The sequence below is a fragment of the Duganella sp. FT27W genome (assembly GCF_009295655.1).
In the GTDB taxonomy this organism is placed as follows: domain Bacteria; phylum Pseudomonadota; class Gammaproteobacteria; order Burkholderiales; family Burkholderiaceae_D; genus Rugamonas; species Rugamonas zoogloeoides.
Genome location: NZ_WHIV01000003.1, coordinates 1,149,279 through 1,202,770, shown reverse-complemented (window position 1 = coordinate 1,202,770; position 53,492 = coordinate 1,149,279). Strand labels below are relative to the sequence as shown.

Below are 53,492 nucleotides of genomic sequence, written 5' to 3'. Positions count from 1 at the left end.
TTCCCAGAGCCTTGAGCTCTTTGAAGGGTCGTTCGAGACCAGGACGTTGATAGGCTGGGTGTGGAAGTGCAGTAATGCATTAAGCTAACCAGTACTAATTGCCCGTACGGCTTGTCCCTATAACCTTGGCAGGTTATGGTGAATAAGAAGTGCGTTGAAACGTTCGTTGATACAACAACTTCATTACCCAGTATTGAATACTGCTGCTTACTTCTCCCAGATTCTGGGCAACGTCTTACGATAAGACGCGGCCTGTACAGTTCAATGCCTGATGACCATAGCAAGTCGGTCCCACCCCTTCCCATCCCGAACAGGACCGTGAAACGACTTTGCGCCGATGATAGTGCTGCAACCAGTGTGAAAGTAGGTTATCGTCAGGCTAGTTATATAGAAAAACCCCGTCAGGTGATCCTGGCGGGGTTTTTCGCATTTGGAGCCCTGCTAATTCATTTCGGTATTCCGTAATACTCGAAAAGCAGGCGCAAAAAAAGCGCTTCCGAAGAAGCGCTCCTGTCCAGCTAGTTAATTCAGACCTCTTTTTCAGGCAGCGCGATCTGGTTGTCCACGCTGAACTGGTAATCCTTGAACACGTGCTCTGCGCTCAGCAGCTGGTATTCGCCATCGGCCTTCTTGTGCGTAGTGTCCTTCAGGCGGTACGTGTAGTGGCCGCAGGTCCAGCAGTTGAAGTTGCGCATGTGGGTGCACAGGCAAGTCTTGTCCATGACCGATACCACTTTCAGCTCGGGATGGGCCGCCACTTCGCGGTTGTACGAGTTGATGTAAGCGCAGTTGCCGGTGGCGTCGAGCAGGTAGCCGTACGATTCGCAGCCTGGACGGATGCCGGCGCCAATGGCTGGCGTGTTCTTCAGCATGCGCATCGGGTAGCCGGTCGGCGAAACGCCGTTGACGATGATATCGTCCTCGGTCGCGCGGATGTACTCCTGCTTGACCTTGGCTGGCAGACCGCATTCGTTGGTGATGGTGAAGCGCGTGGCTACCTGTACGCCTGCTGCGCCGGCTTCCAGGAAGCTGACGGCGTCGCTGCCGGTAAAGATGCCGCCGGCCGCGATCAGCGGAATGTCGAGGTTCTCATTCTTCAGGTAAGCCAGCAGTTCCTTGGTGATGGTCATCAGGTCGTATTCGGCCCAGTCCATGCCAAAGCCCAGGTGGCCGCCGGCCAGCGGGCCTTCGACGATGATGAAGTCGGGCAGACGGTCGAGCTTGGCGTTTTTGCGCAGGAAGATCTGCAGCGCGCGTACCGACGACACGATGATGCCCAGCTTGGCTTCACGGAAGCGCGGGTGGTCGGCCATCAGTGCGAACGAACCGAAATGCAGGCCGGCCGACAGCGTGATGCCGTCGATGCCGGCGTCCAGTGCCGCGTTCAGGCGGGTGCGCAGGGTTTCACGCGGACCGTTCATGGTCAGCTTTTCCATGCAGTTCACGAAGATCAGGCCGGGACCTTTCTTGGCTTCCATGGTCTTGCCGATATGCAAGCGCTGGGCTTCGGCCAGGCGCTCGAGGTCGAATTGCACGACCGACTTGTCCGAGTTATTGATGTTGAACTTGTAGAGCTTGGTTTTATCCTTGACGAAGCTGGTATCGAAACGACGATCCGATACGTCTTCGACCATGGCGTCCGAAATATGGCCGATGCCACCGAGGCGCGCGGTTTCCAGCGCCAGTTCCGACGTCGAGATATCGACCCCCATTCCGCCGACCATGATGGGCACGTATTCGTTATTGCCAAATCGCAGGCGGAAATCATCAACACGTTTCATTGCTATCCTTAGACTACCGAAGTTGTTGCCGGCGCTTGAAGCTGCCGGCGGTATGCAGAGAGTTTGATTGCGCGGTAGCACTTGGCGCGGAGGCTTCATTCTACTCCAGCCGTGCTACAGCCTTGTGACGGCGCGGCGTCAACCGCGCGGCGGGATCAGTCGCGGAAGTTGTTGAATTCCAGCGGCATGTCCGGCACGTCCTTGCGCAGCATGGCCATGGCCGCTTGCAGGTCGTCACGCTTGGCGCCCGTGACGCGCACCGATTCGCCCTGGATGCTCGCTTGCACCTTCATCTTGCTGTCCTTGATCACGCGCACGATCTTTTTGGCATCATCGGTCTCGATACCGTTCTTGACCTTGATGACCTGCTTGACCTTGTCGCCGCCAATTTTCTTTATATCGCCGTCTTCGAGGAAACGGACGTCAACCTTGCGCTTGGCCAACTTGTTGGTCAGCACGTCGCGCACCTGGCTCAGCTGGAACTCGGAATCGGCAAAGGCGGTCAGTTCGTTGTCCTTTTGCTCGACCCGCGCGTCGCTGCCCTTGAAATCGAACCGGGTGGTGATTTCCTTGTTGGACTGGTCGACCGCGTTTTTCACTTCGATCATATCGGCTTCAGAAACTACATCAAACGACGGCATGGCTATTTCCTTTTCGTGTGGCATGCAGGCGTGTGAAACACCCCTGCATCAAAGTCTGACATTTTAACGGACAACAGCACGCAAGCCGCCATATGCCAAGTGGTTTTTTGTGCGTTTCCCTCTATAATCGACTAAATTTATCGGTTTTTTAGTCCATGCAGCCACTCTCATCCATCCAATATCAATTCCCCCTGCAGTCCCTCAATACTTTCGGCATCGCGGCCAGCGCCCATGCCTATTTGCGGATCACGAATACCGAGCAGCTGATCGGCGTTTATGCAGACGCCAATTGGCGCGCTTTGCCGCAGCTGGTATTGGGCGGCGGCAGCAATGTGCTGCTGACCGGCGATTTTCCCGGGCTGGTTTTGCACCTTGCGCTCGCGGGAAAAGAGGTGGTCGGCGGCGATGAAACCCACCATTTTGTCCGTGCGGCTGCCGGCGAGAACTGGCACGCCTTCGTGCAATGGACACTGTCTCAGGGTATCGGCGGACTGGAAAACCTGTCGCTGATTCCCGGCACCGTGGGCGCGTCGCCTATCCAGAATATTGGCGCTTACGGGCTCGAAATCAAGGACGTATTTCACAGCGTGACCGTGTTCGATCCGCGCGACGGCAGCACGCGCACCATGGATGCGGCGGCGTGCCGCTTCGGTTACCGCGACAGCATATTCAAACGCGAGGCGGGGCGCGAGCTCGTGATCCTGGACGTGACGTTCGCCTTGCCGCGTTCATGGCAGCCTAACCTGCGCTACGCGGAACTGGCGCAGGCGGTGGCGGAGCAAGGCTGGACCGCGCCCACCGCGCAGCAGGTGGCCGATACCGTGATCGCGATCCGCCGCCGCAAGCTGCCCGATCCGGCGGTGATCGGCAACGCCGGCAGCTTCTTCAAGAACCCGGTGGTATCGTCAGAACAGTGCGCCGCGCTGCTCGAGCGCTTCCCGGCGCTGGTGCACCACGCGCAGCCCGATGGCAGCGAGAAGCTGGCAGCCGGCTGGCTGATCGATCAATGTGGCTGGAAAGGGCGCAACCTGGGCGCGGCGGGCGTGTACCCGAAACAGGCACTGGTGCTGGTCAATAACGGCGGGGCGACGGGGGCGGAGGTGGTGGCGCTGGCGGCGGCGATTCAGGCCGATGTGATGGCGAAGTATGGCGTGGCGCTGGAGGCGGAGCCGGTGTTCGTGTAGGGGAATTGGACCGCCGTAGCGGTCCATAGCCTATCAGCCGAAGCTGCAAACGTAATCGAGCGTTTCCACTGTCTCGATATCGAACGACGAATCGCCGACGATGCTGAACTGGTCGCCCGCCGCGTAAGTTTTCCACTCTTCTTCACCAGCCAGGCGTACCTTGCACACGCCGCTGACGACTTCCATGATTTCCGGTGCGCCGGTGTTGAACTTCAGGGTGGACGGGAAGATCACGCCCACGCTTTTCTTGCTGCCATCGGCGAAGATGATGTTGTGCGAGACGCACTTGCCGTCGAAGTAAACATTGGACTTCTTGACGACGCTGACTTGATCGAATTGAGCACTCATGCTGCTTGTTTCCTTAATGTGATGCGGGGAGGGGACCGGGCAACTGGCCCGCGCTTTCGACGCGGTTGCGGCCGCCGGTTTTGGCGGTGTACAGCGCCTGGTCGGCGTGCTGGATCAGGTCATCGATGCTCGACTGCGGCGAGGGCACCACGCTGGCCACACCAATCGACATGGTCACGCAGGACAGGTCGGTGGTCGCTTGCGGGTTTTCGATGGCTAACTGCTCCAGGTGTCGGCGGCATGACTCGGCCACGATCAGTGCCCCCGTCAATGGTGTCTCCGGCAGGATAATGACGAATTCCTCGCCGCCATAGCGCGCGGCCAGATCGGCCGGGCGCTTCAGATGTTCGGTTAATACGGCAGCCACCTTCTTGAGGGCGAGGTCGCCCGCCAGGTGGCCGAAGCTGTCGTTGTACAGTTTGAAGAAATCGACGTCGCACATCAGCAGCGTGAGCGGCTTCTTGTCGCGCTGTCCGCGCTGCCATTCGATGCGCATGGTGTCGTCGAAGCGGCGGCGGTTGGCGATGCCGGTGAGGGCGTCGAGCGCGGCCAGCTTTTGCAGTTCGATGTTGGCGTCGGCCAGGCTTTTCTGGCTCTCGCGCAGGAAGCGGAACGCCTGGTCGCGCTGCAGGCGGCTGATGTGCGCGCCCGAGTGGTAGCGCACGCGCGCAAGGAGTTCGAGCTTGTCGGGCAGCTTGACCATGTAGTCGTTGGCGCCGGTGGCAAAGCTGTGCGCCTTGAGCTTGGGGTCTTCCTTGGCCGACAACACGATCACCGGCACATGGCGCAGCGATTCGTCGCCGCGATAACTCTGGATCAGGCCGAAGCCGTCGATCGATGGCATCACCAGGTCTTGCAGGATCACGGTCGGTTGCAGCTGGACGGCCGTTTGCAGCGCCAGGGTGGCATCGGTCACGTAGTGGAATTCGATATCGGACTGGTCGCTCAACATGCGGCGCACGGCTTCGACGATAATCAACTGGTCGTCCACCAGCAGTACCCTGACCTTGAAGGCGGTAAGCGCCTGTTCGGCGTCAACGGTAGCTGCAGCGATTGCGGGTGCTTCGGACATCGATACTCTCTTTCTTCAGTTGCGCGCATTATCTCTATGATGCGCGGCTGCCCAACGTGCTGCGCAGGACCGGTCCGATCCGCGTCAGCGGTAAAATCATCTGCGCCGCATCCAGCTCGGCGGCGGCGCGCGGCATGCCGTAGACGGCGCTGCTGGCCTGGTCCTGGGCGATGGTCATGTGGCCCGCGCGGCGCAGCGCCAGCAGGCCCTCGGCGCCATCGCGGCCCATGCCGGTCAACAGCACACCCACCGCCACGCCTTTCCAGTGCTGCGCCACGCAGCGGAAGAACACATCGACCGACGGCCGGTAAGCATAGTCCCTGGGATTTGCATCGTAACGCAAGCGCAGATTTTGATCCAGCGTCAGGTGGTCGTTGCTCTTGGCGATCAGCACCACGCCGGCCGCCAGCTCGTCGCCCTCGTCGGCGGTACGCACCGGCATGTCGAGCTGCTCGCCGAGCCAGCGCGCGAAGTTGTTGGCGAAGTGCTCGTCGATGTGCTGCACCACCACTACCGCGCAACCGCGTGGCGGCACCCAGCCGGCCAGCATCTTGGAGACCGCCACCGGGCCGCCGGTGGAGGCGCCGATTGCCAGCAGCGACGTTACCGGCACCGGTGTATCGGCGTTGTCGGCGACAGGCGCCGGGGCGCTGCCGGCCAGCGACGTGCGCGGCGCCATGGCCTGGCTGCCGCCGCTGTGGCGTATCAGCTTGTCCATGGTGCGGATCTTGGCCAGCAGCTCGGAGTCGCCTCCCGGCTGGCCTTGCAGTACCGGCGTGGCGGTGACGTCGAGTGCGCCGGCGCCCAGCGCGCGGAATACCTGGTTGACGTTGTCCTGCGGCCGGCCGGTAACGACCAGGATGGCGCACGGGCTCTGTTCCATGATCTTGCGGGTAGCCTCCACGCCATCGAGCTCCGGCATGTTGAGGTCCATGAGGATCAGGTCCGGCCGGTTTTCCGCGCACATGCGCACCGCCTCCGCGCCAGTGCGGGCGATCCACAGCACCTGGTGCTCGGCGGTGCTGGCAACCACGCGCCGCAGCGCTTCGGCTGCCATGGCGACATCGTTGGCGATGGCAATCTTCATCTGTGGGCGTCTCCAATCAGGTCGCTGACCGCATCGAGCAGCGTCTCGTCGTGGAAGCTGCCCTTGGTCAGATAATAGTCTGCGCCGGCCGACAGTCCGCGTGCGCGGTCCTCCGGCCGATCTTTATAAGAGACTATCATGACTGGCAGTTTGTGGAGGTGGATATCCTTCTTGATCAGTGCGACGAGCTCGATACCGTCCATGCGCGGCATGTCCACGTCGGTGATCACCAGGTCGTACTCGCCGCTGCGCACCACGTTCCAGCCATCGATACCGTCGATCGCGATATCGACCAGGAAGCCCCGGCTTTGCAGCAGCTTGCGTTCCATCTCGCGCACCGTGAGCGAATCGTCCACCACCAGCACGCGCTTGGTCTTGCGGCGTTCGGTGTGGTCGGCGCGGGTGAGCTGGTGCAGGCCGCCATCGTGCAGCAGTTTGTCGATCGAGAGCAGCAGGTCGGGCACGTCGAGGATCAGCACCGGGTCGCCGTTGTCGAGCAGGGCGGCGGCCGAGATGTCGCGCATTTTTCCGAAGATCGGATCGATGGCTTGCACCGCCAGGCTTTGCTCGCCGTTGATGGCGTCCACCACCAGCGCGTAGCGCCGCGCACCGCTGCCGATCACCACCACCGACAACTCTGCCGACGAGGCGTCGGTCTCGCCCAGTTCCAGCACCTGCGCCGCCGACACCAGTCCCAGGTGCTCGCCGCCGAAGTCGAAGAACTGTTTATTCTCCAGCGTATGGATGGCGGTTTGCGGCACCTTGATCACGCGCTCGACCTGCACGATCGGCACCGCGTAAGCCTCGCCTTTTACATCAACCACCAGCGCGCGCACGATCGACTGCGTGAGCGGCAGGGTGATAAAGGTGCGGAAGCCCACGCCCAATTCGGATTCGATACGTACCGTGCCGTTCTGCGAGCGGATGGTTTCGTGGACGATATCGAGCCCCACGCCGCGCCCCGAAATCTCGGTGGTGTTTTCCTTCAGGCTGAACGCCGGCAGGAACAGGAACTCCAGCAGTTCGGCGCCCGACATGGCGGCCGCCATCGGCGCGCTGGCCATCTTGCGGTCGATCACGCGGGTGCGGATTTTTTCCAGGTCCACGCCCTTGCCGTCGTCGCTGATCTCGATGCTGAGCATGCCGGCGCGGTGCTTCGCCTCCAGCACGATGGTACCGGCGCCCGGCTTGCCGGCGGCGATGCGTTCCACCGCGCTGTCCATGCCGTGATCGATGGCATTGCGCAGCATGTGGTTGAGCGGGCTCTCGATGCGGGCCAGGATGTCGCGGTCCACCAGCGTGTCTTCGCCGATGATCTGCAACTGCACATCCTTGCCCAGGCTGCGGGACAGGTCGCGTACCATGCGCGGAAACGGCTGCACGCCGTCACGGAACGGCCGCATGCGCATGGTCAGCACTTCGTCCACCATGCCTTGCGAGACGGCCAGCAGGCGCCGCTCATACGCCTCGGTGTCGGCGATGTGTTCGAGCACGAACTGCTTTAACGGCTGGGTCTTTTGCAGCGCCAGCAGCGACAGTTCTTTCAGCTTCGGGTCGGTGCTGTTGGAAATCGCTTCGTGCAGCTGCTCGATCACTGCCGCCAGGCTGGCCTGGTTGCGCTTGAAGCGTTGCAGGTTCTGGATGAACGGATGCATCTGGTGGGCGTTGATGCGCGACTCGCTGGCCAGCGACAGCAGCTTGTCGAAGTTCTGCGCCTTGGCGCCGGCAGCCGACGCGCGCCGATCGACCGGCACGTCCTCGGCCGGCACCGGTGCCGGCGCAATCGGCAGTTCGCCGACCGGAAACGCCGGCGCTGGCGCAGGCTGGGGAGCAGGCGCGGACGCCTGCTGCATCCATCCCATCTCCGCCTGCAAATTGACCGGTTCCGGCAAAAAGGCGATGGTGGCGATCGAATCGAGGGTCTGCTTGATCAGCGTTTCGTTGGCTGCCAGCCAGGCATCGACGCCGCTGTCCTGCAGGCGTGACAGTTGCAGGATCAGGTCCACGCCGGCCAGCAGTACGTCCACCCGGTTGGGCGTCAGGGCCAGCTTGCCGTGTTGCGCGGCGATGAAGGCGTCTTCCATGCTGTGCGCCACCTGCACCACCACTTCGAGGCCGACGATGGAGGCCGCTCCCTTGATCGAGTGCGCCGCGCGCATCATCGACTCGACCGCACTGGCGTCGTTCTTCAGCCGCTCCATGGCCAGCAGGCCGTCGGTAAGGACTTGCGTCTGGCTGTCCGCCTCCATGCGGAACAGGTCCAGCATCGAAAATTGGCTCAGGTCTCCGCCCATGCCGCCGTTATCCTGGCTCATCGCAGGGTCCTCGCAAGTTGGTAGCCGATCAGTGCCGCGTCCAGCACGCCCACGTGCATGTCGGCGATCGAGATCACGCCCGACAGAAAACGGGAGAGGCCCTTGTTGATGGTGGCGGCCGGCGCCTGCACGGCGGCCGTCGCATAGCGTTCGATGCCGTGCAGGTCGGCCACCGGCAGTGCATATGCCTGGTCTTCCCAGCGGATCAGCAGCAGCCGCGCAAACGTATGGCGATGCGTGGCTGCCTCGCCTTCGCTGTCGTCGATGCCCAGGAGGGCGGCAAGCGACATGCACGGATACAGCGTGCCGCCGACATTGACGATGCCGGTCAAGCCGCGATCGGTACGATGCGGCAGCCGGTGCGGCCTGGCCTCGGGCGCCACGGCCACGAACAATTTGGTTGGCAGCGACAGCCATTCGCGGCCGATGCGAAACACCAGGCACGAGGCGTCCAGCGCCTGGGTGTCGATGGCGGGCTGGCGGAAGCGCGCGGCCCATTCCTGCTTGTAGCCGGCGCCGACCGCGCGCTGCAGATTGCGTTGGGCGGCACTGGCGTACACCGGGCAGTTGCGGCAGTGGACGTACTCGGCGAGCTTCTCGCAGGTCTGGTCGCCGGCCACGCCGATGCGGTTCCAGCAGTCGTCGATTTCGATCGGATCGGCAGCGGCTGCGGCGGTGACTAAGGTGGTCGTCATGTCGGGGCGCCCTTGTTCTTAAGATGCCTGCTGGCGTTTATAGATGCGCGCGGCGCGCGCCTTGAGCGCGGCGGCCGTGGTCGCGTCGCCGTTGGTCTCGGCCAGCAGCGCCAGGTGGCACAACGCTTCGTAATGGTCGGGCTGCAGGTAGATGCAGCGTTTCCAGTAGTCCTGCGCCTGCACATGCTTGTTGGTCAGTTCGTTGATCAGGCCGAGGATGAAATACGCCTCCGCCGATTCCGGCTGCTGCGCCAGGTGGTCGCGGCAATCGCGCTCGGCTTCCTTCAGTTGCCCCAGGTCGGCCAGGCGGCGGGCGTCGGCCAGCAGGTCGCGGCCAGGGGCCGGCACCGGCCCGGCCGGCTTGGCCGCCGAAGGCTTGTTGCCAGTTGCACCGGCAATGGCCGCAGCAGTGTCACCGGTAGCCGGACGCCTTGGTGCGGCTGGCATCGATCCCGATGGCGTGGCCGGGGACGGCGTCAGCCTGGCCGCGCGCGGCGCCGGCGCTGCCATTGACGGCGTCACACCCGGACGCGCACTGCGCGCCGTCCGCGCGGAGGCCGGCGCAGTGGTCGCAGCCACCGCCAGCGCACCAGCCTTCTTGCGCGCTGCCGCCTCCGCATCCTTGATCAACCCGAACGCCTGCGCATACGGCAGCGGCGCGAAGCCGTTGGCGCACAGCGACGGCACTTCGGCGTAGCCGACGAACAGCAGGCCGTCGCGCTTGAGCATGGTGTCGAGGTTGCGGATGGCGGCGCTGGTGGTGGGCTTGTCGAAGTAGATCAGCAGGTTGCGGCAAAAGATCACGTCATACAAGCCGGCGCGCTTGGCCATGGTCATTTCCAGCACATTCCCCTGGTGGAAGCGGACCTGCTTGCGCACTGCGTCGTTGATGCGCCACGCGTCGTTGCCAACCGCAGTGAAGTGGCGGTCGCGGAACGCCAGGTCCTGGCTGCGAAAGGCGTTGCGGCCATACACGCCGGTCTTGGCGCGTGCCACGCACACCGGGCTGATATCGAAGGCGTCGATCATGAAGCGGTCGGCGGGAATGCCGGCGTCGAGCAGCACCATCGCCATCGTGTACGGTTCCTCGCCGCCGGCGCACGGCAGCGACAGCACGTGGAACAGCCGGTTGGGCTCGACCTGGATCTGCTCCTTGAGGTAGTCGGCGGTGGCGTGGAAGGCCTGCTGGTCGCGGTAGAACCACGATTCCGGCACCACCACCAGTTCCACCAGCGCGGTCAGCTCCTCCGGCGTCATGCGGTCGAGGTAATCGTCGGCATCGACCGCACCGACGCAGACCACGCGCGCGCGGATGGCGCGGTCGACGATCTGCTTCGACAGGTTCAACCCTGTCGCCGCGCGCAGCATGATCTGGGCCGGAGTGGTCATGGCAGGTTGCCGCTATCGTCAGCGTCGCCGGCATTACCGGCATTGGGGAACAGCGCAATGCGCAGCGCGGGTGTGAGCAGCTGCTCGAGCTCCACCAACTGCAGCATGCCGCGCGCGTCGCCGGCCACCTGGCCCAGGAACGGCGCGGCTTTCACGCCGCTCTCGGTCAACTGATCGTCGCGCACTTCCTGCACGCCCTGCACCCGCTCGGCGCGCAGGCCCAGCAAGTGCACCGTGCCTTCGGGCGCGCGATAATCGACGACGATGATGCGGGTGTCGAAATGGTCGGCGCCGGGCGGCAGGCCGCTGGCCAGGCACAGGTCCACCACCGGCACCGAGGCGCCGTGGTAGTCCATCAGTCCCACCACCGGCTCTGGCGCCAGCGGCAGGTGTTTCAGGTCGAGCAGCGGCACCACGCGCACCACGTCACGCAGGCGCAGGCCGTAGCGGTCGACACCGATGTGGAAGACGAGCAGTTTCATCGCGCGCTTACACTGCGACCGCGAAGTTGGCCACGCTGGTCTGCAGGTCGCCGGCCGCGTATTGCAGCTGGTGTACCGCTTCGCTGGTGGCCTTGAGCGACTCCACCGTCTGCTGGGTGGCGTCGTTCAGCTGCATCATGGTGGCGCTGATCTGCTCCGCGCCCACTGCCTGCGACTGCATCCCTTGCAGCACGGCGTCGAACTGCGGCGCCAGTTTCTGTACCTGGTCCATCACGCCCGAGAGCTGGTCGGTGACCTGGCGCACTTCGCCCACGCTGCGGCGGATCTCTTCCGAGAATTTGTCCATGCCCATCACGCTGGCCGATACAGCCGACTGCATTTCCTTGAGCATCTGTTCGATGTCCCAGGTGGAGACCGAGGTCTGGTCGGCCAGGCGGCGAATTTCGGTGGCCACGACCGAGAAGCCGCGCCCCGCTTCGCCAGCCTTTTCGGCCTCGATGGCGGCGTTGAGCGACAGGATGTTGGTCTGGTCGGCCACCTTGGTGATCGTAATCAGCACGCTGTTGATGTTCGACGCTTTTTCCGACAGCGCGGCCAGCTTGGCGTTGATCGAATCGGTGGCGCTCACCATGTGCTGCATGGTGCTGTCCATGCGGCGCAGGTTGCCCTGGGCGTCGGCGGTGGCAGTGGTGGTGTAGTCCGCCACGGCAGTCGCTTCTTCCATGGTCTTGAGCAGTTGCGAGGCATTGGCCGAGATTTCCTTGGTGGTGGAAAGAATCTCCACGCTGGTCTGGGCCTGCTCGATGCCGGTGGCTTCCTGCTGCTTGGCCGAGGCGGCGATTTCGGTGGCCGACGTGGTGACCTGGATGCCGGCCTTTTGCACGTTGTTGAGCAGCGAACGCAGGTTTTCGAACATGCGGTCAAGGCCTTGCGCCAGCTGGCCGATGGCGTCGCTGCCCGTCACTTCGATATTGCCGGTCAGGTCGCCCGAAGCGGCTTTCGACACCACGCCAAGCAGCGAATCGACCTTGGCGCGCAATTCGTCGCCCACCGCTTTTTCCTTGGCCTGGCTGTCCTGGATCGATTGCGCCATGCGGTTGAATTCCGTGGTGACCTTGCCCAGTTCATCGTTCGCCAGCACCTCGGCGCGCGCGCCCTGGTCGCCCCCGGCGATGCGGCCCACGGCGGCGGTAAGGTTCGACAGCGGCGTGGTGAGCGAGCCGACCAGCAGCCATGCCACCAGGGCGCCCAGCAGCACGCAGGCCATGCCGCCCACCGTGATCACCAGCCGCATGCTCTCCTGCAGGCTGGTGGAAGCGGCCGAGCGTTCGACCAGCAGGCGGTGTTCCTCGGCGGCTGCATCGTCCATGAATTTGTAGATCTCGCCGATAGCCGAATTGGTGGTATTGGCAAGCTGCGGCGTTTTGCCCATGGCGTCGGCCGCGCCGGGCGCGTTGCCCAGCTGCTCGCGCATCACCAGCTGCGATTCGATGACTTCCTTGCTCCAGACGGTGATCATGCTTTCCAGCTTGCTGAAACGCGTGACCTGGGCCGGATTGTCGCGGGTGAGCTTTTGCAGCGTCTGGATCGATTCCGGAATGTCGCGCTGCTCCTTGCGGGTGCGGTCCAGGCGGGCGGCGGTGCCGGTGAGGTAATAGCCGCGCGCTTCCACCTGCACTTGCAGCAGGTCGTTGCGCAAGCCGTCGATGGCCTGGATCACGTCCATCGTGTGGCGGTCCCACTGGTTGGCTTCCGACAGGCTATTAAAACGGTTGTAGGCGATGATCAGAAGCGCGAGGATGATGGCGAGGATGGCGCCGAAGCCCAGGTATAGTTTGCGTTTGATGCTCAAGTCTTTAAACATGGTTTCTCCAGGCGCCGATAGATGGTATTGCATTGTCCCATGGTAATGGCGGAACAACAAAAAAAAAGCCGCTCAGCGAGCGGCTTTTGACGATACTGCGCGTTGTTTATTGGCCGCGCTTCAGTCGTGCGTTGGCCGCGATGCGCAGGCGCAGCGCGTTCAGTTTGATGAAGCCGCCGGCGTCGGCCTGGTTGTAGGCGCCGCCGTCTTCGTCGAAGGTGGCGATGTTCATATCGAACAGCGAGTCGGTCTTCGAGTCGCGCGACACCACGATCACATTGCCCTTGTAGAGCTTGACGCGTACCCAGCCGTTGACGGTCGCTTGCGTGTGGTCGATCAGTGTTTGCAGCGCCACGCGCTCCGGCGCCCACCAGTAGCCGTTGTAGATCAGCGACGCGTAGCGTGGCATCAGGTCGTCCTTCAGGTGGGCCACTTCGCGGTCCAGCGTGATCGACTCGATGGCGCGGTGGCCCTTGAGCATGATGGTGCCGCCCGGGGTTTCGTAGCAGCCGCGCGACTTCATGCCGACGTAGCGGTTTTCCACCAGGTCGAGACGGCCGATGCCGTGCTTGCCGCCCACGCGGTTCAGTTCCGTCAGCACGGTGGCCGGCGACATGCGCACGCCGTTGATGGCCACGATGTCGCCTTTTTCGTATTCCAGGTCCAGGTACTCGGCCTGGTCGGGCGCTGCCTCAGGGCTCACGCTCCAGCGCCACATCGATTCTTCGGCTTCGGCGCTCGGGTTTTCCAGGTGGCGGCCTTCGAACGAGATGTGCAGCAGATTGGCGTCCATCGAGTACGGCGCGCCGCCGTTCTTGTGTTTCATGTCGATGGCGATGCCCGCGTCTTCCGCGTACTTCAGCAGTTTTTCACGCGACAGCAGGTCCCACTCGCGCCATGGCGCGATCACTTTGACGCCAGGTTTGAGCGCATAGGCGCCCAGTTCGAAGCGCACCTGGTCGTTGCCCTTGCCGGTGGCGCCGTGCGAGATGGCGTCGGCGCCGGTCTCGTTGGCGATTTCGATCAGGCGCTTGGCGATCAGCGGACGGGCAATCGAGGTGCCCAGCAGGTATTCGCCTTCGTACACGGTGTTTGCACGGAACATCGGGAACACGAAGTCGCGCACGAATTCTTCACGCACGTCGTCGATGTAGATGTTCTCCGGCTTGATGCCGAACTTGATCGCCTTGGCGCGCGCCGGCTCCAGCTCTTCGCCCTGGCCCAGGTCGGCCGTGAAGGTGACGATTTCGCACTGGTAGTTATCCTGCAGCCATTTGAGGATGACGGAGGTATCGAGGCCGCCCGAGTAGGCGAGGACTACTTTTTTAATGTCGCTCATGCTGATTCCAAGTGTGTGAAGTGTTATTGATTATTCGGCAGGGTTATCCAGGCGGCCGAGCAGCAGGTACTCGATCAGCGCCTTCTGGATGTGCAGGCGGTTTTCGGCTTCGTCCCAGACCACCGATTGCGGTCCGTCGATGACTTCGGCCGACACTTCCTCGCCACGGTGGGCGGGCAGGCAGTGCATGAACAGCGCGTCGGGCGCGGCGCGCGCCATCTTGGCGCCATCGACGATCCAGCCGTCGAATGCTTTCAGGCGTGCGGCGTTTTCTTCTTCGTAGCCCATGCTGGTCCACACGTCGGTGTTGACCAGGTGCGCGCCTTCGCAGGCGTCGGACGGGTTGGCGAAGAAGGTGTAGCGGTCGGTCGAAACCAGCGACATGTCCATGTCGTAGCCCTTGGGCGTGGACACGTTGACGTGGAAGCCGAATACCTCGGCCGCCTGCAGCCACGAGTACAGCATGTTGTTGGCGTCGCCGATCCACGCCACCGTCTTGCCGGTGATCGGGCCGCGATGCTCATAGAACGTGAAGATGTCGGCAAACACCTGGCACGGGTGATGCTCGTTGGTCAGGCCGTTAATCACCGGCACGCGCGAATTGGCGGCAAAGCGCTCGATGATGTCCTGGCCGAAGGTGCGCACCATGATGATGTCGCACATGCGGCTCATGACCTGGCCCGCGTCTTCCACCGGTTCGCCGCGACCGAGCTGGCTGTCGCGCGTGTTCAGGTAGATGGCGGCGCCGCCCAGCTGGTGCATACCGGCCTCGAACGACAGGCGGGTGCGGGTGGAGTTCTTCTCGAAGACCATTACCAGGGTGCGGTCGATCAGCGGATGATAAATCTCGTAGTTCTTGAACTTGCGCTTGATGAGGTGCGCGCGTTCAATCACGTACTCGTATTCGTCCAGCGTGAAGTCGGAAAACTGCAGGTAATGCTTGATCTGTTTTTGGATAGGCATAGTGGCAACTGACAGGTGAGCTGGCCTGGGACTCGATACCCGGCCGGCTGAACCGGTCAATTATAAAGGCAATTCGGCCGATAGGGCCAATAACAGGAGATTGTGCTGGTCAGCAGCCCTGTTTTAGTGATAGATCTGCGCGGCGGCCGGTCCCCGGGCTTCGGGCGCCACCAGCGGCAGGTCCAGCGTGAATACGGTGCCGGCGGGCGAACTGCGCACCGTGATTTGCCCGCCCAGCAGCGAGGTGACGATGTTGTAACTGATCGACAGTCCGAGCCCGCTGCCACCTTGTCCCAGCTTGGTGGTGAAGAACGGGTCGAAGATGCGCGGGATGTTTGCCGGGGCGATGCCTACGCCGTTGTCGCCGAATACCAGCTGCACCCGGCCCGGGTGGTCCGGCACGGTGGCGGCGCGCAGCCACAAGTGTCCCACCACGTCTTTTTCAAACGCGTGCAGCAGGGCGTTGTTGATGAAATTGGCGATCACCTGGCCCAGCGGGCCGGGGTAGCTGTCCATGGCGATGTGCGGCGGTATGTCTGCCTCGATACGATGGCCGGATGCGCGGATGCGGTTCATCATGGTGGCAATCACTTCGCCGGCCACCTGCTGCAGGTCGAACTGGCGGCGCTGCTCGGTGGTGCGGTCCACCGCCACCTGCTTGAAGCTGTTGACCAGGTCTGCTGCGCTGTTCAGGCCACGCATTACCAGTTCGTGCGCACGCGCGGCGTCGTCCAGATAGGCGGTCAGATCGGAGCGGCGCAGGCCGGGGCCCGCGACCTGGCGCGCCAGTTCCGTGGTCTTCTGGTGCAGGGTGCTGGCGATCAGGAGGCTGTTGCCGATCGGCGTATTGAGCTCGTGCGCCACGCCGGCCATCAGGGACCCCAGCGCCGCCAGCTTTTCCTGCGACACCAGCTGGGTTTGCGCATCCTTCAACTGGGCGTAGGCCTGGGCGTTGTCGAGCGCGATGGCGCCGTAAGCGCACAGGGTGCGGAAGATCAGCCGCTCGCGGGCGCGGTAGGCCCGTGCGTTCGAGGCCTGCACCGTCATCACGCCCAGTGCCCGCTCGCCGACCAGCAGCGGCACGTACAGCGCGCACGCCATCAGCAGGGTGTTCGGGGCGAGGAAGATGTCGTCCGGGCCGGCGTCCTCCACGTAGATCTCGCGCCGTTCGCGCAGGCAGCGCGCGGCGTTGGCACGCGGATTGTCCACGGCGATGGTGTTGTCGGCCAGCGGTTTGCCGTTTTCCATGCCGAAGGCGCGGTTCAGGGTGTCGCAACCGGGATCGCACAGGTAAATCGCGAAGCTGTTGGCCGCCAGCAGCGCCTGCACGTGGCGATTGATGGCCTGGAACACGGCATTGGCGTCGAGGTGGGTGGTGATTTCCTGGCCGATGGCGGACAGGCGTTCGAGCGTGGCGGTGGTTTGCTGCAGCACGCGGGCGCGGCGCGCCTCGGATGCCGCCAGCTCGCGGTGATGCTGACCCTCGGCGCGGGCGCGCTCGGTCTGCTGGTGCACCTGCATGGCGATGGCGCGGTTGGTGGCTTCGCGGCTGTGGGTAGTGCGGCGCGCGGCGGCTGCCGCCTGCGCCGATTCATAAGCGCGCTGGTACTGGCCCACCTGGGCGTATTCGTGGGCCAGGGTTTCCAGCAGGTCGCCCGGCAGCGTGTAGCCTTCGATGCCCGAGGCCAGTGCCAGCGCCTGGTGCAGATAATGCAGGGTGGCGTTTTGCTCGGTCATGCCGTCGGGCGGCGGCAGTGCGTGACGCGTGTGGATCACCGAGAGCACGCGCAGCGTGCGCACGTGGTGTGTCAGGCTGGACTGGGCTTGCGCCAGGGCGATGGCGTCTTGCGCCACCGTCAGCGCTTCCTGCGGCCGGTCGAGGAAGCACAGCGCGTGTGCCTGGCCGCGCCGCGCGGCGCACATCAGGTCCGCGTGGCGCAAACGTGCGGCGTTGACCTGCAATTGGCGGAACGATTCGAGCGCGCCGGCGTAGTTGCCGGTATCGAGTTGCAGGTCGCCCCGGAATTGCAGCGCCGTGGCGTAGCTGCGGCCGTCGGCCAGCGGCGCCAGCACATCGAACGCTTCGTCGAGCAGGGCGGCACTCGCCTCCAGCTGGCCCAGGCGGCGCATGGTGTCGGCCGTATGGGTGAGGCACACGCCGATGCTGCGCGGCCAGCTAGTGGGACGCGCCATGTCGAGCGCGCGCTGCATCCATTCCAGCGCGGCGCGGTGGTCATTGAGATTCGTAAAATCGATGCCGATGTTGATGGCGGCCGTGATTGCCGAGCGTAGCTGGCCGCTCACGCGCGCCGCCTCGTACACGCGGGCGAAGTGGCCCGCCGCCGCGCCGAAGTTGCTGCCCTGGGTGGCGTCGGTGCCGAAGAAGTCCAGTACCCATACCGCCACCGCCGGGTGCAGGTCGTGGTGGGCATGGTCGCTGGAGGCAAAGTGGTTGGACCAGCGCTGTTCGGCCGCCGTGCGGTTTTCCATCACGGCCCAACGGGCAATCGCAGCTTCGGCGCAGGTGGCGCGCATGGTGTCATCGACGCCGGGCTGGCGCGCGGTGGCGATCATGTGTTCGAGGTGTTCGGCGCCGCGCTGGTGGTCGCCGCGGTCGATGGCGATCCAGGCGCGCAGCCAGTGGGTGTCGGCCACGCCGCGCCAGTCTGCGCAGGCCAGCATCTGGGCGCCGATCTCGATCGCCATGCGTTCGGCGGCATCGAGTTCGCCAGCCAGCCAGGCCGCTTCGGCCGCGACCAGTTCCAGCCGCGCGGAAGTGGCGGCCAGGTCGCCGGGCGCGAGGCCGGCGGCGAACAGCAGCACCAGCCCCTCGCGCGCCAGCGCCACGGCGCGCACGCAGTCGCGCTGGCGCAGGTGCCAGGCCAGCGGCACCAGTACCGGCAACCGCTCGGCGCCGGTCAGGCGCAGCAAGACGGTCTCCCACTGGGCTACTTCGTCGTCGAGTACAAACAAGTCCATCGCGGTCCTTTAGAACCTATCCCAGCAGTGAGTGAGGCGCTGCTTGCGCGCCTCGGCAGCGCTGCCGGCGTTGCTCGTCATCGCATGGCCTGCCATGCTTCTTCCTCGCGCCTTGCCCCCGCTACCGATGCATCGCAATCTGCTGCCTCATCCCTACTGGGATAGGTTCTTGCCTGCCGCGCAGCGAGGGTGGGGCTGCCTGCGTTGGTATTGCCATCGAGAATTATAGACCGCAAACACGGCCCGTGCGCAAGTCGCTATTGTTGTTGAGTCAGTACAGGGTTTGCGACGATTCGTGCAGCAATTGGCCGTACAACGTATGGCGCATGCGCGCGATCTTGCCTTCCGCGACTGCTGCCAGCACCGCGCACTGCGGTTCGATCAGGTGGCGGCAGTTGTAGAACTTGCAGTGGCCCAGGTACGGCGCGAATTCGACGAAGGCGCGTTCCAGCATGCCTTCCGTCAAATGGTAGAGGCCGAATTCCTGGAAGCCGGGCGAATCGATGATGGCCGTACCTGCGCCCAGTTCGGGCAACTGGTACAGCCGGGTGAAGGTGGTGGTGTGCTTGCCGGTATCGAGCGCGGCCGAGATTTCGCGCACGGCGATGTCGGCGTCGGGCACCAACAGGTTGATCAGCGACGACTTGCCCATGCCGGACTGGCCGATCAGGATCGACGACTGGCCCGCCATCAGCGGTTGCAGGATCGCCACCGCCTCTTCGGGCCGGGCCGTGGCCGAGACCTCGTGCACCGGGTAGCCGAGCGAGCCGTAGGCCGCCACCCGCTCGCGCGTGCGCGGCAGCGCTGCTTCCACGTCGGTCTTGTTGAGGATCAGGTGGGCCTTGATACCGGCCGCCTCGGCCGCCACCAGCGAGCGCGAGACCAGGTCGTCGGCAAAGCCCGGCTCGGTCGCTACCACGATGAACAACTGCGTCAGGTTGGCGGCCAGCAGTTTCGACTTGTACTGGTCGGAGCGGTAGAGCAGGGTGCTGCGTTCCTCGATCTTGTCGATCACGCCCTGGTCGTTGGACGTGGTGGTGATCTGCACGATGTCGCCGACGGCAACGTTGGTTTTCTTGCCGCGCGTGACGCATTGCAGCTTGCGGCCATCGGCTTCGGCCAGGTAGTGGCGGCCGTGGGCGGCGATGATGGTTGCCGTCAGTTTTTGTTGGAGTTTTGGGTTGTTCATGAAGCCGCAGCCAAATTGAGTTGTCGAATCCGCACGCTCGCCGGCGGGTGGGTATCGTAGAAGGCCGAGTGCAGCGGATCGGGAGTAAGGGTGGACGCGTTGTCTTCGTACATTTTGACCAGCGCCGACACCAGGTCGCGCGCGGCAGTGTGTTGGGCGGCAAAGGCGTCCGCTTCGAATTCGTGCTTGCGCGAGCTGATCGAGGTCAGCGGTCCGAACAGGAACGTAAACACCGGCAGCACCAGCATGAACAGCAGCAGCACCATGGCGTCGTTGGTCTGGCCGGGCAGGGCCAGCGGATCGACGCCGAGGCCAGTGTAGAACCACACCTGGTTTTTCAGGTAGCCGAGCAGGGCCAGGAAGCCGAGCGAGATGGCAAACATCATCACGATGCGCTTGACGATGTGCTTGAGCTTGAAGTGGCCGAGTTCGTGCGCCAGCACCGCCTCGATCTCGTGCGGTTGCAGGCGCGCGAGCAGGGTGTCGAAGAAGACGATGCGTTTATGCGCGCCGAAGCCGGAAAAATAGGCGTTGCCGTGGGCGCTGCGCTTGGAGCCGTCCATCACGAACAGGCCCTTGGAAGCAAAGCCCACGCGCGTCATCAGGCCCTCGATGCGGTCCTTGAGCGACTGGTCGGCCAGCGGCGTGAACTTGTTGAACAGCGGCGCGATCACAGTGGGGAACAGCACCATCATCAACAACTGGAAGCCGCTCCACACCAGCCAGGCGTAGAACCACCACAGCGCCCCCGATTGATCCATCAGCGTGAGCACCACCCACACCAGCGGCAGGCCGATGGCCGTGCCCAGCGCCGCGCCCTTGAGCAGGTCGGCAAAGAACAGGCCGCGCGTCATCTTGTTGAAGCCGAAGCGCTGCTCGAGCTTGAACTGTTTATAGTAATCGAACGGCACGTCGATCACGCCCGAGATCAGTGCAAACGCGGCCAGCAGCGCCAGCTGGTACACCATGCCGGGGCCGGTGATCTGAAAAATCTGTTCCGACAGCCATTGCAGGCCGCCAAACAGGGTAAAACCGATCAGCACCACGGTATTGACCAGCAGCGCCAGCAGGCCGAACTTGGTACGGGCTACCGTGTAGTCGGCCGCCTTCTGGTGGGCGGCCAGCGGGATGCGCTCGGCAAATTCGGCCGGCACGGCGTTGCGGTGCGCCAGCACATGGCGGATCTGGCGCGAGGCCAGCCAGAAGCGCACGATCAGCGTCAAAACGATGAAAGACACAAACAAAATCGAAAACGCGAGGGTATACATTCTATGCCTGTGAGAAAATGGCGGATTCGGATTACTATCGGCTGTAATGAGGCCAAGAGAGAATTATGTCACAAGCTAATGATTTGCCAGAAGGTTCCGCCCCGGCGGTGATCACCCCGCGCCAGAACGAGATGAACCTGGTCTGGGTCGATATGGAAATGACCGGCCTGGAGCCGGACACCGACCGCATCATCGAAGTGGCCGTGATCGTCACCGACATGCACCTGAACGTGCTGGCCGAAGGCCCGGTGCTGGTGATCCACCAGAGCGACGAAGTGCTCAACGGTATGGACGCCTGGAACAAGGGCACCCACGGCCGCTCGGGCCTGATCGACAAGGTCAAGGCGTCCACCGTGACCGAAGCGCAAGCCGAAGAACAGATCATCGCCTTCATGAAGCAATGGGTACCAAAAGGCAAAGCGCCTATGTGCGGCAACACCATTGGCCAGGACCGCCGCTTCATGGTGCGCTACATGCCCAAGCTCGAAGCGTATTTCCATTATCGCAATATCGACGTCTCGACCCTGAAAGAACTGGGCAAGCGCTGGGCGCCTGCCATGGTTTCCGGTTTCAAAAAGCACCAGATGCACACGGCGTTGGCCGACATCGTCGAGTCGATCGAAGAACTCAAGTACTACCGCGAGCACTTCATCAAGCTGTGATGATCAACACCCGCTACGCACCGGCGCTGGCGCTGGCGCTCGTTTGCGGCGCCGCCCATGCCAGCGCCAGCGCGGGCCACTTCACGTTCAAGGACTGGGAAGTGGCGTGCGATAACACGCGCCGCTGCGAGGCGGCCGGTTACCAGAAGGAAGACGCGGCCGAGCCGGTGGTGCTGGCGCTGGCGCGCGATGCCGGCGCCACGGCGCCCGTGTCGCTCAAGCTCTCTCCCTATACCGACGATGACGCCAAGCTCGGGCCCTTGACCGTGCAGGTCGGCCAGACCACGGTGCGCGGCCTGCGCGCCGACGCGGAGCTCACGCCTGAACAGGTGGCCAGGCTGCTGCCGCTGCTGCTCAATGCCGAATCGGCCAAGGTCAGCGCTGGCAAGCGCACCTGGACTCTGTCGCTGGCCGGCCTCAAGGCCGCGCTGCTCAAGCTCGACGACGTGCAGGGCAGGGTGGGTACGCCCACCGCGCTGGCCATGCCGGGCGCCAAGCCAGTCAGCGCCGTGCTGCCGCCGCTACCGGCCCCGCAAGTAAAACAACTGCCCGCTGTCGCTACCCACAAGGAAGATGCCAAGCTGCTGCCCTTGATCGTCAAGACGCTCAGGCACGGCGGCTGCGAAAGCCCGGTCGACATTGCAGACGGCGAGCGCCAGAACGAACTTCATCGTCTGTCTGCCACTCAGGTGCTGCTGGTGCTCGAATGCGGACGCGGCGCCTACCAGTCCAGTTTCGAGCTGTGGACCGCCAGCGACAAGGCGCCGTATGCGCCAAAACCGGTCAAGCTGCCGGACGCCAATGGCCGCCATGACGCGTACCTGATGAATCCCGGCTTCGACAACAACCAGCTGACGAGCTTTGGCAAGGGACGCGGCATTGGCGACTGCAACGTCGCGGCCACGTGGGCCTGGACGGCCACCGGCTTCCAGCTGATTGAGGCCTCGTCCGGACAATTGTGCCGCGGCATCCCCGGCGGCTATCCGCTGCGCGACTACACTGCCACCGTCATTCATCCGGCCGGCAAGTAATTCCGTGTATCGGCGCACTGTGCCGGGCACGGCCGCGCGGTAGAGTAGCGGGTATTGCAACCAATACCGCCAGATCATGCCCCGCCTCTCCCGTACTGTCGTCCTTACCCTGGTGCCCTTACTGCTGGCGCTGAGCCTGGCTGCCTGTTCGCCGCTGGGCACCCTCAACGCGCTCACGCCTGCCAGCGAGTCAGAGCGCACCGAGAGCCTGGCCTACGGCGACCACCCGCGCCAGATACTCGATGTGTACCGGCCCCTGATTGCGCACGGCGCGGCGCCGGTCGTGGTGTTCTTCTATGGCGGCAACTGGGTTTCCGGCGAGCGCGCCGACTATGCATTCATCGGCCGTTCGCTGGCCGCGCACGGCATCGTTACCGTGGTGGCCGATTACCGCCTGTACCCGCAAGTCCGTTATCCCGATTTTTTGAAAGACGCGGCGCAGGCAGTGGCCTGGGCCAAGCGCCACGCGGCGCAGTACGGCGGCGATCCACGGCGGCTGTTCGTGATGGGCCACAGCGCCGGCGCCTACAACGCCGCCATGGTGGCGCTCGATCCGCGCTGGCTGGCGGCGCAAGACATGACCCCGGCCGACCTGCGCGGCTGGATTGGCTTGGCCGGCCCCTACGATTTCCTGCCGGTCGAAAACACAACGACCAGGCCGGTGTTCCACTTCCCGGACACGCCACCCGATTCGCAGCCGGTACGCCACGTGTCCAGACAGTCGCCACCGGCGCTGCTGATCGCCGCCCGCAGCGACAGCCTGGTCAACCCGCAACGCAACACCGGCCACCTGGCCCAAGCCCTGCGCGCGCAGCAGGTGCCGGTCAGGGAGCTATATTACGACCGCGTCAGCCACACCACCCTGATCGCCTCGGTCGCCGCCCCGCTGCGCTGGCTGGCGCCGACGCTTGAGGATGTCGCGGGGTATGTACTGGCGGGGAAGGGACGGGCGGAGCCGATTGCGTATCGAGCATCCTACACCGGAGGGTAGGAAAATCCTGATTTTTCCTTAGCGTGGCGCGCCAAAAAAGCTTTATTTAAAAAGGTTGGTAAAATAACCGAAGCTTTTATAGCGGCGAAAGGATGTGTCCAATGAAACAATTGTTGAAGCGGTTTACGGCGGACGATGTGCGCCAAGCGAACAGTGACCTCATTGCACGCAAAGATAAAGTGCCTGCGGGGTTATCTCCTGCCTCGACGCGGCTATTGCGCCAGTCACAGTTCAGCAGTGACGATATCAACCGCGCGTTTGCCGAAGCGCTTCGTCTTGTAAGTAGGCGCTGATGTCTTCGGCACCTACACCGGTGCCAGCCGCCTCAGGCTCCACTGTGAGTCCGCCTGCTTCTGGCGTTGTTGGTTCATCCCATAGCCTGATTTACCAGCAACTGGTGACCGATTCCAACGATGCTGTAGGCGCTATTGCTTATGTTCTTTATAAGCGGGATAAAATTGCTTTTATCGAAGCAACCTATACAGCGCATGGACGTGCTCCAAACGCCGACGAACTGAAGGTATTTCACACGCAGAGCTGTATGCTGCCGGTGCTGGAGGGATATCGTACCCAAGCAAAGCAATTGGGCGAGGCTTTTCTCAGTGCGGGACTGGCAAACAAGATGCGTGATTTTGAGGATGAGATCCGCGAAAGCGTATTAAATCAGAACGTGTCCGCAGTGTTATCCGAGCTCAAAAGCAAAAAAAGATTCGTCGCCTGGGCAGGCGACATCGTGGCCAATCTCGGAGTCAACGTATTGACGATCCTTATCATCGGGGCTTTGCTTGGTGGTTACCAAGCGCTTGCCAAGTTCAATGCGAATGTAGAAAAATTAGCGAACGTCCCACCTGCTACCGAGCCTGCGCCGGTACCTCCAAGCGAGAAGCCGACGCCTAACCGCTAAATCATACTTTGCAGCGGCCATCCCTGGAACCGCTCGATGTCTTCTGCGTTGCACCGGTTGCGGCAACGTCGCCATCACCCCGCCACCGCCTGCCACACCAGCCACACATTCGCCGCCGAAATCACCACGAACAGCAGCCACGCCAGCGCGGTGGTCCACCAGGCGTTGACGAAGTCGCCCATGATGCGGCGTTGCGAGGTCAGGCTGATCAGCGGGTACATGGCGAACGGCAGTTGCAGACTCAGGACCACCTGGCTCAGCACCAGCAGCTTGCCCACCGAGTGTTCGCCCAGCGTCAGCACGCCGATCATGGCCGGGATCAGCGCCAGGCCGCGCGTGAGCAGGCGCCGCTGCCAGCACGGGATCTTCATTTTCAGAAAACCTTCCATGATCACCTGGCCGGCAATCGTGCCGGTAAACGTGGAGCTCTGACCGGAAGCGAGCAGCGCCAGGCCGAACAGGATGGCGGCCAGCGCGGTGCCGGCCACGGGCGCCAGCAACTGGTAGGCGTCGTCGATGTCGAGCACGCGCGTGTTGCCGGGTTCGTAGAAGGCTGCAGCGGCCACCACCAGGATGGCGCCATTGATCAGCAACGCCAGCAGCAGCGAAATGATGGTGTCGATGCGCGACAGGCCGATGGCTTCCTGTTTCGCGGCGGGCGTGGGCAACACCACCCGGGTTTGCACCACCGACGAATGCAGGTACAGGTTGTGCGGCATTACCGTCGCGCCAAGGATGCCGATGGCGAGATACAGCGGCTCGCGCTGCGACAGGGTTTGCATCGACGGCACCAGGCCGGCGGCTACGGCCTGCCAGTCGGGCTTGACGAAAATGAGCTCGGCCACCAGGCACACGGCCACCGTCAGGATCAACCCCAGCACAATCGCCTCGATCTGGCGGAAGCCCTTGCCTTTCAAGCCCAAAATAATCAGGGTGTCGAGCGCGGTCAGCGCCACACCCACCGGCAGCGATACGCCAAGGAGCAGCTTGAACGCCAGCGCACACCCTAAAACTTCGGCCAGGTCGCAGGCGATGATCGAGATCTCGGCAAAGCCCCACAGGGTTTTGGCGACCGGCGGCTTGTACTGCTCGCGGCAGTGCACGGCCAGATCCTTGCCGGTGACGATGCCGAGGCGCATGCTCAGGCATTGCAGCACGATGGCGGCCAGGCTCGACAGCACCACCACGTACAGCAACTGGTAGCCGAACTGCGAACCGCCCTGGATCGCCGTGGCCCAGTTACCCGGATCCATGTAGCCGACCGAGACCAGCAAGCCGGGACCGGCAAAGCGCAGGACTTTTTTCCAATAGGGATCGCCCGCCGTGACCGCAACGGTACCGGCAACTTCGGACGGACAGAACGGCGCAGTGGCCGTGGAGGGGAGTTTAAACGGCAGGGAGAACATGGGCATCCTGATTAAGATGCCCATTTTACTGGAACGGATGAGGCAGCGCCCCAACCGAACGGAGTGGCTTATTCAGCCGCGCCGTCGTTACCGTGGCATTTCTTGTACTTCTTGCCGCTGCCGCAAGGGCATTCGTCGTTGCGGCCCACTTTCGGTTCGTCGCGCTTGACGGTTTCCACGGCGGCCTTGCGACGTGGTACCCAGAACTTGTGGATGGCCGGCAGGTTCGCTTCCAGTTCCAGCGCCAGTTTATGGGCCTTGACCGGGTCTTCCACCAGCGCCAGTTCGTCTTCCTCGATCTCATCCGCGCCCAGCAGGTAGATCGGTTTCATCAGTTCCGGCAGTTCGGTGAAGATGGCGTCCCACGAACCGGGACGCAAGTCCATGCCTTCCCAGAAGCCCCAGCACCAGGCTTCGGCGTCGATCAGGGTCTGGCCTTCGTGCTCGTGCTCGACGAACAGTGCTTCGAATTCTTTCGGCGCCACTTCGAACGTCACCAGCACTTCGTTCATGAAGCGCATGATCAGCTCGAGGATGCGTTCCTCTTCCTTGGCGTGCTTGAAGGTCGGAACATCGGTCGCTTCCTTGCCCCAGACTTTTTTCAGCCATTCGGCGGGCATCACGGTTTCCGGGCCGATGGCGATGGCCGTCAGGTAGCCGTGCAGGATGTCCATCGTCATCGCATCTTCAGGGCTGCGGTCGGACAACAGGAAACTGTCCAGTTCGTCGAATTCTTTGTCGCTCAGTGGCTGGTCGAGTTGCATTTTTATCTTTCTGGTGCTTTTGCTTGGAAGGCGACAGTATACACGCCGCGCCACGTACAATGACGCCATGAGCCAACAAACCCCAGATTACAACGACGCTGACGAAGCGGCAGCCGACGCTGCCGCCGATGCGCGCGCCGCAGCCCTGCTGGCCGCCATGGCCGATCCGATCGACGCCGACAGCCCGGCAACCGCCGCCGCAGCGCCGCACCCCTACGCCGCCCTCGACCCCTCGTGCGTGCTTGATGCACTGGAAAGCATCGGCCTGCGCGGTGACGGCCGCCTGCTGGCGCTTAACAGCTACGAAAACCGCGTGTACCAGGTGGGCATCGAGGACGGCAAACCGCTGGTGGCCAAGTTTTACCGCCCGGGGCGCTGGAGCGACGCCGCCATCCTCGAAGAACACGGTTTTACCGAAGAACTGGCCGCGCGCGAAATTCCGGTGGTGCCGGCGCTCGCCGTCCAGGGCGCCACGCTGCACCGCTTTAACGGTTTCCGCTTTGCCGTATTCGCCCGCCATGGCGGCCGCGCGCCCGAGCTCGACGCACCGGACGTACTCGAATGGACCGGCCGCTTCATCGCCCGCATCCACGCGGTCGGCGCCATCAAGCCTTATGCACACCGCCCGGCGCTCGACATCGCCACCTTCGGCACCGAGCCGTGCGAGTTCCTGCAAACCAACCGTTTCATTCCGGCCGACCTGGCCGACGCCTACGCCAGCATTTCGCAGCAGGCACTCGATGGCGTGCGCCGCAGCTACGACCGGGCAGGCGATTTGCCGCAACTGCGCCTGCACGGCGATTGCCATGGCGGCAATGTTTTATGGACCGATGCCGGCCCCCATTTCGTCGATTTCGACGACAGCCGCATGGGCCCGGCCATCCAGGACCTGTGGATGATGTTGTCCGGCAGCCGCGCCGAGCAGGTGCGCCAGATGAGCGACATCCTGGCCGGCTACGAGGACTTTTGCGAATTCAATCCGCGCCAGCTGCACCTGGTCGAAGCGCTGCGCACCCTGCGCCTGATCCACTACTCGGCCTGGCTGGCCCGCCGCTGGGACGACCCCGCCTTCCCGGTGGCCTTCCCGTGGTTTAACACCCAGCAGTACTGGCAGGACCGCATCCTCGAGCTGCGCGAGCAGGTGGCATTGATGGACGAGCCGCCGCTGCCAATCTAAATAGGGAAATAGCGGGCTTTTCCCGCTCTGCTTGCCATTCGGCCGGCCATCGCGCTGCTCGATAATGACTGTTCAGAAGTCCCGGTGTGGATCGGGACATACCGTCAGCGAGAACTCTCATGCAAGCACAATTGGCCCCCAGCGATATCGTTGATCACGGCAGCGCCACCTTCACGTCCCTGTCTGACACGCTGCCCAAGATTTCGCTGCACGACGATGTGATCGACGCTCGCGAACCGGCGCCCGCCGTCAACGCCCCGCGCGCCGCCATGGAAATGAAGGCCATCCAGGAAGCCATCGCCCGCGTGGAAGCGGAAGCGAAAGCCGCCTGCGCCGCCGAAAACCGCGCCCACGCCGAGTCGCGCGCCCGCGCGCTGGCCGAGGACCGCGCCGCGATGGATGCCGCTGCTGCCGCCGCCGCCCAGCAAAACGCCCAGGCATCCGAAGACGCGATTGCCGCCAACCGCGACCGCCTCGAATCGCTGCGCGCCGCCGCCCAGGCCAGCGTGGCCCGGCTGGACGCCGTGAAACAGGAAACCGCCGAACTGCGCGCGCGCGTGGAAGCGGACAACCTGATCCGCCAGGCCGCCGAACAGCGTGCCCGCGCCGAAAACGAAAGCCGCAAGCGCGCCTCCGAGCAGATCGCCGTCGAATCGGAACTGGCCGCACAGGCCGCGCGCGCCGCCGACGAACTGGAAGTGGAAACCGAACAAGCGCGCCTGCAAGCGGTCGAACGCGTGGCTGCCGTGCAAGCGGCCAAGGACCAGGTGGTGGGCATCGCCAGTGCCGATGCCCGCATGGCCACCCTGGCGCGCGAACGCGAACGCCACGCCCACTCGGCGCGCCAGACCGCGCAGATGCTGGCCGAAGCGGAATCCGAAGCGCTGGACCTGACCGTGCAGCGCGAACGCGCCGACAAGATCGCGCTGGAATCGGCCTTCAACCGCGCCGCCGCCGAAGTGCGGGCGCTGGAAGAAGCACGCGCGCTGGCCCACCTGGAGCAGGAGCGCGAACAGATCGCCCTGGCCAAGGCCGAATCCGATCGCAGCGCCGCCCAGTCGCTGCACCTGCGCCTGCAAACCGAAAAGGAAATCCGCGACGCCGCGCTCAACCGCGAACGCCTGGAAATGGTGGCCGCCGCCAGCGCCCAGGCCCGCCGCGAAGCGGACGCCCGCATCATGGCTGCCACCGAAGCCCGCATCGAAGCCGACAACCAGCTGCGTGCCGTGGCGCTGGCCCGGGTGCAGGCCGAACAGGAAGCGGAACTCGATACCCACGCCCGCGTCGAAGCCGAAGCGCGTGCGCTCGATGAAGCCAAGCTGCGCCAGGCCAGCGATCTCGCTGCCGCCGAAGCGGCCCGCGTGCAAGCCGAGGAACACCAGCGCGCTGCCGCCCTGGCCGACGAACGCGCCGCCCTGGCGCGCACCGCCGCCGAACTGGCCGCCAGCCAGAACCAGGCCGAAGAACAGGAAGCGGCCACGCTGGCGCTGCATGCCGACGCCCTGGCCGAAGCCAGCGAGCTGGCCCGGCAGCGCGCCGCCCAGGCGCAAGCCGCGCTGCAAGCCGAACAACAACGCGCGGCCGACGAACAGCAGGCCTTGACCGCGCTGCGCGCCAAGCTGGCGGCCGAGCAGGGCGCCCAGGAAGCCGCGCGCCAGCGCACCGCCGCCGAACAGCAGCAAACCGAGGCATTGCGCGCGCAGCAGGCTGCCGAACAGCGTCTGGCCGCCGTTGCCGACGCCGAAGCGGAAGCGGCGCGCCAGCTGGCCGCGCAAGTATCGCTGGAAGCCGATCAGAAGGCAGTTGCCGCCCGCGCGCTGGAAGCGCAGGCGCGCCTGGCCGTGGAACTGGGCGTGGTGCACGCCGAGCGCGCCAAAGTGGAGCAGGAAAAGGCCGCCGCCGCCGAGGCCCTCTTGGCAGCGGAGCAGGCGTTCGTGACTGCCGAGCGCGAGTCGCTGGCGTTGATCAACCAGAAACTCACGCAGCAGCGCATCACCAATGCGGCGGAAGTGAAGGCGTCGCAGGCGATTGCCGGCCGCCTGGAAGCGGAGCAGGCCGTGGCCGACGCAGCGCGCCAGCGCGCCGAAGCGGAAGAGTCGCAACTGGCAGCAGCGCGCCAGCGCGCCGAGGCCGAGGAAGCGCAGCTGGCCGCCGTGCGCGAGCGCGAGCAGCAGGAACTGGCCGCGCTGGCGGCCGTGTCGGACAAGCTGGTGGCGCAGCAAGCCCTGCTGCAGGCAGCCAAGGCCCACGCCGAGATGCAGCGCAAGGTGGCCGACACCACGGCAGCGATGACGGCAGCCAAACAGCAGATGGTGGAACTGGAAACGCGCCGTTACGGCGCCGCACAAAAGGTGCTGGCCAAGCTGACCATGACTGAAGGCGGGGTGGTGGAGACGCTCGATGCTGCCCGTGCCCGCAAGGAAGCGCGGATGGTGCAGCCGGTGTGGCGGGCGCGGTAAGCAAACCGGATTCCTGCGTGCGCGGGAATCCAGGTGGGTAACGTTACGGTTGTTACGGTTGGACCGTCACTTTCGTCACAAAATATTCACTCTCGCCGAAACACTGCGTCGGCACGCCCCGGTGCTGGGCATAGCCGAGCACCACGCGCTTGCCGATGGCAGCCGACAACTCCTTGGCTACCGCTTCTTCGCGCGTGCTGAAGAAGAATTTCTCCGGAATCGCGCCTGGCATCGACGTCAGCAGGATTTCTCCCTCCCAGGTTTTGCAGAACCAGCCCACGCGCGAGAACTTTTGCAGGTAACCAGCCCTTTCGCCATCCGAGTAGGACACATTGAGCATGGTCCAGGTATAGGCGGCAAAAGCAAGCATGGCGACGATCACCAAGCCGATAAAGTACAGCAACACGCGTTTCGATTTCATGGATGGGCAGTCAAGTTAAGCAAGATTGGGAATCTTATCACGCAGCGTGCTGCCGTTTATAACGGATTGATGACCACAGCGAGATCAGGATGAACGCCACGCCCGACAAGCCGGTAAACCACTCGGGAATATGGTATTTCACGCTGGTGAGCATGATCAGCGCCAGGATGCCGATGGCATAGTGGGCGCCGTGTTCCAGGTAAACATACTCGTCCAGCGTGCCCTTGTGCACCAAAAATACCGTCAGCGACCGCACGAACATGGCGCCGATGGCCAGGCCCAGCATGATGATCACCACGTCCTTGGTGATGGCAAAGGCGCCGATCACGCCGTCAAAGCTGAACGACGCGTCCAGCACTTCCAGGTACAGGAAGCCGCCGATGCTGCCGCGCGCCACCGTGCCGACCACGGCGCCGACGCCGTTCTTGCTGCCGACACCGGATTCGGTGGTATCGCCATCTTCGGCATCGGTCGGCCCGTCCTGTTCCAGCAGGTCGGACAGCCACGATACCGCCAGGTACACCACCACGCCGACCACGCCGGCGGTCAGCACGCTCAGCTTGTCTTTCTCCGGCACCATCGTCATGCAGCCGAACACGGCAGCGAGGGTGAGCAGCACGGCCAGGCCGCCGGTGCCGATCGCACCGAGTTTTTCCTCGATCCAGCCCAGCCAGTGGTGTTCCTTTTCCTCGTCGAACAGGAAGTTGAGGAAGACCAGCAGCAGGAAGGCGCCACCGAAGGCGGCGACCTGGGCATGCGCTTCGGTCAGGTGGCGCGAATACTCGTCGGGAGTGGTGGTGGCCATGGTCCAGACGTCGAACAGGCCCAGGCCGGTGGCGACCGAGACGATCAGCAGCGGAAACACCAGCCGCATGCCAAACACGGCCACCAGGATGCCGACCGTGAGGAACAGCTTGCGCCAGAATTCGTTCCAGTGGCGCAGCACGGACGCGTTGACCACCGCGTTGTCGAACGACAGCGAGACTTCCATCACGCCCAGCACGGCGCAAATCCACAGCGCCGAGAGCATGCCGGCGCTGCCGCCATGATTGAAACCCCACCAGCCGGCCAGGCCCATGAGAATGAAGGTGACTGCAAAGGAAACACCAAAGTGCCGCATATTGTTCTTCTTGGAAGTTTAGGGATGAAGCAATTCTAGCCGAGATGTAGAAGGACAGGCATCATTGCTGGGCCGCTGTGTGTGGTTCTGCGATAATTGCGCCACAAAAATTTACGCCACAACAATTCAAAGGATTATCGGATGGATATCGCGTATCTCGTCACTCCCCTCATTACCTGGATCACCGTGGGCCCGATCAAGTTCCTGATCAACAGCGCCAAGGCGCGCCAGTGGGCGTTCAACCTGGTCGGTAACGGCGGCTTTCCCAGCAACCACAGCGCAGTCGTCTCCAGCATGGCCACCCTGATCGCGCTGCGCGAGGGCATTGGCCACCCGGCCTTCGGCGTGGCGGTCACGCTGTGCTTCATCGTCATCATCGACGCCAACAGCCTGCGCCAGCACGTGGGCAAGCAGGCGGCCGCCATCAACCGCCTGGCCGGCAAGGATGGCGGCCACAAGTGGCTGCGCGAGCGCATGGGCCACACCCTGGTCGAAATTGCCGGTGGCCTGTGCACCGGCATCGCCATCGCCCACGTGATCAACCACTTCTTCGGCCGCTGATTCCCCTGCAGTGCCACTCGGGTTCGGCCTTCGTCCAGGGGCGGAACCCGGCATACGCGGTTGCCGACTGCTGCCGGCTATCCGCCAAAATTCCCGCTCATCCCCCAATTTCGCAATTCAGCCACAGATTCTGCCGTCTGTCGCAGGCGCATTGACCGCTCACGGTCAGTCGGGGATACTCTGCGCGCTGTAGTCTGTCCAAAATTCTAATTACTATTCATTACTACTTGTCCATCATCCGGAGATTTATTTATGTTGCGCAAAACCCTGCTCGCTATCGCCGTCGCTACAGCCTTGGCGGGGTGTAACAAGTCAGCCGAGGAGGCCAAGAAAAAAGAAGCGGCCGCCAAGGCTGCGAATATTACCTTGCAGGTTGCAAGCGAAGACACGCTGGTGGTGCAGTCGAGCGGCCTGGCATCGGGCCCGGTCATCACCGGTTCGATCCAGCCCGAGCGCCGCGCCGACCTGCGCGCCGAAGTGAGCGCGATCGTGCTGCAAGTACTCAAGGAAAATGGCGAACCGGTCAAAAAGGGCGACGTACTGCTGCGCCTGGACGAGACCTCGATCCGCGATAACGTCAATTCGGCCGAGGAAGCCGCGCGCGCCGCGCAACAATCGCTGGACCAGACCCAGCGCATGCTTGAGCGCCAGACCACGTTGCGCTCGTCGGGCATGGTGTCGTCGCAGGCGCTGGAAGACGTGGAACTGCGCCGCAATACCGCCCAGAGCGAGCTGGCCGCCGCCAAGTCGCGCCTGGTCACCGCGCGCCAGCAACTGGGCCGCACCGTGGTGCGCGCGCCGTTCGACGGCATCGTCAGCGAACGCAAAGTGTCCAACGGCGACACCGCCCAGGTGGGCAAGGAACTGGTGAAAGTGATCGATCCGGCCAGCATGCGCTTCGAGGGCACGGTATCGGCCGACAAGATCGGCGTGGTCAAGGTGGGGCAGCCGGTGCTGTTCCGCGTCAACGGCTACCCGGGCCAGAACTTCGCCGGCACCGTCAAGCGCGTCGATCCGGCCGCCAATGCGGTCACCCGCCAGGTGGAAGTGCTGGTCTCGTTTGCCGGACCGGCGCAGCCGCGCGTGGCCGGCCTGTACGCGGAAGGTCGGGTCGAGGCGCAAGTCAACGCCGCGCTGACAGTGCCGCAGGCAGCGCTGGTGCAGGCCGGCGACGTCAGCTACGTGTGGCGCGTGAAAAATGGCGTGATGAACAAGGCGATGCTGGGCATCGGCACCCGCGACGAGCGTACCGGTAACTGGCAGGTGCTGTCCGGCCTGGCCGCCGGCGACACCATCATGCGCGTGCCCGGCTCGAACTTCAAGGATGGCCTGAAAGTGGCGTTCATTGCGCCGAAAGTTGCCAAGCCGGCCCAGGCCGTCGCGTCGGCGCCAGCCGCCACCGTGGCAGACAAGAAGGAATAAACAGCCATGTTCTTATCGAATTTCAGTGTCAAGAAGCCGGTCGCCACGATCGTGCTGATCGTGGCCATGATGTGCCTGGGCCTGATGGCCCTGAGCAAGTTACGGGTCAACCAGAACCCGGACGTGGAAATCCCGTTCATCATCGTCAGCATTCCATACCCGGGCGCCTCACCCGAGACGGTCGAGCGCGAGATCATCAACCGTCTGGAAAAATCGTTCCAGTCGATTATCGGCGTGACCGAGACCAACTCCACCGCGTCCGAAGGCACGGCGCGCATCCAGGTCAAGTTCGGGTTCAGCAAAAACCTGATCGAAGCGTCCGACGAGATCCGCAACGCCATCGCGGCGGTGCGCTACAAGCTGCCGATCGAGATGCGTGAGCCGATCCTGCAACGGATCGATACCTCGGCCCAGCCGGTCATGCAGCTGGCGCTGTCGTCGACTGCGCAAACCCACTCGGCCATTTCGCGCCTGGCCGAAGACAAGCTGGCCGACCGCTTCCGCGGCATCGACGGCGTGTCCTCTGTCAATATCGACGGTTCGCTCAAGCGCGAGCTCTCTGTGCTGCTCAAGGCGGAAAAGCTGCGTGAATACAATGTGTCGGTAGGCGACGTGGTCAACGCGCTGCGCAACCAGAACACCAATGCGCCGGTCGGCAAGGTGCGCGGCGAGCTGGACGAAAAAAGCATCCGCCTGGTGGGTCGCATCGAGCGTCCCGAAGACTTCCAGCAAGTGGTGATCAAGCGTAACGGCGACGACCTGGTGCGCCTGTCGCAGGTGGCCACCATCGAAGACGGCTTTGCCGAAATGAGCTCGCTCAGCGTGCGCTCGGGCAAGCCCAACGTCGGCATCTCGATTTCCCGTTCGCGCGACGCGTCCACCGTCTCGGTGGCGCACGCGGTGCGCAAGCTCACGGCCGAGATCAACAAGGAACTGCCGAAGGGTACTGCACTGGAAATCACCCAGGACGGCGGCGAAGATGCCGAGTCCAGCCTCAACAACGTGATCGAGGCGCTGGTGTTCGGCGCCGGCCTGACCATTTTCGTGGTGTACGCGTTCCTCAACTCGTGGCGCTCGACCCTGATTACGGCGCTGTCGCTGCCGACTTCGGTGCTGGCCGCGTTCATCGGCGTGTGGTTGTGCGGCTTCACGCTCAACTTCATGACCTTGCTCGGCCTGTCGCTGGCAATCGGCGTGCTGATCGATGATGCCATCGTGGTGCGGGAAAACATCGTGCGCCACATGCAGATGGGCGCCGACCGCCGCACCGCCGCGCTCAAGGGCACGGCGGAAATCGGCATGGCGGTGGCCGCCACCACGTTCTCGATCATGGCCGTGTTCATCCCGGTCGCGTTCATGCCCGGTATTACCGGCGAGTGGTTCCGGCCGTTCGCCCTGACCGTGACCTGCTCGGTGGCCGTCTCCCTGCTGATCTCGTTTACGCTCGACCCGATGCTGTCGGCGTTCTGGGGCGACCCGCCGGACCACCACACCAAGCCGCGCACCGGCATCAGCCGCGTGCTGGAACGCTTCAATATCTGGTTCGACCACCAGGCCGACCGCTACGGCCGCGTGATCGCCTGGGCATTGCGCCACCGCCGCACCATGGGCATCATCGCGGTGCTCACGTTCGTGGCCGCGATCGGCTTGCAGATGTGGAAGGGCGGCAGCAGCTTCCTGCCGGCGTCCGACTTCGGCACCATTGCTGTCGATGTGCGCACGCCGTCGTCGTCCAGCCTCGAGTATTCGCGCCTGAAACTGCAGAACGCTGCCGACATCGCCTTTACCATCAAGGAAGTCAAGCAGACCAATGCCTATGTGAATGTGGCTGGCGGCAAGATCTATGTGGACCTGGGCAAGAAAAATGAGCGTAACCGTTCCTCGGCCGAGGTGGCCAAGGAGCTGCGCGAAAAACTGGCCGGCCTGGTCGGTGCCGAATACACGGTGCAGGACGACCTGGCCAACGGCGGCGGCAAACCAGTGCAGATCCAGTTCACCGGCGCCGATTCGCGCAAGCTGATGGAAATTACCACCGATTACATGGAACGCCTGCGCAAGGTGCCCGGTGCGGTCGATGTCACGCTGTCCGAGCAGGATCCGAAGGACGAGCTGCAAATCGTGCTCAACCGTGGCTTGGCCAACTCGATGGGCATCGCTGCCGGCGACGCGGCGCAAGCGCTGCGGGTGGCGTTTGCCGGCATCGAAGTGGGCGACTGGGTGGACCCGACCGGTGAATCGCGCGACGTGGCGGTGCGCCTGGCGCCGGAAGACCGCGCCAGCGCGGAAAACATCGAACGTCTGCCGATTGCCGTGGTGGGCACCAACCAGATGGTGCCGCTCGACCAGATCGCTGCCGTCACCATGGGTAAAGGACCATCGACCATCAAGCACAAGGATGGCAAGCGCGTGATCACCGTGACCGCCAACGCCCAGGGCCGCTCGGACGGCGAAGTGACCAACGCCGCCAAGGCGCTGGCCGAGTCGATCGACTTCCCGCCCGGCTACGGCCTGTCGCTGGGCGGCGCCGGCAAGGACATGCAGGAAGTGTTCGGCGCCATGGGCATTGCGCTGCTGGCCGGCGTGGGCTTGATGTATCTGATCCTGGTGATGCAGTTCGGTTCCTTCATGGCGCCGATCGGCGTGATGCTGTCGCTGCCACTGTCGCTGATCGGCGTGGTGGTGGGCCTGCTGGTTACCGGCAGCACCCTCAACCTGATGAGCCTGATCGGGGTGATCATGCTGATGGGGTTGGTCGCCAAGAACGCCATCCTGCTGCTGGAAGCGGCCCGTACCCGCGAGGAAGAGGGCCACAGCCGCGAAGACGCGCTGATGTACGCGGGCCGCATGCGCCTGCGGCCGATCCTGATGACCACGTTCGCGCTGATCGCGGGCATGTTGCCGGTGGCGCTGGCGCTCGGTGAAGGCGGCGAGTTCTACCGTCCGATGGCGGTGGCCATCATCGGCGGCACCATCACGTCCACGCTGCTGACCTTGCTGATGGTGCCGACGTTCTACGACAGCATCGAGATCATGCGTGAAAACCTGGCCATCAAGTTCCAGCGCCGCATGGCGTACTGGGGCGCGCGCGCCGGCGGCTTCGGCCTGCCGCTGGCGGTACTGATCACGTTTGTCGAGATCGTGCTGTTCCTGGTGCTGGTGCGCTTCGTCTATCGCATGATCATGATGGCGGTGCGGATGCTGATCAACGGCACCCGCAAGGCGCCGCCTGACGATCGCGGCGATTACACCAAGAAAGTGGCGTAGAACCAGCGATGCTGTCATAAGTTGTTGTTTTCAAAAGGGGCTTCGGCCCCTTTTTGACGTTTTCAGTGCAGAGCAGGCGCTCGGTTTCAAGTGAAATATTAGGGGTTTTCCTCTAGTAACTTGACTTTCGTGCGCGGACTTCCGTCAGGTAAGCTGCTGGCCTTCCAGCACCGTAACGCCCAGCCCGGTCGGCGCGGCGCGGGAACATGACAACCCTACAATATAAAGAGACGACACCATGCAACGTAAGATTCTTCCCCTGGTCATTGCCGCCGCCGTCGGCGCGCTCTCATTCAACGCCCACGCCTCAGGCTACCGCTTCGGTTCGCAAAGCGTGTCGGCACAGGGCACGGCTGACGCCAGCGGCGCCGAAGCCAACGATCCATCGACCATTTTCTATAACCCGGCCGGCCTGTCGCGCCTGGAAGGCACGCAGATCAGTGCCGGCGCCACGTTCGTGGTGCCGCATTCGACCTATAACGATACCGGCTCGACCCGTTTCGTCGGCAGCCAGACCGGCGGCGGCAACCCGTCCGATTACGTGCCATCGGTGAAAACCGCGCCATCGATTTACGCCAGCAAGAAAATCAACGACCAGTGGACCGCCGGTATCGGCCTGTTCGTGCCGTACGGCTCCAAGCTCGACTACGGCGACACCTGGGCCGGCCGTTACGCGCTGACCGACGTGATGCTCAAGTCGGTCACCATCAATCCTTCGCTGTCGTTCAAGGTCAACGAGCGCCATGCGTTCGGCTTCGGCGTGTCGGCCGAGTTCATGAAGGCCGAGCTGGGCCAGGGCGTCGATGTGCGCGGCACCATTGCCCAGCTGCAGTCGCCAGCCAACGCTGCGCAGCGCCAGGCGCTGCTGGCCGGCATCGTTGCCGCCGGCGGCAACCCGGCGCTGCTGGCGACAGCTGGCGACGGCCATGGCTCGAACAGCGTCAAGGACTGGGGTTACGGCTTCAATCTCGGCTACATGTTCACGGTCGATGAAAGCACCCGCTTCGGCCTGTCGTACCGTTCGTCGATTGCCCACAAGCTCAAGGGCAGCACGGTGTGGGAATTCTCGAATTCGACCACCGACCCGGTCGTCAATGCCGCGCTGAAGACCGCGTCGCATCGTGTCAACTCGGCCGCGCTGGTCAAGCTGCGCACGCCGGAAACCGTATCCGGCAATATCTTCCACCAGTTCGATTCCAAGTGGGCCGGCATGGCCGACATCACCTGGTCGCGCCACAACCGCATGGGCGACCTGCTGATCGAGTTCCCGGGCACGCCCGAAGGCGCCGAAGTGATCCGCCAGCAATGGAAGAACACGGTGCGCCTGTCGCTGGGCACCAGCTACGCCTACAGCGACAGCCTGACCCTGCGCGCCGGTATCGCCCACGACGAATCGCCGGTGGTCAGCGCCGAGCTGCGCCATCCAGCGCTGCCGGACAGCGACCGCGTGCAATATTCGCTGGGCGCCAAGTGGAAGCTGAACGACCGCTCGTCGATCGACATGGCGTACAGCTACCTCGACTTCAAGGATGCGCCGCTCAACTACACCAACCTGTGCAACACCTTGTCGCGCACCTGCACCGGCAACGGCGAAACCACGCGCGGCCTGTCGCAGACCCATATCTCGCTGCTGGGCCTGTCGTACAATTACAAGTTCTAAAATCAGCGCTGCAATGAAGAGGGGCTCCATCTGGAGCCCCTTTTTTTACGCCGCTTTGCTGTCGCTGTCGATCGACAGGTCGGCATCGCCGTTGAACACGGCCATGTCGGTTTCGCCCATCACCCGGCTGGTCAGGGTGCCGGCCGTGATCGAGCCGCTGACGTTGAGCGCGGTGCGGCCCATGTCGATCAGCGGTTCGATCGAGATCAGCAAACCGGCCAGCGCCACCGGCAGGTTCATCGACGACAGCACGATCAGCGCGGCAAACGTGGCGCCGCCGCCGACGCCGGCCACGCCCACCGAACCGATGGTGATGATGGCCAGCAGCGGTGCGATGAAGTTGAACGTGAACGGATCGATGCCGACGGTCGGCGCAATCATGATCGCCAGCATGGCCGGGTAGATGCCGGCGCAGCCATTCTGGCCGATGGTGGCGCCGATCGAGGCGGCAAAGTTGGCGATGCCTTCGGACGTGCCCAGGCGCTGGGTCTGGGTTGCCACGCTCATCGGAATCGAGCCGGCGCTGCTGCGCGAGGTGAACGCAAAGGTCAGCACCGGCAGGATTTTTTTCACGAACCGCAGCGGGTTGAGGCCGGCGCCGGTGACGATCAAGAGGTGCACGACGAACATCAGAAGCAGCGCGCTGTACGACGCCAGCACGAAGTCAATCAGGTGCAGGATGTCGGTCGGGCTCGACGTGGACACCATGCCCGCCATCAGCGCGAACACGCCGTAGGGCGTCAGGCGCAGCACTAGCGTGACGATGCGCATGACGATCGCGTGGGCTACTTTCACGAAGTGATCGAACGAGCTGAACAGATCAGGCTTCTTGTCGTGGATGCCGCTCGCTGCCACGCCGATGAACACGGCAAAGATCACGATCGCAATGGTGGACGTCTTGCGCGCACCGGTCAGATCGAGGAACGGGTTGGCCGGAATGAACGAGAGCAGCATGTTCGGCAGCGAAATCGCCTGCGCCGTGCCGACCTTGCCTTCGAGGTACACGCCGCGCGCGACGTCGGCGGCTGACGCGGTCAGGCCCACGGCGGTAAGACTGAACGCCTTGGCCATCAGGATGCCGATGCCGGCCGCCACCAGCGTGGTGAGCATCAGCGTGCCGATGGTCAGCACGCTGATCTTGCCCAGCGAATCGAGGCCCTTGAGCTTGAGGATGGCCGAGATGATCGACACCATAATTAGCGGCATGATGATCATCTGCAGCAGCTTGATGTAGCCGGAGCCAACGATGTCCAGGTACTCGTTGGTGGTGGCCAGTTCGGCCGCGCCCACGCCATAGATCGCCTGCAGCGCCGCACCGAGCGCCACGCCCAGCCCCATGCCGGTGAACACCCGCACCGAAAAGGACGCATTGCGCCGCTGGAGAATGTAGAGCACGCCCAGCAGCACGGCGGCTGCCACCAGGTTCAGTATCACGTTGATCGCCATATTGTTCTTCTTTCACTGCAAATAAATAAAGCCCGCAAACAGCTGGCGGGGTCAGCCATTTTATAGGGGTTGATTACGCTGCGGGATAACGAAGTGTTTCAAGAAACGAATATTTAGCTATATCTCCATAAGATTTTCATATAAGGGCTGAAAGTTGGGACCACGCTGCGGACTGCGTTAAAATCGATATTCATTTCCGTATCACAACTATCGTTTTGATACCATGTCCACCAGGAGGGAGAGCATGGCAAGCAAACGTATGAAGGTCGGGCCCAAGCTGGCACTGGGATTCGGCCTGGTGCTGGTATGTTGCTGTCGATTGCGGCACTGGGCGTGTACAACATGAGCACGATCCATGCCAAGCTCGACCGCGTGGTCAACGAGAATGCCGTGAAAACCGAGCTGGTGGGACGGATGTCGGAATCGGTCCATATCGTTGCGCGCGTATCGCGCTCGGTGGTGCTGCTCGACAATGACGCAGCCATCGCCAACGAAATGAACAAGGTTGCCAGCGCACGCAAAGCCTACGACGAGGCGCGCGACCAGTTGGCCGCGATGCCGGCCACCGCTGCCGGCGTGGCCATCCGCGACCGCATTGCCGGGATGCAGAATGCGTCACGCGAGTTCAACAACAAGGTGTTCGAGCTGGCCCGCGCGCACGACGACGTGGCTGCCACCGAAGTACTGATGAAGCAGGCCGGCCCGGTTACCCAGCAGTGGCAGGACGCCATGGCCGAATACGCCGCACTCCAGCGCGCCACTAATCAGGCCGATGCCGACGCCGCATCCACCGCCTATGCGCGCGCCCGCACCGTGATGCTGGCGCTGAGCGCGCTGGCGATCGCCATCGGCGTGGTGGCCTCGGTGCTGATCGCGCGCAGCCTGCTGCGCCAGCTCGGCGGCGAACCCGACTACGCGGCCGACATCGCCGGCCGCATCGCTGCCGGCGACCTGACGGTGGCGGTCGATACCCGCCACGACGACAACCACAGCATGCTGCACGCGATGAAGATGATGCGCGATGCGCTGTCGGCCATCGTTACCGAAGTGCGCACCGGCACCCGGACCATCGCTGCCGCCTCGACCGAGATCGCGGCCGGCAACCAGGACTTGTCGTCGCGCACCGAGCAGCAGGCCAGCGCGCTTGAAGAAACCGCCTCGTCGATGGAAGAGCTGACCAGCGCCGTGCGCCAGAATACCGACAATGCGCGCCAGGCCAATGTGCTGGCCGACGCCGCCTCGACCGTGGCGCGCCAGGGCGGCTCGGTGGTGGCGCAGGTGGTCGATACGATGGGCGCCATCAACGATTCCTCGCGCAAGATCGTCGACATCATTGCCGTCATCGACGGCATCGCGTTCCAGACCAATATCCTGGCCCTGAATGCCGCCGTGGAAGCGGCGCGCGCCGGCGAGCAGGGCAGGGGCTTCGCGGTGGTGGCCACCGAGGTGCGCAACCTGGCGCAGCGCTCGGCCTCGGCCGCGCGCGAGATCAAGGAACTGATCGGCAACTCGGTCGAAAAGGTGGAAATCGGCAGTAAGCTCGTCGAGCAGGCCGGGCAGACCATGAACGACGTGGTGGACAGCGTGCAGCGCGTCAACGACATCATGGTGGAAATTTCCAGCGCCGGCCACGAGCAGAGCGCCGGCATCGAGCAGATCAACCAGGCCGTCACCGAGATGGATACCGTCACACAGCAAAATGCCGCGCTGGTGGAAGAAGCCGCTGCCGCAGCGGAAGCCTTGCAAGAGCAGGCGGCCAACCTGGAGCGCATCGTCAGCGTGTTCCGCGTCGATGGCTTGCCGGCGGCGCCGGTGTCGGCGAAGCCAGCTTTATCGCGCAAGGCGGTACCCCGGTTGGCGGCGCACTGAAAACCGGTCCGCCTGCGCGGGAATGACGTGTTATCGGCGCCAGAACGTCAATCCGTCATTGCCGCGCAGGCGGGAATCCAGTCTGCACCACCGGCACTATTACCTCGAACACCGTGCGCCCATCCCCGGTGGCCGCCAGCCGATACTGAAAACCGTGGCGGCCCATCACCTCGCGCACGAACAGCAGGCCGATGCCCTGGCCGCCTTTCTTGGTGGTGAAGAACGGCGTAAATAGTTGCTCGGCCGGTACGCCGCCGAGCAGGTTGCCGGTATCGAACACCGACAGGCGCACCGCGCCATCCTCGCAGGCCAGCACGAACTTGATGGCTTGCCGCTCACCGGCCGCCTGTTCCACCGCCTCCATCGCGTTCTTGACCACGTTGAGCAGCGCCTGCTCCATCAGTTGCCGGTCCAGCGCCAGCAGCGGCGCCGTGTCGCAGCGGCCCCAGCCGATCTGGATGCCCCGGCTGCGGCACGGTTCGCGGTACAGGTACAGGATGTCGTCCATGATGTCGCGCAGTGCGCATGGCCGCAGCTCGGGCGCCGGCATCTTGACCACGCGCGTAAAACGTTCGATGAATTCGCCCAGGCGCACGTTGCGCTGCTTGACGGCGGCAATCGCGGTGCCGAAATCCTCGCCGTCGCGCTCGGCCAGCTGGCCGCGATAATACAGCAGCGAATCGAGCACAGAGCCGGTGGCCGCGACCGTGTTGTTGACCTCGTGCGCGAGCACGCGGATCAGCTTGTCGTACGTGGATTTTTCCGAGCTTTCCAGTTCTTCCGTCAGTTCCTCGACCAGCAGGAAGTGGCGCGGAAAACCGCGATCGTGGAACTGGCCGCGCTGTCCCCGGTAGCGGCGGCCGCTGGCGGCGGTCAGCATCCGGCTCTCGCCCAGCGGCAGGGCATCCAGTTGCGCCAGCAGGCCTTGATCGCCATCGTCCCTGGCCAGCGCGCGCAGGGTCTGGCCGCACGGCGCCGGCGCACCGGCGGGTGTACCGACCAGCGCCTGGGCGCTGGCATTGAGCAGGCTGACATTGCCATCGAAATCGAACACGATGACCGCGCTGGGCGTCGCTTCCAGCAGCCGGTCAAGAAAACCCTGCTGTTCTCCCAGTTGCAGGCGCTCGCGGTACAGGCGTTCGAGCATGGTGTTGAACAGCGCCACCAGTTCGCCCAGTTCGCCATCGCCGCTGCCTTGCAGGCGCGCGGCATAGTGCTGGTCTTGCAGCAGGTCGTGGAAGTGGCGCGTGTAGCCGAGCGGCTCGAGCGCGCGGCCGATCAGGCGCAGGCCAAGGAACAGGCTCACCAGCAGCGCCGCTTCCAGCGCCAGCATGGTTTGCGGCGTATCGCGCAGCAGCACCACCATCAGCACGATCGCGAGCACATGTACGACTACCAGATAGGCGTACAGCTTGTGGCGCAAGCTCATGCGAACCTCGCAAGACCTGCTGCGCGCCCTGTGATCGCCGCTGCATTGCGCAGCGCGTGCCCGCGCACCGGCGCTACTGCCGACGATACCGAACCGCTCGCGACGGTCTTTCGCGGTTCGTTCATGGCTGGGGCTCGGTTTCGGCAGCGCTACCCAGGCCGTGCCGCTCGAGGCGCCGGTACAGCGCGGTGCGGCTTACGCCGAGCGCCTTGGCCACGCGCGAGATATTGCCCTGGTGCTGGTCGAGCGCGTGGGCGATCATGTGGCGCTCCACCTGCTCGAGGGTCATGCCGTCCACGCCGAGGCGTCGGTTGCCGGCGATGCTGCCACCGTGCTCGTGCTGTTCGGCGGCGATGAAGTCGGCCTGTTTCAGTTCGGTCTTGCCGACCAGCAGCAGGGTGCGCTCCAGCGTCTGCTTGAGCTGGCGAATATTGCCGGGCCACGGCTGGGCGGACAGCCATTCCAGCGCCTGCGGCGCCAGCGTGGCCGGTCCCAGGCCGTAGCTGCGGGCGACGTCGGTGAGGATGTGGCGCGCCAGCAAGGGGATGTCGCTGCGCCGCTCGCGCAGCGCCGGCAGACGGATGGTAATCAGGTTGAGACGATAGAATAAATCTTCGCGGAAGTCGCCGGCCGCCACCAGTTCGGCCAGCTCGCGGTTGGTAGCGGACACCACCCGGATATCGGCGCGCTCGGTGCGGCTGGCGCCGACCGGCTGGTAGCTCTGGTCTTGCAGCACGCGCAGCAGCTTGACCTGGTCGGAGCGATTCAGTTCGCCGATCTCGTCGAGGAACAGCGTGCCCTGGTGGGCGCTGGCCACGTGGCCCTTGCGGTCGGTGCGCGCATCGGTAAAGGCGCCGCGCACGTGGCCGAACATTTCGCTCTCGAACAGCGTGGGCGTGATCGCCCCCATGTTGATCTTGACGATGGCCTGGTCCGCGCGCGGGCTGTTGCGGTGGATGGCGTCCGCCACCAGTTCCTTGCCGCTGCCGCTCTCGCCCAGGATCAGCACCGGCGCGCGGGTGGCGGCCACCTGACCGATGGTGGCCAGCACCTTGAGCAGGCGCGGGTGCTCGCCGACGATGGCCGAAAAATCGAAGCGGGCGTCGAGCGCGCGCCGTTCGGCGTGCGCGGCGCAATGCGATCGCGACTGCCCTGGGCTGGCGGCTGCCGGATCGTCCGGGGCGCCGGTCAAGGTGCCGGCCAGCGCGCCTGCTGCAGCGCCGTCCGCTGCTGATCCCGCTGTTGCCGGGGCCAGCCGATCCACGGTATCGAGCGTGGCCCGCACCAGCTCCGCCAGCTGCGTGTTATCCCACGGCTTGGTGAAAAAATTGGAGGCGCCGGCCTGCATGCCGCGCACGGCCAGGCCGATCGAGCCCCACGCCGTCATCAGCAGCACCGGTAGCACCGGGTGGGCTTGCCGGATGGCGGTCAGCAGCTGCAAGCCTTCGTCGCCACTCGTGTGCAGCGAAAAATTCATGTCTTGCAGCACCAGGTCCACCGGCTGGCGCGCCAGCGCGGCCAGCGCCTGAGCCGGGTCGTCGCTGCACACGGTGTGGTAGCCGGCCTGCTTGAGCAGCAGCGCCAGCGACACCTGGACCGCGCTGTCGTCATCGACAATCAGGATGCATTGCTTGCGGGGAGATTCCATCGATACGACAGCCTTATTCGTAGTGCAGCGCCTGCACGGGACTCAGTTGCGCGGCGCGCCAGCCCGGATACAGCGAAGACAGCAAGGATAGCAGATAGATCACACCGGCCGATAGCGCCGCCGCTGCCCAGAACACCGGCCAGTTCAGCGTCTCGCCCATCACACCGGTGAGCGGCAACTGCACCAGCAGCACCAGGCCCACCAGCATGGCGCTGGAACTGAGCAGGAATTGTTCGGCAACGATCTGGCGGTAGATGCTGGCGGAGGTGGCGCCCAGCGCGCGGCGCAGACCCAGTTCCGGGATGCGCTGCGTGGTGTTTTGCCACAGCACGCCGAACAGGCCGAACGCCACCATCACCAGCAGGAACGCCGCGATCACCGCGCCGATCTTGAGCGGCACCAGTTGCAGGCTCAGCATGGAGGCGCGCGCTTCGGTCAGCGGCGTGATCACCAGCGACCATTGCGGTTGCAGCTGCTTGATGCGGTTGCTGAGGGTGCTCTCGAATGCGCGTGGCGTGCCGGGCTGCAGCTTGAGCATGATGATCGTCATCGCCTCCTTCTCCACGCCGGGGCGAAAGCGCGGCAGCATGAATGGTTGCGGGGCCATGAACTCGCCCTGTGAGCGGTACGCCTCCACCACGCCTACCACGCGATAGCGGGTGGGGTTGGCGTCACCGCTGGCATCCGAAAACAGCTTGCCCACTGGCGCTCCCGCAGCCCCCGGAAACAGGCGCTCGGCCGCCAGTTGGTTGATGACGACTGGCGTGGTGTCGTTACCGTCGTCGGCGCCGGAGAACCAGCGGCCGCTGGTCACGCGCATGTCCATGGTGGCGCCGTACTGGTCACTCGCATCCTGGACATCTATGCGGACGGGACCGGTGCCGTCGGCACGCTGGTAGTCGCCGATGCGGCGCGACATCTCGTACACCGGCAGGGCCGCAAACGCCACGCTCTTCACCTCGGGCAGGGTGATCAGGTTGCGCTGCAACTGGTCGTAGATGGCGGCGTCGTTGACCAGCGGTTTGCCGGTGCGGATCTGCACCATCCACTGGTCGCGGTACGCAAAGCCGGTGGGCAGTTGCTGCAGCTGGACATAGCGCGCGGCAAACGCCGCCAGCGCGAACACCAGCACGAAGGCCAGCAGGATTTCCAGGCTCAGCATCAGGTTGCGCGACTTGCGCTGCCAGATCAGTTTCAACAGGTGGCGCAACATTATGCGGTTCCTTTCAGGGCTTGCACGGGCGCCAGGCGCGACATTTTCCAGGCCGGGATCACGCCCGACAGTACACCGAACACCAGCGTGATCAGCAGGCCATAGCCGAACACGGCCAGATTGAGATCGACCTGCAAATACGGAATCAGGCCCGACCCTTCGAGCCACCACAACACGCCGGCCGCCGCCAGCAGTCCAACCGCGCCGCCGGCCAGGCAAAGCAACACGTTTTCCAGCACCAGTTGCGCTACCAATTGGGCGCTGGTGGCGCCGAACGCCTTGCGCACGCCGATCTCGCTGCTGCGCTCCATGATGCGGCCGACGTTGAGGTTGACCAGGTTGAGCGCGGGCAGGGCCATGAACAGCAGCATCAGCACCACGATGGTGGTGAGCAGCTTGCCCACGCCCGCGTCATCGGCACGGCTCGACGTGAGCTGGCGGGCAAAGACTTCGAGCTTGGAGTCGCCCCAGAAGCGGTTGCGATCGAACTTGTTCGGATTGTCCGATGGCACACTGCGGGCCACGCTAATGAGTTGCTGCTTGATGGCGGGCAGGTCGGCAGCGGTACGGCCCAGCACCATCACGGTAAACATGCCGTACATCTGGCCCCTGTATTCGGTGGAGGGCAGGGTGGTGATCGGGGTCCAGATATCGGCATATGCGTTCAGGTGCAGCGCATCCTCCACTACGCCGATCACGGTAAACACCTGGCCGCCCACGCTGACTTTCTGGTCCAGGTACGGCTGGCCGGGAAACAGCCGGCGCGCGGTGGACGCGTTGACCACGGCCACCATACGCCCTTGCGCGTCATCGTCCTGCGTGGGCAGGCGGCCGGCCAGCAGCTTGAAGTCGAGGATCTGCCAGTACTCGGCGTCCACGCGGCGCATCATCACCTCGCTCACGCGCCCTTCCTGGTACACCGATACCGACTGCGGGAACAGGGTGGCCGACACCGCTTCCACGCCGCCCTTGCCTTGCAGCGGTTTCAGGTACTGCTCGATCACCTTGTAGCCGAACAGGCCGTTGCGGCGGTTGTTCTTGGTGGAGTGGCTCGACTCCATCAAGATCATTTGCACGAAGCGCTCGCTTTTGCCCTCCACCCCGGTCGGATAAAACGTGTTTTGCAGCAGCGCGGTGACCACCATCAGCACCACCAGCGTCAGCACGATGCACAGCATATTGATGGCGGTGAACAGTTTGCGGCGCATGAAGACTTTCCACGCCGTCAGCAGGTAATTTCGGAGCATGGCGGCCCCTTACGCGACCAGCTGGCCGTCGAACACGCGCACGATGCGCGAGGCCAGGCGGGCGTCGTGCTCGTTGTGGGTGACCATCACCACCGTCGTGCCCTCGCGGTGCAGTTGCAGCAGGATGTCCATCACTTCGCGGCCCATCTGGCTGTCGAGGTTGCCGGTTGGTTCGTCGGCCAGCAATACCTGCGGCTGGCCCACGATGGCGCGGGCGATCGCCACGCGCTGCTGCTGGCCGCCCGAAAGCTGGTTCGGATAATGGTCCATGCGCGCACCGAGGCCCACTTTTTCCAGCGCCTCGCGCGCCATGCGCCGGCGCCGCTTGGCGGGCAGGTCGCGGTACAGCAGCGGCAGTTCCACGTTGTCGATCACGCGCAAGTCGTTAATCAGGTGAAAGCTCTGGAAGATGAAGCCGAAAGTACTGTTGCGCAGCTGCGCCACGTGCTTGTCCTGGTACGACGCCACCGGCTGACCGCCGACCTCGATGGTGCCGCTGCCGGGCACGTCGAGCAGTCCGATCAGGTTGAGCAGGGTGCTCTTGCCGCAGCCGCTGGGGCCCATGATGCCGACGAACTCGGCCCTGGCGATGTGCAGGTCGATATCCTTGAGGGCCAGGGTTTCGACCTTGTCGGTGCGATAGGTTTTGCTGACGTTTTGCAGGCGTATCATGGTGTTCCTTTTAGTGGTCGATGCGAACGGTGTCGCGATCCTGGTAGCGGCTGGTATCGGAGGTGATCAGGCGGTCGCCCGCGCGGGCGCCTTGTAAAATTTCCACCACCTTGCCGTCGCCGGCGCCGATGTCGAGCGTGGTCTTGCGGGCCACGCCGTCGCGGACCACGAACACGTCTTGCGGACCGCGACCGTTGAAGGCGGGGCCGGCATCGACCAGCAGGGTGTTTTTCTTCTGTTCGGTGATGATGTTCACTTCCACCCGCAGCTTGTTGCGCAGCATGGCGTGGTGCGGCTCGTCGAGCACGACCAGCAGTTTGACGGTGCCGTTCTGGATCTCGGGCAGGATGGTCTGCACCACGCCACGGAGCTTGACGTTGCCTTGTTCCACCAGCACGGCCTGGCCCGGATCGAGCGCGCGCGCATGGAAGTCCGACAGCGACGCTTCCACCTTGTAGTTGTTGGGTTCCGACACCCGCGCCAGCATCTGGCCGATGGCCACGCTGGCGCCTTCGTCGGCCAGCAGCGAACTGAGCATACCGGCAAACGGCGCCCGCACGGCGGTCTGCGCCAGCAGCAGCTGCTGCTCCTGCAACTGCTTGTTGAGGATGTTCTTTTGCAGGCGGGCGCCATCGATATTGGTGGACGTGGCGCGGCGGCTGTCTTCGATCAGCTCCTGCTGCTGGCGCAGCGCGATCTCGTTGCGCTGCACGTTCAGCTCGGCCGTCAACAAATCCTCGGCCGACACGCCGCCGGCCTTGCGCAAGGTCTGGTAGCGGCCCAGCCGCACGCGCGTGGCTTGCAAGTCCAGTTGCAACAACTCGATGGCGCTGACCAGTTGCTTGCGCTTCTGGTCCAGTTCCTGCGTCAACGCGACGATGCGGTTTTCCTGCAGCGCCAGTTGTTCCTTGATGTTGTCGATCGCCAGCACCACGCTGCGGTTGTCGAGTTCGAGCAGCAAATCGCCGGCCTGCACCTGCTGGCCCAGCCGCGCATGGACCCTGGCCACGCGGCTCTGGATCGGGCTGGCGACCTGCTCTTCGTGCACCGGGATCACGATGCCGGAGGCATTGATGGTGTTGGCGATGCCGCCGGCGCGCACGGTGGCGATGCTAACGCTGTCGGCCGCCACGCTGGCGCCGACAGCGCGGTTGAGGCCCCATGCCGCCAGGCACACGGTGGCCAGCACGGCGGCCACCGCCAGCGCGGTGGTGGCGCGGCGGCGGGCGGTGACGTGCGGGCTGAGCGGTTGATCCATAGGTGTTCCGGCAAGGTTGAGTTGCACGACATAGTGCAACTGCCGTGCCAGTGCCGGGCATGAATAAAATCCTTGTTGAATCAAGATGTTATGTAGCGATCAAGGTTGCACTGCCAACGCTGGCCTGCCCGGCGCCGGGCACCGCTGCCCGGATCCGGACACACCGCCGCCTGTGGAAATTTACCAACCGTTGATTCAAAACAATGTGATACCGTGGAGACACAAAACCTATAAGGCGAGGCGGAAAATGGCGATCAAGATCTGCGCAGCGGGGTCTGGCGTGCCAGGCGTACTGGTTGCACTGCTGCTCATGCTGCCCGGCCCGGCCAGCGCTGGTGAGGACGACGACGGCATCGTCACCGACCGCCCCGACTTCGTCGAGTCGAGCAACGTGGTGGGCAAGGGACGCTTCCAGGTCGAGACCAGCATCGCCGTGGAACGCGACAAGGCTGACGGCATCAAGCTGCGCACCGTCTCCACGCCCACCTTGCTGCGCTTCGGCGTGGCCGAGGACTGGGAACTGCGCGTGGAAACCGACGGCCGCCTGCGCGCCACCGCCGACAATCCCGCCACCGGCCAGCGCCTGCGCGAGACTGGCTATGCCGACACCGCCGTCGGTGTGAAATGGCATATGGTCGATGACGAAGGCGCGCGGCCATCGATGGGCCTGCTGGCGCATTGGGACCTCGATACCGGCTCGGCACCGTTCCGCGCGCCCGGCAAGGGCGGTTCGCTGCGCGTGGTGGCCGAGTGGGACCTGCCCGGCGACCTGGGGCTGGGCGTGATGCCGGGCGTGGCCTGGCAGCGCAACGACGAGGGCCAACGTTTCACCAGCGGCATCTTCGCCGTGGTGCTGGGCAAGGAGTGGAACGACCGCCTGCGCACCTTTGTCGAATACTCGGCGCAGCAGATCGCCCATGCCCGCGACGGCGGCTCGATCAACACCCTCGACGTGGGCGCCGCCTGGCTGCTGGGCAAATCGGTGCAGGTCGATACGGCCGTCTCGCGCGCGCTCAATAAAAATACCCCCGACTGGAGCTGGACGGTCGGCTTGTCGCTCAAATTCTAGGAGTTGCGCATGCGCTGGACCATCAAGCGGCGTCTGCTGCTCTCGAACGTGGTGACGCTGGTGTTTGTCGGCCTGGTGGGCGTGGTCGGTTACCAGGCCGTGGCGGTGCTGAGCCGGGCGATGGACGCCATTACCATCAACGGCTCCGCCATGAAAGACCAACTGCAGGCGGATATGATGCACGACGCGCTGCGCGCCGATGTACTGGCCGCGCGGCTGGCGGCCGACCGCAACGACGCTGCCGAAATCAAGGGCGTGCGCGAGGATACGGCCGAGCACATCGCGCTGTTTCGCAAGCTGATCGACGACATGGGCGCAGCCACGACCGACGCCGAGATCCAGCAGGCCATGCGCCAGGTGCGTCCCGATGTCGATCGCTATCTTGCCAGCGCCCAGCAGATGGTGACGCTGGCGCTGTCCGACAAGGACACCGCGCAGGCGCAGTTCGGCGCGTTCATGGACACCTTCCGCGTGCTCGAGAAAAGCATGGCGGCGCTGAGCGACGTCATCGAGAAGAACTCCGACGCCACCAAGGCCGTGGGCGACGCGGCAGTGACCGGCTCGCGCTACCAGATCATCGGCTTTGCCGCGCTGGCGGCGCTGGTCTCGCTGCTGATGGGCCGCGCGCTGGCGCGCTCGATCATGACGCCGCTGAACCAGGCGGTGGGCTTTGCCGCCAGCGTGGCCAGGGGCGACCTGTCCGGGCGCATCGAGGTGGGCGACGACGACGTCTCCGAAACCGGCGTGCTCAAACGTGCCTTGCGCGACATGAACAGCAGCCTGCACCGCATCGTCAGCCAGGTGCGCGGCGGCACCGACGCCATCGCGCTCGCCTCGGGCGAAATTGCGGCCGGCAATATGGATTTATCGGCACGGACCGAGTCGCAAGCCAGTTCGCTGGAAGAAACCGCGTCGTCGATGGAAGAGATGACCACCATGGTCCACCACAACACCCGCCACGCCAATGAGGCCAACACGCTGGCGGCCTCGGCCACCGACGTGGCCGTGCGCGGCGGCGCCGTGATGACCGAGGTGGTGGCCACCATGGCGCAGATCAACGCCTCATCGCAGCGCATCGTCGACATCATCGGCGTGATCGAGGGCATCGCGTTCCAGACCAATATCCTGGCGCTCAATGCGGCCGTGGAAGCGGCGCGTGCCGGGGAGCAGGGCCGGGGCTTCGCGGTGGTGGCCTCCGAGGTGCGCGGCCTGGCCCAGCGCTCGGACGCGGCCGCCAAGGAAATCAAGCTGCTGATCGACGCCTCCGCCGGCCAGGTGGAAGCAGGCAGCACGCTCGTGGGCCAGGCCGGCGGCACCATGGACGAAGTGGTGGCCAGCATCGGCCGCGTCAACGCCATCGTGCGCGAGATCGCCAATTCGAGCCGCGAGCAGGAGCTCGGCATCGACCAGGTCAACGAGGCCATCGTCAGCATCGACAGCGCCACCCAGCAAAATGCCGCGCTGGTCGAGCAGGCCGCTGCCGCCGCCGGCGCGCTGCGCGAACAGGCCGATCAGCTGGCAGGCGTGGTGCAGGTGTTCCGGCTAGCCTGAGACAATATTTCTTGTTGTCATCGCAAGATGTGTGCATGTTATGATCGTCACTCAACATCATGCGATCGGGAGCGCTCGATATGGAAGCCGGGACGAGACAAAGACTGGCGGGAATGCGGTTGCTGCTGGTCGAGGACAATTTTCTCAACCAGCAAATAGCGTGCGAATTGCTGCAAGCCGAAGGCGCGGTGGTCACCGTGGCCAACGACGGCGCCGAAGGGCTGGCCTGTGTTGCGCAAAGCAGCCCCGGCGGATTCAACGCGATATTGATGGACATGCAAATGCCGGTCATGGACGGCTACGAAGCCACCCGCCGCCTGCGCGCCCAGGGCTACAGCAGTTTGCCGATCCTCGCGCTTACCGCCCATGTGCTCGAAACCGAGCGCAGCGAATGCCGCGCGGCCGGCATCGACGACTTCATCGCCAAACCCATCGACTTCGACGAACTGATCGTCACCGTGGCGCGTTACTGCCATCGCGCCTGACGCCTTGACTTTCCCCACTTAACTTTTAGATATCGCGCGAAATCGTTTTCAGATAAGCTTGGCGCTTTTGCCAAGGAATCGCCTACGATGAACGCGCCTTCTTCCCGACTGGACCTGCTCGACGCCTTGCGCGGGTTTGCCATCGTCTCGATCATGCTGCTGCATAACATCGAGCATTTCGACCTGTACTTCACGCCGCAGGGTGCGCCAGGCTGGCTGGTCGCGATCGACAAGGTGGTGTGGGATAGCATGTTCTTCCTGTTCGGCGGCAAATCGTATGCCATCTTCGCGCTGCTGTTCGGCGTGACCTTTTACATTCAATTCCAGGGCCGCGCCGCGCGCGGCGAGGATTTTCGACCGCGCTACGCGTGGCGCATGGTGCTGCTGCTGTGCTTTGGCTTGTTCAATTCCATGGTCTATCACGGCGATATCCTGAGTATGTACGCGGTGCTCGGACTGGCGCTCATTCCCGTGGCACGTTTGCGCGGCGCGGTGGTGTTTGCGATTGCGGTGATATTGCTGTTGCAACCGTATGCCTGGCTGGAGTGGTATTGGGCATTATCGGCGCCGAATGAAAAGCTGGCCGATCCGGCATCGTGGGCTTATTTTGGCCGCGCCAATGAATACATGAAACACGGCTCGATGACCGAGGTCTGGATCGGCAATCTCACCAATGGGAAAACCGGCGTGATTTTATGGAGCTGGGAGAATGGCCGGCTGTTCCAGATTCCCGCCTTGTTTATGCTCGGTATGTTGGCGGGCAGGGCGGGCTGGTTTGCATTATCCGAAGAGAATCAGCGGCGCTGGTGGCGCGTGCTGTTTATCGCCGTGGCAGCATTTATTCCCCTATATTTCATCAAGACGTATTCCGGTAGCTGGAATATCGGCCCGGCCCTTGAGCGGCCGCTGCTGGTCATTATTACGTCGTGGGCGAATCTCGCTTTGATGGCGTTCTTGGTCGCCTGTTTTAGCCTGGTATTTTATGCCCGTCCCGCGCTGGCATTTTTCTCGCCGCTGGGCCGGATGAGTTTGACCAGTTATGTCGTGCAATCAGTGGTTGGCACCGCGCTGTATTACGGCTATGGAATGGGCCTGTACCAACATACCGGCGCCACGGTGGCGCTGGCGATCGGCATCGTGCTGGCGCTGGCGCAACGCCAGTTCAGCGTGTGGTGGCTACGCTCTCATGCACAGGGACCGCTGGAA

At 63.9% G+C, this 53,492-nt stretch carries 43 protein-coding genes and 2 rRNA genes (1 of these 45 only partly in view); 19 read left to right on the top strand and 26 right to left on the bottom strand.

What is annotated here, in order from left to right; genetic code table 11:
• Positions 1–119, top strand: a 23S ribosomal RNA gene (locus F8197_RS17200); the annotation flags it as partial.
• Between the two features lie 148 nt (positions 120–267).
• A 5S ribosomal RNA gene (gene rrf, locus F8197_RS17195) occupies positions 268–380 on the top strand.
• Between the two features lie 147 nt (positions 381–527).
• Here rrf and F8197_RS17190 read toward each other — a convergent pair.
• Positions 528–1,781 (bottom strand): nitronate monooxygenase, encoded by a 1,254-nt coding sequence (locus F8197_RS17190; protein ID WP_019924850.1) that lies wholly within the window; start codon positions 1,779–1,781, stop codon positions 528–530.
• Positions 1,782–1,936: 155 nt separating this feature from the next.
• The gene (locus tag F8197_RS17185) at positions 1,937–2,422 is read right to left on the bottom strand and encodes a YajQ family cyclic di-GMP-binding protein (RefSeq protein ID WP_019924851.1); all 486 of its coding nucleotides are present in this window, start codon (positions 2,420–2,422) and stop codon (positions 1,937–1,939) included.
• A 155-nt stretch (positions 2,423–2,577) separates the two neighbouring features.
• Between F8197_RS17185 and murB the strand changes: the two genes are divergently transcribed.
• Entirely contained in the window at positions 2,578–3,606 is a 1,029-nt protein-coding gene (gene murB, locus F8197_RS17180) for a UDP-N-acetylmuramate dehydrogenase (protein WP_152882836.1), read from the top strand.
• 33 nt (positions 3,607–3,639) lie between these two features.
• Here the strand turns inward: murB and F8197_RS17175 are convergent, their stop codons facing one another.
• From F8197_RS17175 to F8197_RS17115, 13 genes are all read right to left on the bottom strand, one after another.
• A complete protein-coding gene (locus F8197_RS17175) occupies positions 3,640–3,954 on the bottom strand; it encodes a pyrimidine/purine nucleoside phosphorylase (protein ID WP_019924853.1) in 315 nt (104 codons plus the stop codon).
• 13 nt (positions 3,955–3,967) lie between these two features.
• Entirely contained in the window at positions 3,968–5,026 is a 1,059-nt protein-coding gene (locus tag F8197_RS17170; RefSeq protein WP_152882835.1) for a diguanylate cyclase, read from the bottom strand.
• 34 nt (positions 5,027–5,060) lie between these two features.
• Complete coding sequence (gene cheB / locus F8197_RS17165; RefSeq protein ID WP_019924855.1) at positions 5,061–6,113, bottom strand: chemotaxis-specific protein-glutamate methyltransferase CheB; 1,053 nt, start codon at positions 6,111–6,113, stop codon at positions 5,061–5,063.
• Positions 6,110–8,428 (bottom strand): hybrid sensor histidine kinase/response regulator, encoded by a 2,319-nt coding sequence (locus tag F8197_RS17160; protein ID WP_152882834.1) that lies wholly within the window; start codon positions 8,426–8,428, stop codon positions 6,110–6,112. The genes cheB and F8197_RS17160 overlap by 4 nt, the downstream gene beginning before the upstream one ends.
• A complete protein-coding gene (locus F8197_RS17155) occupies positions 8,425–9,123 on the bottom strand; it encodes a chemotaxis protein CheW (RefSeq protein WP_152882833.1) in 699 nt (232 codons plus the stop codon). The genes F8197_RS17160 and F8197_RS17155 overlap by 4 nt, the downstream gene beginning before the upstream one ends.
• A gap of 18 nt (positions 9,124–9,141) precedes the next feature.
• Positions 9,142–10,512 carry a protein-glutamate O-methyltransferase CheR gene (locus tag F8197_RS17150; protein ID WP_152882832.1) on the bottom strand — a complete coding sequence of 457 codons (1,371 nt, stop codon included), beginning with the start codon at positions 10,510–10,512 and terminating at the stop codon, positions 9,142–9,144.
• Positions 10,509–10,994: a chemotaxis protein CheW gene (locus tag F8197_RS17145; RefSeq protein ID WP_152882831.1), complete on the bottom strand. Its 486-nt coding sequence runs from the start codon at positions 10,992–10,994 to the stop codon at positions 10,509–10,511. The genes F8197_RS17150 and F8197_RS17145 overlap by 4 nt, the downstream gene beginning before the upstream one ends.
• 7 nt (positions 10,995–11,001) lie before the next feature.
• Complete coding sequence (locus F8197_RS17140; protein WP_152882830.1) at positions 11,002–12,819, bottom strand: methyl-accepting chemotaxis protein; 1,818 nt, start codon at positions 12,817–12,819, stop codon at positions 11,002–11,004.
• A 106-nt stretch (positions 12,820–12,925) separates the two neighbouring features.
• On the bottom strand, positions 12,926–14,158 hold the full coding sequence (locus F8197_RS17135) for an argininosuccinate synthase (protein ID WP_056139425.1): 1,233 nt from the start codon (positions 14,156–14,158) through the stop codon (positions 12,926–12,928).
• A gap of 30 nt (positions 14,159–14,188) precedes the next feature.
• Positions 14,189–15,121 (bottom strand): ornithine carbamoyltransferase, encoded by a 933-nt coding sequence (gene argF / locus F8197_RS17130; protein WP_152882829.1) that lies wholly within the window; start codon positions 15,119–15,121, stop codon positions 14,189–14,191.
• Between the two features lie 123 nt (positions 15,122–15,244).
• Positions 15,245–18,100 carry an ATP-binding protein gene (locus F8197_RS17125; RefSeq protein WP_152882828.1) on the bottom strand — a complete coding sequence of 952 codons (2,856 nt, stop codon included), beginning with the start codon at positions 18,098–18,100 and terminating at the stop codon, positions 15,245–15,247.
• Between the two features lie 271 nt (positions 18,101–18,371).
• On the bottom strand, positions 18,372–19,289 hold the full coding sequence (rsgA, locus tag F8197_RS17120; protein ID WP_019924864.1) for a ribosome small subunit-dependent GTPase A: 918 nt from the start codon (positions 19,287–19,289) through the stop codon (positions 18,372–18,374).
• Positions 19,286–20,557, bottom strand: coding sequence for a M48 family metallopeptidase (locus F8197_RS17115; protein ID WP_152882827.1), 1,272 nt, complete (start codon positions 20,555–20,557; stop codon positions 19,286–19,288). The genes rsgA and F8197_RS17115 overlap by 4 nt, the downstream gene beginning before the upstream one ends.
• A gap of 65 nt (positions 20,558–20,622) precedes the next feature.
• Between F8197_RS17115 and orn the strand changes: the two genes are divergently transcribed.
• The 5 genes from orn (at position 20,623) to F8197_RS17090 (ending at position 24,145) form a co-directional block, all read left to right on the top strand.
• Positions 20,623–21,219: an oligoribonuclease gene (gene orn, locus F8197_RS17110; protein WP_026637844.1), complete on the top strand. Its 597-nt coding sequence runs from the start codon at positions 20,623–20,625 to the stop codon at positions 21,217–21,219.
• Positions 21,219–22,250 (top strand): DUF1176 domain-containing protein, encoded by a 1,032-nt coding sequence (locus tag F8197_RS17105; RefSeq protein WP_152882826.1) that lies wholly within the window; start codon positions 21,219–21,221, stop codon positions 22,248–22,250. Before orn ends, F8197_RS17105 begins: the two co-directional genes overlap by 1 nt.
• Positions 22,251–22,326: 76 nt before the next feature.
• Positions 22,327–23,241: an alpha/beta hydrolase gene (locus tag F8197_RS17100; protein WP_152882825.1), complete on the top strand. Its 915-nt coding sequence runs from the start codon at positions 22,327–22,329 to the stop codon at positions 23,239–23,241.
• 101 nt (positions 23,242–23,342) lie between these two features.
• Positions 23,343–23,534, top strand: coding sequence for a hypothetical protein (locus tag F8197_RS17095; RefSeq protein ID WP_152882824.1), 192 nt, complete (start codon positions 23,343–23,345; stop codon positions 23,532–23,534).
• Positions 23,534–24,145: a hypothetical protein gene (locus F8197_RS17090; protein ID WP_152882823.1), complete on the top strand. Its 612-nt coding sequence runs from the start codon at positions 23,534–23,536 to the stop codon at positions 24,143–24,145. The genes F8197_RS17095 and F8197_RS17090 overlap by 1 nt, the downstream gene beginning before the upstream one ends.
• A 74-nt stretch (positions 24,146–24,219) precedes the next feature.
• Here the strand turns inward: F8197_RS17090 and F8197_RS17085 are convergent, their stop codons facing one another.
• Together F8197_RS17085 and F8197_RS17080 are read right to left on the bottom strand one after the other, a co-directional pair.
• Positions 24,220–25,551, bottom strand: a complete 1,332-nt coding sequence (locus tag F8197_RS17085) for an Nramp family divalent metal transporter (RefSeq protein ID WP_152882822.1) — start codon at positions 25,549–25,551, stop codon at positions 24,220–24,222.
• 68 nt (positions 25,552–25,619) lie between these two features.
• Complete coding sequence (locus tag F8197_RS17080; protein ID WP_056139440.1) at positions 25,620–26,315, bottom strand: UPF0149 family protein; 696 nt, start codon at positions 26,313–26,315, stop codon at positions 25,620–25,622.
• Positions 26,316–26,472: 157 nt separating this feature from the next.
• Here F8197_RS17080 and F8197_RS17075 point away from each other — a divergent pair, with 157 nt between their 5' ends.
• Both F8197_RS17075 and F8197_RS17070 read left to right on the top strand, forming a co-directional pair.
• Entirely contained in the window at positions 26,473–27,492 is a 1,020-nt protein-coding gene (locus F8197_RS17075) for a serine/threonine protein kinase (protein WP_227012303.1), read from the top strand.
• Between the two features lie 119 nt (positions 27,493–27,611).
• Positions 27,612–29,951 carry a hypothetical protein gene (locus F8197_RS17070; RefSeq protein ID WP_227012287.1) on the top strand — a complete coding sequence of 780 codons (2,340 nt, stop codon included), beginning with the start codon at positions 27,612–27,614 and terminating at the stop codon, positions 29,949–29,951.
• Between the two features lie 52 nt (positions 29,952–30,003).
• On the opposite strand, the gene F8197_RS17065 is transcribed toward F8197_RS17070, so the two are convergent.
• On the bottom strand, positions 30,004–30,372 hold the full coding sequence (locus F8197_RS17065) for a hypothetical protein (RefSeq protein WP_019924874.1): 369 nt from the start codon (positions 30,370–30,372) through the stop codon (positions 30,004–30,006).
• Between the two features lie 37 nt (positions 30,373–30,409).
• The gene (locus F8197_RS17060) at positions 30,410–31,492 is read right to left on the bottom strand and encodes a DUF475 domain-containing protein (RefSeq protein WP_056139446.1); all 1,083 of its coding nucleotides are present in this window, start codon (positions 31,490–31,492) and stop codon (positions 30,410–30,412) included.
• Between the two features lie 141 nt (positions 31,493–31,633).
• Between F8197_RS17060 and F8197_RS17055 the strand changes: the two genes are divergently transcribed.
• From F8197_RS17055 to F8197_RS17040, 4 genes are all read left to right on the top strand, one after another.
• Positions 31,634–32,053: a divergent PAP2 family protein gene (locus F8197_RS17055; protein WP_056139447.1), complete on the top strand. Its 420-nt coding sequence runs from the start codon at positions 31,634–31,636 to the stop codon at positions 32,051–32,053.
• Positions 32,054–32,305: 252 nt separating this feature from the next.
• Positions 32,306–33,475 carry an efflux RND transporter periplasmic adaptor subunit gene (locus F8197_RS17050; RefSeq protein WP_152882820.1) on the top strand — a complete coding sequence of 390 codons (1,170 nt, stop codon included), beginning with the start codon at positions 32,306–32,308 and terminating at the stop codon, positions 33,473–33,475.
• A gap of 6 nt (positions 33,476–33,481) precedes the next feature.
• On the top strand, positions 33,482–36,739 hold the full coding sequence (locus tag F8197_RS17045) for an efflux RND transporter permease subunit (RefSeq protein WP_152882819.1): 3,258 nt from the start codon (positions 33,482–33,484) through the stop codon (positions 36,737–36,739).
• A gap of 238 nt (positions 36,740–36,977) precedes the next feature.
• Complete coding sequence (locus F8197_RS17040; protein WP_056139454.1) at positions 36,978–38,399, top strand: OmpP1/FadL family transporter; 1,422 nt, start codon at positions 36,978–36,980, stop codon at positions 38,397–38,399.
• A 45-nt stretch (positions 38,400–38,444) separates the two neighbouring features.
• Here the strand turns inward: F8197_RS17040 and F8197_RS17035 are convergent, their stop codons facing one another.
• Positions 38,445–39,845, bottom strand: coding sequence for an L-cystine transporter (locus tag F8197_RS17035; protein ID WP_152882818.1), 1,401 nt, complete (start codon positions 39,843–39,845; stop codon positions 38,445–38,447).
• Positions 39,846–40,151: 306 nt separating this feature from the next.
• Here F8197_RS17035 and F8197_RS17030 point away from each other — a divergent pair, with 306 nt between their 5' ends.
• The gene (locus F8197_RS17030) at positions 40,152–41,714 is read left to right on the top strand and encodes a methyl-accepting chemotaxis protein (protein ID WP_304506167.1); all 1,563 of its coding nucleotides are present in this window, start codon (positions 40,152–40,154) and stop codon (positions 41,712–41,714) included.
• 55 nt (positions 41,715–41,769) lie between these two features.
• Here the strand turns inward: F8197_RS17030 and F8197_RS17025 are convergent, their stop codons facing one another.
• The 6 genes from F8197_RS17025 to F8197_RS17000 form a co-directional block, all read right to left on the bottom strand.
• Entirely contained in the window at positions 41,770–43,143 is a 1,374-nt protein-coding gene (locus F8197_RS17025; RefSeq protein ID WP_152882817.1) for a PAS domain-containing sensor histidine kinase, read from the bottom strand.
• Positions 43,144–43,264: 121 nt separating this feature from the next.
• Positions 43,265–44,791, bottom strand: coding sequence for a sigma-54 dependent transcriptional regulator (locus tag F8197_RS17020; RefSeq protein ID WP_152882816.1), 1,527 nt, complete (start codon positions 44,789–44,791; stop codon positions 43,265–43,267).
• 13 nt (positions 44,792–44,804) lie between these two features.
• The gene (locus F8197_RS17015; RefSeq protein ID WP_152882815.1) at positions 44,805–46,004 is read right to left on the bottom strand and encodes an ABC transporter permease; all 1,200 of its coding nucleotides are present in this window, start codon (positions 46,002–46,004) and stop codon (positions 44,805–44,807) included.
• A complete protein-coding gene (locus F8197_RS17010) occupies positions 46,004–47,251 on the bottom strand; it encodes an ABC transporter permease (protein ID WP_152882814.1) in 1,248 nt (415 codons plus the stop codon). The genes F8197_RS17015 and F8197_RS17010 overlap by 1 nt, the downstream gene beginning before the upstream one ends.
• 9 nt (positions 47,252–47,260) lie before the next feature.
• Entirely contained in the window at positions 47,261–47,923 is a 663-nt protein-coding gene (locus F8197_RS17005) for an ABC transporter ATP-binding protein (protein ID WP_152882813.1), read from the bottom strand.
• 10 nt (positions 47,924–47,933) lie between these two features.
• Positions 47,934–49,181: an efflux RND transporter periplasmic adaptor subunit gene (locus tag F8197_RS17000; protein ID WP_152882812.1), complete on the bottom strand. Its 1,248-nt coding sequence runs from the start codon at positions 49,179–49,181 to the stop codon at positions 47,934–47,936.
• Positions 49,182–49,428: 247 nt separating this feature from the next.
• Between F8197_RS17000 and F8197_RS16995 the strand changes: the two genes are divergently transcribed.
• The 4 genes from F8197_RS16995 to F8197_RS16980 all read left to right on the top strand — a co-directional run.
• Entirely contained in the window at positions 49,429–50,250 is an 822-nt protein-coding gene (locus F8197_RS16995) for a transporter (protein ID WP_152882811.1), read from the top strand.
• Between the two features lie 9 nt (positions 50,251–50,259).
• A complete protein-coding gene (locus F8197_RS29285) occupies positions 50,260–51,801 on the top strand; it encodes a methyl-accepting chemotaxis protein (RefSeq protein ID WP_152882810.1) in 1,542 nt (513 codons plus the stop codon).
• A 113-nt stretch (positions 51,802–51,914) separates the two neighbouring features.
• Positions 51,915–52,286: a response regulator gene (locus tag F8197_RS16985; protein ID WP_227012286.1), complete on the top strand. Its 372-nt coding sequence runs from the start codon at positions 51,915–51,917 to the stop codon at positions 52,284–52,286.
• Between the two features lie 87 nt (positions 52,287–52,373).
• Positions 52,374–53,492, top strand: the 5' portion of a protein-coding gene (locus tag F8197_RS16980) for a DUF418 domain-containing protein (RefSeq protein WP_152882808.1). It continues 54 nt past the right edge of the window; the window shows 1,119 of its 1,173 coding nt (coding positions 1–1,119); the start codon lies at positions 52,374–52,376; the stop codon falls past the right edge of the window.

Excerpts from the sequence above, each read along its gene's own strand:
- F8197_RS17145 (WP_152882831.1), bottom strand. The coding sequence starts at position 10,994 with ATGAAACTGCTCGTCTTCCACATCGGTGTCGACCGCTACGGCCTGCGC.
- F8197_RS17065 (WP_019924874.1), bottom strand. The coding sequence starts at position 30,372 with ATGAAATCGAAACGCGTGTTGCTGTACTTTATCGGCTTGGTGATCGTC.
- murB (WP_152882836.1), top strand. The coding sequence starts at position 2,578 with ATGCAGCCACTCTCATCCATCCAATATCAATTCCCCCTGCAGTCCCTC.
- F8197_RS17020 (WP_152882816.1), bottom strand. The coding sequence starts at position 44,791 with ATGGAATCTCCCCGCAAGCAATGCATCCTGATTGTCGATGACGACAGC.
- F8197_RS17075 (WP_227012303.1), top strand. The coding sequence starts at position 26,473 with ATGGCCGATCCGATCGACGCCGACAGCCCGGCAACCGCCGCCGCAGCG.
- F8197_RS17125 (WP_152882828.1), bottom strand. The coding sequence starts at position 18,100 with ATGGACTTGTTTGTACTCGACGACGAAGTAGCCCAGTGGGAGACCGTC.
- F8197_RS17070 (WP_227012287.1), top strand. The coding sequence starts at position 27,612 with ATGCAAGCACAATTGGCCCCCAGCGATATCGTTGATCACGGCAGCGCC.
- F8197_RS17030 (WP_304506167.1), top strand. The coding sequence starts at position 40,152 with ATGTTGCTGTCGATTGCGGCACTGGGCGTGTACAACATGAGCACGATC.
- F8197_RS17185 (WP_019924851.1), bottom strand. The coding sequence starts at position 2,422 with ATGCCGTCGTTTGATGTAGTTTCTGAAGCCGATATGATCGAAGTGAAA.
- F8197_RS17170 (WP_152882835.1), bottom strand. The coding sequence starts at position 5,026 with ATGTCCGAAGCACCCGCAATCGCTGCAGCTACCGTTGACGCCGAACAG.
- F8197_RS17045 (WP_152882819.1), top strand. The coding sequence starts at position 33,482 with ATGTTCTTATCGAATTTCAGTGTCAAGAAGCCGGTCGCCACGATCGTG.
- orn (WP_026637844.1), top strand. The coding sequence starts at position 20,623 with ATGTCACAAGCTAATGATTTGCCAGAAGGTTCCGCCCCGGCGGTGATC.
- rsgA (WP_019924864.1), bottom strand. The coding sequence starts at position 19,289 with ATGAACAACCCAAAACTCCAACAAAAACTGACGGCAACCATCATCGCC.
- F8197_RS17005 (WP_152882813.1), bottom strand. The coding sequence starts at position 47,923 with ATGATACGCCTGCAAAACGTCAGCAAAACCTATCGCACCGACAAGGTC.
- F8197_RS17060 (WP_056139446.1), bottom strand. The coding sequence starts at position 31,492 with ATGCGGCACTTTGGTGTTTCCTTTGCAGTCACCTTCATTCTCATGGGC.
- F8197_RS17015 (WP_152882815.1), bottom strand. The coding sequence starts at position 46,004 with ATGTTGCGCCACCTGTTGAAACTGATCTGGCAGCGCAAGTCGCGCAAC.
- F8197_RS17095 (WP_152882824.1), top strand. The coding sequence starts at position 23,343 with ATGAAACAATTGTTGAAGCGGTTTACGGCGGACGATGTGCGCCAAGCG.
- F8197_RS17010 (WP_152882814.1), bottom strand. The coding sequence starts at position 47,251 with ATGCTCCGAAATTACCTGCTGACGGCGTGGAAAGTCTTCATGCGCCGC.
- F8197_RS17175 (WP_019924853.1), bottom strand. The coding sequence starts at position 3,954 with ATGAGTGCTCAATTCGATCAAGTCAGCGTCGTCAAGAAGTCCAATGTT.
- F8197_RS17140 (WP_152882830.1), bottom strand. The coding sequence starts at position 12,819 with ATGTTTAAAGACTTGAGCATCAAACGCAAACTATACCTGGGCTTCGGC.
- F8197_RS17155 (WP_152882833.1), bottom strand. The coding sequence starts at position 9,123 with ATGACGACCACCTTAGTCACCGCCGCAGCCGCTGCCGATCCGATCGAA.
- F8197_RS16995 (WP_152882811.1), top strand. The coding sequence starts at position 49,429 with ATGGCGATCAAGATCTGCGCAGCGGGGTCTGGCGTGCCAGGCGTACTG.
- F8197_RS17035 (WP_152882818.1), bottom strand. The coding sequence starts at position 39,845 with ATGGCGATCAACGTGATACTGAACCTGGTGGCAGCCGCCGTGCTGCTG.
- F8197_RS17080 (WP_056139440.1), bottom strand. The coding sequence starts at position 26,315 with ATGCAACTCGACCAGCCACTGAGCGACAAAGAATTCGACGAACTGGAC.
- F8197_RS17050 (WP_152882820.1), top strand. The coding sequence starts at position 32,306 with ATGTTGCGCAAAACCCTGCTCGCTATCGCCGTCGCTACAGCCTTGGCG.
- F8197_RS17085 (WP_152882822.1), bottom strand. The coding sequence starts at position 25,551 with ATGTTCTCCCTGCCGTTTAAACTCCCCTCCACGGCCACTGCGCCGTTC.
- F8197_RS17115 (WP_152882827.1), bottom strand. The coding sequence starts at position 20,557 with ATGTATACCCTCGCGTTTTCGATTTTGTTTGTGTCTTTCATCGTTTTG.
- F8197_RS17025 (WP_152882817.1), bottom strand. The coding sequence starts at position 43,143 with ATGAGCTTGCGCCACAAGCTGTACGCCTATCTGGTAGTCGTACATGTG.
- F8197_RS17150 (WP_152882832.1), bottom strand. The coding sequence starts at position 10,512 with ATGACCACTCCGGCCCAGATCATGCTGCGCGCGGCGACAGGGTTGAAC.
- F8197_RS17135 (WP_056139425.1), bottom strand. The coding sequence starts at position 14,158 with ATGAGCGACATTAAAAAAGTAGTCCTCGCCTACTCGGGCGGCCTCGAT.
- F8197_RS17055 (WP_056139447.1), top strand. The coding sequence starts at position 31,634 with ATGGATATCGCGTATCTCGTCACTCCCCTCATTACCTGGATCACCGTG.
- F8197_RS17090 (WP_152882823.1), top strand. The coding sequence starts at position 23,534 with ATGTCTTCGGCACCTACACCGGTGCCAGCCGCCTCAGGCTCCACTGTG.
- F8197_RS17160 (WP_152882834.1), bottom strand. The coding sequence starts at position 8,428 with ATGAGCCAGGATAACGGCGGCATGGGCGGAGACCTGAGCCAATTTTCG.
- F8197_RS17040 (WP_056139454.1), top strand. The coding sequence starts at position 36,978 with ATGCAACGTAAGATTCTTCCCCTGGTCATTGCCGCCGCCGTCGGCGCG.
- F8197_RS17000 (WP_152882812.1), bottom strand. The coding sequence starts at position 49,181 with ATGGATCAACCGCTCAGCCCGCACGTCACCGCCCGCCGCCGCGCCACC.
- F8197_RS29285 (WP_152882810.1), top strand. The coding sequence starts at position 50,260 with ATGCGCTGGACCATCAAGCGGCGTCTGCTGCTCTCGAACGTGGTGACG.
- F8197_RS17105 (WP_152882826.1), top strand. The coding sequence starts at position 21,219 with ATGATCAACACCCGCTACGCACCGGCGCTGGCGCTGGCGCTCGTTTGC.
- F8197_RS16985 (WP_227012286.1), top strand. The coding sequence starts at position 51,915 with ATGCGGTTGCTGCTGGTCGAGGACAATTTTCTCAACCAGCAAATAGCG.
- F8197_RS17190 (WP_019924850.1), bottom strand. The coding sequence starts at position 1,781 with ATGAAACGTGTTGATGATTTCCGCCTGCGATTTGGCAATAACGAATAC.
- F8197_RS17100 (WP_152882825.1), top strand. The coding sequence starts at position 22,327 with ATGCCCCGCCTCTCCCGTACTGTCGTCCTTACCCTGGTGCCCTTACTG.
- cheB (WP_019924855.1), bottom strand. The coding sequence starts at position 6,113 with ATGAAGATTGCCATCGCCAACGATGTCGCCATGGCAGCCGAAGCGCTG.
- argF (WP_152882829.1), bottom strand. The coding sequence starts at position 15,121 with ATGCCTATCCAAAAACAGATCAAGCATTACCTGCAGTTTTCCGACTTC.